Annotated in this window: 59 protein-coding genes, 1 tRNA gene and 1 pseudogene (1 of these 61 running past the window's edge); 19 read left to right on the top strand and 42 right to left on the bottom strand. The window is 59.3% G+C overall.

Features of this window, described 5'->3' with window-relative positions:
* The 3 genes in view from ACTG4B_RS05415 to ACTG4B_RS05405 are tightly spaced (at most 58 nt apart) and all read right to left on the bottom strand, a layout consistent with a single transcriptional unit that may run on beyond the window.
* Positions 1-108: the 5' portion of a hypothetical protein gene (locus ACTG4B_RS05415; RefSeq protein WP_439154669.1), read on the bottom strand. The gene continues 15 nt to the left of window position 1, outside the view; the window shows 108 of its 123 coding nt (coding positions 1-108); the start codon lies at positions 106-108; its stop codon lies beyond the left edge, outside the window.
* Positions 101-1405: a ferredoxin reductase family protein gene (locus tag ACTG4B_RS05410; protein WP_439154668.1), complete on the bottom strand. Its 1305-nt coding sequence runs from the start codon at positions 1403-1405 to the stop codon at positions 101-103. Before ACTG4B_RS05410 ends, ACTG4B_RS05415 begins: the two co-directional genes overlap by 8 nt.
* Positions 1406-1463: 58 nt before the next feature.
* Positions 1464-1730 carry an usg protein gene (locus ACTG4B_RS05405; RefSeq protein ID WP_439154667.1) on the bottom strand — a complete coding sequence of 89 codons (267 nt, stop codon included), beginning with the start codon at positions 1728-1730 and terminating at the stop codon, positions 1464-1466.
* 196 nt (positions 1731-1926) lie between these two features.
* Between ACTG4B_RS05405 and gyrA the strand changes: the two genes are divergently transcribed.
* The 3 genes from gyrA to gluQRS all read left to right on the top strand — a co-directional run bounded on the left by gyrA (position 1927) and on the right by gluQRS (position 6924).
* Positions 1927-4683 (top strand): DNA gyrase subunit A, encoded by a 2757-nt coding sequence (gyrA, locus tag ACTG4B_RS05400; protein ID WP_439154666.1) that lies wholly within the window; start codon positions 1927-1929, stop codon positions 4681-4683.
* Between the two features lie 70 nt (positions 4684-4753).
* The gene (gene trmFO, locus ACTG4B_RS05395) at positions 4754-6109 is read left to right on the top strand and encodes a methylenetetrahydrofolate--tRNA-(uracil(54)-C(5))-methyltransferase (FADH(2)-oxidizing) TrmFO (RefSeq protein WP_439154665.1); all 1356 of its coding nucleotides are present in this window, start codon (positions 4754-4756) and stop codon (positions 6107-6109) included.
* Positions 6106-6924: a tRNA glutamyl-Q(34) synthetase GluQRS gene (gene gluQRS, locus ACTG4B_RS05390; RefSeq protein ID WP_439154664.1), complete on the top strand. Its 819-nt coding sequence runs from the start codon at positions 6106-6108 to the stop codon at positions 6922-6924. The genes trmFO and gluQRS overlap by 4 nt, the downstream gene beginning before the upstream one ends.
* On the opposite strand, the gene hisI is transcribed toward gluQRS, so the two are convergent.
* The gene (gene hisI / locus ACTG4B_RS05385) at positions 6899-7273 is read right to left on the bottom strand and encodes a phosphoribosyl-AMP cyclohydrolase (protein WP_439154663.1); all 375 of its coding nucleotides are present in this window, start codon (positions 7271-7273) and stop codon (positions 6899-6901) included. The two genes, gluQRS and hisI, sit on opposite strands and share 26 nt — an antisense overlap.
* 67 nt (positions 7274-7340) lie before the next feature.
* On the opposite strand from hisI, the gene ACTG4B_RS05380 reads away from it, so the two are divergent.
* The gene (locus ACTG4B_RS05380) at positions 7341-7787 is read left to right on the top strand and encodes an iron-sulfur cluster assembly scaffold protein (protein ID WP_439154662.1); all 447 of its coding nucleotides are present in this window, start codon (positions 7341-7343) and stop codon (positions 7785-7787) included.
* A gap of 175 nt (positions 7788-7962) precedes the next feature.
* Here the strand turns inward: ACTG4B_RS05380 and ACTG4B_RS05375 are convergent, their stop codons facing one another.
* From ACTG4B_RS05375 to sciP, 5 genes are all read right to left on the bottom strand, one after another.
* Positions 7963-8085, bottom strand: a complete 123-nt coding sequence (locus tag ACTG4B_RS05375; protein WP_439154661.1) for a hypothetical protein — start codon at positions 8083-8085, stop codon at positions 7963-7965.
* 102 nt (positions 8086-8187) lie between these two features.
* Positions 8188-10278 carry an ATP-dependent DNA helicase RecG gene (recG, locus tag ACTG4B_RS05370; protein ID WP_439154660.1) on the bottom strand — a complete coding sequence of 697 codons (2091 nt, stop codon included), beginning with the start codon at positions 10276-10278 and terminating at the stop codon, positions 8188-8190.
* Positions 10275-12365 (bottom strand): NAD-dependent DNA ligase LigA, encoded by a 2091-nt coding sequence (gene ligA, locus ACTG4B_RS05365; protein WP_439154659.1) that lies wholly within the window; start codon positions 12363-12365, stop codon positions 10275-10277. Before ligA ends, recG begins: the two co-directional genes overlap by 4 nt.
* 169 nt (positions 12366-12534) lie before the next feature.
* Entirely contained in the window at positions 12535-13248 is a 714-nt protein-coding gene (ctrA, locus tag ACTG4B_RS05360) for a response regulator transcription factor CtrA (protein WP_439154658.1), read from the bottom strand.
* Between the two features lie 91 nt (positions 13249-13339).
* Positions 13340-13618, bottom strand: a complete 279-nt coding sequence (gene sciP, locus ACTG4B_RS05355; protein WP_439154657.1) for a CtrA inhibitor SciP — start codon at positions 13616-13618, stop codon at positions 13340-13342.
* Between the two features lie 128 nt (positions 13619-13746).
* Between sciP and mnmA the strand changes: the two genes are divergently transcribed.
* Positions 13747-14886: a tRNA 2-thiouridine(34) synthase MnmA gene (gene mnmA, locus ACTG4B_RS05350; RefSeq protein WP_439154656.1), complete on the top strand. Its 1140-nt coding sequence runs from the start codon at positions 13747-13749 to the stop codon at positions 14884-14886.
* Positions 14887-14959: 73 nt separating this feature from the next.
* Here the strand turns inward: mnmA and ACTG4B_RS05345 are convergent, their stop codons facing one another.
* Both ACTG4B_RS05345 and ACTG4B_RS05340 read right to left on the bottom strand, forming a co-directional pair.
* Positions 14960-17260 (bottom strand): choice-of-anchor F family protein, encoded by a 2301-nt coding sequence (locus ACTG4B_RS05345; protein ID WP_439154655.1) that lies wholly within the window; start codon positions 17258-17260, stop codon positions 14960-14962.
* A 347-nt stretch (positions 17261-17607) separates the two neighbouring features.
* Positions 17608-18000, bottom strand: coding sequence for a rhodanese-like domain-containing protein (locus ACTG4B_RS05340; RefSeq protein ID WP_439154654.1), 393 nt, complete (start codon positions 17998-18000; stop codon positions 17608-17610).
* A gap of 102 nt (positions 18001-18102) precedes the next feature.
* On the opposite strand from ACTG4B_RS05340, the gene ACTG4B_RS05335 reads away from it, so the two are divergent.
* The 6 genes from ACTG4B_RS05335 to ACTG4B_RS05310 are packed head-to-tail and all read left to right on the top strand — an operon-like array spanning position 18103 to position 22956.
* Positions 18103-18966: an ATPase gene (locus tag ACTG4B_RS05335; protein WP_439154653.1), complete on the top strand. Its 864-nt coding sequence runs from the start codon at positions 18103-18105 to the stop codon at positions 18964-18966.
* 39 nt (positions 18967-19005) lie between these two features.
* The gene (gene metA, locus ACTG4B_RS05330; protein WP_439154652.1) at positions 19006-19923 is read left to right on the top strand and encodes a homoserine O-acetyltransferase MetA; all 918 of its coding nucleotides are present in this window, start codon (positions 19006-19008) and stop codon (positions 19921-19923) included.
* The gene (locus ACTG4B_RS05325) at positions 19913-20905 is read left to right on the top strand and encodes an alpha/beta fold hydrolase (protein WP_439154651.1); all 993 of its coding nucleotides are present in this window, start codon (positions 19913-19915) and stop codon (positions 20903-20905) included. Before metA ends, ACTG4B_RS05325 begins: the two co-directional genes overlap by 11 nt.
* A gap of 45 nt (positions 20906-20950) precedes the next feature.
* On the top strand, positions 20951-21820 hold the full coding sequence (ppk2, locus tag ACTG4B_RS05320; protein WP_439154650.1) for a polyphosphate kinase 2: 870 nt from the start codon (positions 20951-20953) through the stop codon (positions 21818-21820).
* Complete coding sequence (locus ACTG4B_RS05315; protein WP_439154649.1) at positions 21813-22430, top strand: TetR/AcrR family transcriptional regulator; 618 nt, start codon at positions 21813-21815, stop codon at positions 22428-22430. Before ppk2 ends, ACTG4B_RS05315 begins: the two co-directional genes overlap by 8 nt.
* Before the next feature lie 10 nt (positions 22431-22440).
* Entirely contained in the window at positions 22441-22956 is a 516-nt protein-coding gene (locus ACTG4B_RS05310) for an acyloxyacyl hydrolase (protein WP_439154648.1), read from the top strand.
* Here the strand turns inward: ACTG4B_RS05310 and ACTG4B_RS05305 are convergent.
* The 6 genes from ACTG4B_RS05305 to ACTG4B_RS05280 all read right to left on the bottom strand — a co-directional run bounded on the left by ACTG4B_RS05305 (position 22953) and on the right by ACTG4B_RS05280 (position 27457).
* Entirely contained in the window at positions 22953-24038 is a 1086-nt protein-coding gene (locus ACTG4B_RS05305; protein WP_439154647.1) for an ABC transporter ATP-binding protein, read from the bottom strand. The two genes, ACTG4B_RS05310 and ACTG4B_RS05305, sit on opposite strands and share 4 nt — an antisense overlap.
* A complete protein-coding gene (locus tag ACTG4B_RS05300) occupies positions 24035-24835 on the bottom strand; it encodes an ABC transporter permease (RefSeq protein WP_439154646.1) in 801 nt (266 codons plus the stop codon). Before ACTG4B_RS05300 ends, ACTG4B_RS05305 begins: the two co-directional genes overlap by 4 nt.
* Entirely contained in the window at positions 24832-25704 is an 873-nt protein-coding gene (locus ACTG4B_RS05295; protein WP_439154645.1) for an ABC transporter permease, read from the bottom strand. Before ACTG4B_RS05295 ends, ACTG4B_RS05300 begins: the two co-directional genes overlap by 4 nt.
* Positions 25705-25930: 226 nt before the next feature.
* Positions 25931-26422: a 30S ribosomal protein S9 gene (rpsI, locus tag ACTG4B_RS05290; RefSeq protein WP_439154644.1), complete on the bottom strand. Its 492-nt coding sequence runs from the start codon at positions 26420-26422 to the stop codon at positions 25931-25933.
* On the bottom strand, positions 26419-26883 hold the full coding sequence (gene rplM, locus ACTG4B_RS05285) for a 50S ribosomal protein L13 (protein ID WP_439154643.1): 465 nt from the start codon (positions 26881-26883) through the stop codon (positions 26419-26421). The genes rpsI and rplM overlap by 4 nt, the downstream gene beginning before the upstream one ends.
* Before the next feature lie 139 nt (positions 26884-27022).
* Entirely contained in the window at positions 27023-27457 is a 435-nt protein-coding gene (locus ACTG4B_RS05280; RefSeq protein ID WP_439154642.1) for a PaaI family thioesterase, read from the bottom strand.
* A 60-nt stretch (positions 27458-27517) separates the two neighbouring features.
* On the opposite strand from ACTG4B_RS05280, the gene ACTG4B_RS05275 reads away from it, so the two are divergent.
* Positions 27518-28300: an enoyl-CoA hydratase gene (locus ACTG4B_RS05275; RefSeq protein WP_439154641.1), complete on the top strand. Its 783-nt coding sequence runs from the start codon at positions 27518-27520 to the stop codon at positions 28298-28300.
* Between the two features lie 9 nt (positions 28301-28309).
* Here ACTG4B_RS05275 and ACTG4B_RS05270 read toward each other — a convergent pair whose 3' ends face one another.
* The 3 genes from ACTG4B_RS05270 to ACTG4B_RS05260 form a co-directional block, all read right to left on the bottom strand.
* Positions 28310-29779: a carboxypeptidase M32 gene (locus ACTG4B_RS05270; RefSeq protein WP_439154640.1), complete on the bottom strand. Its 1470-nt coding sequence runs from the start codon at positions 29777-29779 to the stop codon at positions 28310-28312.
* 1 nt (position 29780) lies between these two features.
* Positions 29781-30914 carry a heme A synthase gene (gene ctaA / locus ACTG4B_RS05265; RefSeq protein WP_439154639.1) on the bottom strand — a complete coding sequence of 378 codons (1134 nt, stop codon included), beginning with the start codon at positions 30912-30914 and terminating at the stop codon, positions 29781-29783.
* A 76-nt stretch (positions 30915-30990) separates the two neighbouring features.
* Entirely contained in the window at positions 30991-31728 is a 738-nt protein-coding gene (locus ACTG4B_RS05260) for an RNA methyltransferase (RefSeq protein WP_439154638.1), read from the bottom strand.
* Between the two features lie 124 nt (positions 31729-31852).
* Between ACTG4B_RS05260 and ACTG4B_RS05255 the strand changes: the two genes are divergently transcribed.
* Positions 31853-32479 (top strand): thiamine phosphate synthase, encoded by a 627-nt coding sequence (locus ACTG4B_RS05255; protein WP_439154637.1) that lies wholly within the window; start codon positions 31853-31855, stop codon positions 32477-32479.
* Here the strand turns inward: ACTG4B_RS05255 and ACTG4B_RS05250 are convergent.
* From ACTG4B_RS05250 to ACTG4B_RS05240, 3 genes are all read right to left on the bottom strand, one after another.
* Positions 32456-33286, bottom strand: a complete 831-nt coding sequence (locus ACTG4B_RS05250) for a lysophospholipid acyltransferase family protein (protein WP_439154636.1) — start codon at positions 33284-33286, stop codon at positions 32456-32458. The genes ACTG4B_RS05255 and ACTG4B_RS05250 overlap by 24 nt on opposite strands.
* Positions 33279-34055, bottom strand: coding sequence for a GNAT family N-acetyltransferase (locus ACTG4B_RS05245; RefSeq protein WP_439154635.1), 777 nt, complete (start codon positions 34053-34055; stop codon positions 33279-33281). The genes ACTG4B_RS05250 and ACTG4B_RS05245 overlap by 8 nt, the downstream gene beginning before the upstream one ends.
* 127 nt (positions 34056-34182) lie before the next feature.
* Entirely contained in the window at positions 34183-34365 is a 183-nt protein-coding gene (locus tag ACTG4B_RS05240) for a DUF3553 domain-containing protein (RefSeq protein WP_439154634.1), read from the bottom strand.
* 26 nt (positions 34366-34391) lie between these two features.
* On the opposite strand from ACTG4B_RS05240, the gene ACTG4B_RS05235 reads away from it, so the two are divergent.
* Complete coding sequence (locus ACTG4B_RS05235) at positions 34392-34985, top strand: histidine phosphotransferase family protein (protein ID WP_439154633.1); 594 nt, start codon at positions 34392-34394, stop codon at positions 34983-34985.
* Here the strand turns inward: ACTG4B_RS05235 and ACTG4B_RS05230 are convergent.
* From ACTG4B_RS05230 to ACTG4B_RS05200, 7 genes are all read right to left on the bottom strand, one after another.
* The gene (locus tag ACTG4B_RS05230; protein ID WP_439154632.1) at positions 34982-36247 is read right to left on the bottom strand and encodes a glutamate-5-semialdehyde dehydrogenase; all 1266 of its coding nucleotides are present in this window, start codon (positions 36245-36247) and stop codon (positions 34982-34984) included. The two genes, ACTG4B_RS05235 and ACTG4B_RS05230, sit on opposite strands and share 4 nt — an antisense overlap.
* Positions 36248-36256: 9 nt before the next feature.
* Positions 36257-37363: a glutamate 5-kinase gene (proB, locus tag ACTG4B_RS05225; protein WP_439154631.1), complete on the bottom strand. Its 1107-nt coding sequence runs from the start codon at positions 37361-37363 to the stop codon at positions 36257-36259.
* The gene (gene obgE / locus ACTG4B_RS05220) at positions 37351-38397 is read right to left on the bottom strand and encodes a GTPase ObgE (protein ID WP_439154630.1); all 1047 of its coding nucleotides are present in this window, start codon (positions 38395-38397) and stop codon (positions 37351-37353) included. Before obgE ends, proB begins: the two co-directional genes overlap by 13 nt.
* A gap of 71 nt (positions 38398-38468) precedes the next feature.
* The gene (locus tag ACTG4B_RS05215) at positions 38469-39020 is read right to left on the bottom strand and encodes a GNAT family N-acetyltransferase (RefSeq protein WP_439154629.1); all 552 of its coding nucleotides are present in this window, start codon (positions 39018-39020) and stop codon (positions 38469-38471) included.
* Positions 39021-39143: 123 nt separating this feature from the next.
* A complete protein-coding gene (gene rpmA / locus ACTG4B_RS05210; protein WP_439154628.1) occupies positions 39144-39413 on the bottom strand; it encodes a 50S ribosomal protein L27 in 270 nt (89 codons plus the stop codon).
* Positions 39414-39425: 12 nt separating this feature from the next.
* On the bottom strand, positions 39426-40088 hold the full coding sequence (locus tag ACTG4B_RS05205; protein ID WP_439154627.1) for a 50S ribosomal protein L21: 663 nt from the start codon (positions 40086-40088) through the stop codon (positions 39426-39428).
* 219 nt (positions 40089-40307) lie between these two features.
* Positions 40308-41144 carry a DUF2059 domain-containing protein gene (locus ACTG4B_RS05200; protein WP_439154626.1) on the bottom strand — a complete coding sequence of 279 codons (837 nt, stop codon included), beginning with the start codon at positions 41142-41144 and terminating at the stop codon, positions 40308-40310.
* A gap of 144 nt (positions 41145-41288) precedes the next feature.
* Between ACTG4B_RS05200 and ACTG4B_RS05195 the strand changes: the two genes are divergently transcribed.
* A tRNA-Ser gene (locus ACTG4B_RS05195) sits at positions 41289-41378 on the top strand.
* Positions 41379-41561: 183 nt separating this feature from the next.
* Entirely contained in the window at positions 41562-41891 is a 330-nt protein-coding gene (locus tag ACTG4B_RS05190; protein WP_439154625.1) for an SWIM zinc finger family protein, read from the top strand.
* 477 nt (positions 41892-42368) lie between these two features.
* On the opposite strand, the gene ACTG4B_RS05185 is transcribed toward ACTG4B_RS05190, so the two are convergent.
* Complete coding sequence (locus tag ACTG4B_RS05185) at positions 42369-42926, bottom strand: Hint domain-containing protein (protein ID WP_439154624.1); 558 nt, start codon at positions 42924-42926, stop codon at positions 42369-42371.
* 480 nt (positions 42927-43406) lie between these two features.
* Between ACTG4B_RS05185 and ACTG4B_RS05180 the strand changes: the two genes are divergently transcribed.
* The gene (locus ACTG4B_RS05180; RefSeq protein WP_439154623.1) at positions 43407-43664 is read left to right on the top strand and encodes a hypothetical protein; all 258 of its coding nucleotides are present in this window, start codon (positions 43407-43409) and stop codon (positions 43662-43664) included.
* Positions 43665-43896: 232 nt separating this feature from the next.
* Here the strand turns inward: ACTG4B_RS05180 and ACTG4B_RS05175 are convergent, their stop codons facing one another.
* The 8 genes from ACTG4B_RS05175 to ACTG4B_RS05140 form a co-directional block, all read right to left on the bottom strand.
* Positions 43897-44532 (bottom strand): hypothetical protein, encoded by a 636-nt coding sequence (locus tag ACTG4B_RS05175; protein ID WP_439154622.1) that lies wholly within the window; start codon positions 44530-44532, stop codon positions 43897-43899.
* A gap of 30 nt (positions 44533-44562) precedes the next feature.
* A complete protein-coding gene (locus tag ACTG4B_RS05170) occupies positions 44563-45039 on the bottom strand; it encodes a hypothetical protein (protein ID WP_439154621.1) in 477 nt (158 codons plus the stop codon).
* A gap of 441 nt (positions 45040-45480) precedes the next feature.
* A complete protein-coding gene (locus tag ACTG4B_RS05165; protein WP_439154620.1) occupies positions 45481-46404 on the bottom strand; it encodes a ketopantoate reductase family protein in 924 nt (307 codons plus the stop codon).
* A gap of 453 nt (positions 46405-46857) precedes the next feature.
* Positions 46858-47625: a gamma-glutamylcyclotransferase gene (locus tag ACTG4B_RS05160; protein ID WP_439154619.1), complete on the bottom strand. Its 768-nt coding sequence runs from the start codon at positions 47623-47625 to the stop codon at positions 46858-46860.
* Positions 47625-48689 carry a dipeptidase gene (locus ACTG4B_RS05155; protein WP_439154618.1) on the bottom strand — a complete coding sequence of 355 codons (1065 nt, stop codon included), beginning with the start codon at positions 48687-48689 and terminating at the stop codon, positions 47625-47627. Before ACTG4B_RS05155 ends, ACTG4B_RS05160 begins: the two co-directional genes overlap by 1 nt.
* Positions 48686-49444, bottom strand: coding sequence for a gamma-glutamylcyclotransferase (locus ACTG4B_RS05150; RefSeq protein WP_439154617.1), 759 nt, complete (start codon positions 49442-49444; stop codon positions 48686-48688). The genes ACTG4B_RS05155 and ACTG4B_RS05150 overlap by 4 nt, the downstream gene beginning before the upstream one ends.
* A complete protein-coding gene (locus ACTG4B_RS05145; RefSeq protein WP_439154616.1) occupies positions 49437-49976 on the bottom strand; it encodes a GNAT family N-acetyltransferase in 540 nt (179 codons plus the stop codon). Before ACTG4B_RS05145 ends, ACTG4B_RS05150 begins: the two co-directional genes overlap by 8 nt.
* A gap of 29 nt (positions 49977-50005) precedes the next feature.
* The gene (locus ACTG4B_RS05140; RefSeq protein ID WP_439154615.1) at positions 50006-50290 is read right to left on the bottom strand and encodes a hypothetical protein; all 285 of its coding nucleotides are present in this window, start codon (positions 50288-50290) and stop codon (positions 50006-50008) included.
* Between the two features lie 117 nt (positions 50291-50407).
* Here ACTG4B_RS05140 and ACTG4B_RS05135 point away from each other — a divergent pair, with 117 nt between their 5' ends.
* Complete coding sequence (locus ACTG4B_RS05135; protein WP_439154614.1) at positions 50408-51310, top strand: LysR family transcriptional regulator; 903 nt, start codon at positions 50408-50410, stop codon at positions 51308-51310.
* A gap of 198 nt (positions 51311-51508) precedes the next feature.
* Positions 51509-51665: pseudogene (locus tag ACTG4B_RS05130) on the top strand (integrase); the annotation flags it as partial.
* A 208-nt stretch (positions 51666-51873) separates the two neighbouring features.
* On the opposite strand, the gene ACTG4B_RS05125 reads toward ACTG4B_RS05130, so the two are convergent.
* The 3 genes from ACTG4B_RS05125 to ACTG4B_RS05115 form a co-directional block, all read right to left on the bottom strand.
* Positions 51874-52572, bottom strand: a complete 699-nt coding sequence (locus ACTG4B_RS05125; RefSeq protein ID WP_439154613.1) for a tyrosine-type recombinase/integrase — start codon at positions 52570-52572, stop codon at positions 51874-51876.
* A 405-nt stretch (positions 52573-52977) separates the two neighbouring features.
* A complete protein-coding gene (aroB, locus tag ACTG4B_RS05120; RefSeq protein ID WP_439154612.1) occupies positions 52978-54105 on the bottom strand; it encodes a 3-dehydroquinate synthase in 1128 nt (375 codons plus the stop codon).
* A complete protein-coding gene (locus tag ACTG4B_RS05115) occupies positions 54102-54665 on the bottom strand; it encodes a shikimate kinase (protein WP_439154611.1) in 564 nt (187 codons plus the stop codon). Before ACTG4B_RS05115 ends, aroB begins: the two co-directional genes overlap by 4 nt.
* Positions 54666-54914 lie beyond the last annotated feature (249 nt).

Genomic DNA, 54914 nt, shown 5'->3' with positions numbered 1-54914 from the left:
CTGCCGTAGCGCAAAGACCAGCACGCAAAAGCCCAGGGCGACCACCAGCAACCGGACAGTCAGGGTGACGCGCTGGCGCAGTGGTGTGCGGCGGAACGGATCAATCATAATCGAACCTTTCCGACAGAATACGCCGTGCGGAAACGCCACGCGCGATCAGGTCATGTTCGACGCTGTCCATCATGGCGGGCGGACCGCAAAGCAGAAACACCCAGGTGTCGCATTGTTCCTGGGTAAACAGCCGGCCCAGCAAGGTGGCATCAATAATTCCTGTTTCCCCGTCCCAGTCATCGGGCGGATCTGACAGAATGATCGTTGTATTTTCACCTGACAATTCGTCTTTGAAAACGACGTCGGCAGCCTTTGACGCGCCATAGATCATCCTGACCTCACGGGGGTCATCCGTCATGCGCATTTCGCGCAATATTCCCAGCAGTGGGGCGACCCCGACACCACCAGCGATCAGGGCGACGCCCGGTTCACTGCGCCCCGTGATCGTCAGGGTGCCAAATGGCCCGTCGATATAGGCCCGCGTGCCCGGCGCAATCTGTCCGACAGTCCGGGTGAAATCGCCAAATTCCTTGATCAGGAACGACACTTCAGGTCCGGCAGCAGGGGCAGATGCGATGGAAAACGGATTTTCGTGCAGGGAAAATGCGCTGTGGCCGACGTTCAGCCAGGCAAATTGTCCGGCCTTGTAATCCAGTCCCGCGTGACCGTCAGGTGCCAAGGTGACTGACCATTGACGCGGGGCCACCGGCACAACGCCTTGCAATCTCCATGGGCGCTTGCGCTCCCGCAACGGTGCCAGCAGATACACATGCACCAGCGTGGCGACGGCCGCTGTTGTCATCAGGTACCAATACCATGCCACGGGCAGCGCGTCGGCATAGCGACCGACCCGGATTGTATGCACCAGCAGCATCATGACAATCAGCGCCGCCCCCAACCCGTGCAACCACCGCCAGTGTTCATAGGTCTGTGGTGTCTGCTTGCGATAGATCGCGAAAATGACAAAGGTTGGCAACAAGATGAACGCCGCAATACCAGCCGATAGACCCAGCATATCGGTGGACAGCGTCAATTGCCGTGTCGCATCCCACGGGCGCGGCCCACCCGCTGGCGCGCCGCCATAAAGAAACGGATGCAACAGCGCAAAGCCAAGTGCGGCGCGCCCCATGCCCTGATGCAGGCGCATCGTCACATCCATGCCGATTTGGTTGGACACAGTCTTGAACCGTCCCGACAGCACGAATTCCACCAGAATGACGGCAAATGCCACCATCCCCAACCCTGATGCGATATCGTGCATGACCGGGCGGGGCGGACCGCCGTAGACCGCAGACAGCGCCAGTGGCAGGACCAGCAGCAGGCCGTAAAGTGCGAAAAGAGCAAACAGTTTCATGCCGGCTTTCTAGCTGTGGCGCTGACTCTTGCACTTGATTTGTCACAATCTGCGCCGATTAATGATAATGGAATTCGCCTGTCACATGCCGCCATTCGCCGGGGCTGATCAGCTTGCGATGCACAAAGCGGACCGAATGCAGCGGCCCATCCAGTTTTTCCTGCCAAAAGCCGATGAATTTCAGCAGCTTGTCATGATCCGGGGCCAGGTCGTAATCCTGCCAGACGAACGTGTTCAGCACGCTGGGGTGGTCGGGCATCCGGTAATACATTTCCGCAGTGGTCAGGCCGTAGCCTTTCATCATCAATTCGGTCTCTGTTGGCATTGCGCACCTCTTCGTTTCTTGATCTTATAGTGGAAGGATGCCGCGTTGATAAACTTTGTCAACAAAAACAATCTGTTATCAATCCTCTTTGGTGGCTGCCAGCGGCATGTGGCATCAGCCATTGCACCCCATATCAGGTGTCTGATAGTATCATCGCAACGAAATATAGCAGTTATTCAGCAGACAGGCGGCCCACGTGAGCGATACCCCCGAAACCCCTGATAATAATGATGAAAATTTGCCGCAAAGCTATGTTTATGACGGCCCCAGCGTTACCATCGAACACGAGCTGAAGACCAGCTATCTTGACTACGCGATGAGCGTGATCGTGTCCCGCGCGATCCCGGATCTGCGGGACGGGCTGAAACCCGTTCACCGGCGGATCCTTTACGGGATGCACGAGGCGGGCAATACCCACGACAAGCCCTATCGTAAATCGGCGCGTTCTGTCGGCGACGTGATGGGGAAATATCACCCACATGGCGACAGTGCGATCTATGACGCGCTGGTGCGTATGGCGCAGGATTTTTCCATGTCGCTGCCGCTGTTGGACGGCCAGGGCAATTTTGGGTCCATGGATGGCGACCGTGCCGCCGCCATGCGCTATACCGAGGTGCGGATGGACAAGCCCGCAGCCTATATGCTGGCCGATATCGACAAGGATACCGTCGATTTTCAGGACAACTATGATGGCCGCGACCGTGAACCCAGCGTCCTGCCGGCGCGTTTTCCCAACATGCTGGTCAATGGTGCGGGCGGCATCGCCGTGGGTATGGCCACGAACATCCCGCCGCACAATCTGGGCGAGGTCATCAACGGCACGCTGGCGCTGATCGATAACCCCGACATGTCCAGCGAGGAACTGATCGACTATATCCCGGCACCCGATTTTCCCACCGGTGGGATCATCCTTGGCCGGGCCGGTGCGCGCAAGGCCTATCTGGAGGGGCGCGGCACGGTTCTGGTGCGGGCGCGCACCCATATCGAAGAATTGCGCAAGGATCGCTATGCCATCATCATCGACGAAATCCCCTATCAGGTGAACAAGTCGGTGATGATCGACCGCATCGCCGAGGCCGCCCGCGACAAGCGGATCGAAGGCATCGCCCATGTGCAGGACGAATCCGACCGCAGTGGCGTGCGCGTGGTGGTCGAGTTGAAACGTGATGCCACGGCAGAGGTGGTGCTGAACCAGCTGTTCCGTTTTACCCCGATGCAGACGCATTTCGGCTGCAACATGCTGGCGCTGAACGGCGGCAAGCCCGAACAGCTGACGCTGCGCCGGTTCCTGACTGCTTTCGTCGATTTCCGTGAAGATGTCGTTGCCCGCCGCACGGCCCATCTGCTGCGCAAGGCGCGCGAACGGGCGCATATCCTGTGCGGTCTGGCCGTGGCCGTGACAAATATCGATGAGGTGGTGGCGACCATCCGTGCCTCGGCCGATGCGGCGACGGCACGCGAAAAACTGATGACGCGGCGCTGGCCTGCGGAAAGTATTCTGGAATATATCGCCCTGATCGACGACCCGACCCATACCGCCAATGAAGACGGCACCTATAACCTGTCGGAAACACAAGCCCGCGCCATTCTGGAACTGCGACTGCAACGCCTGACCCAGATCGGGGTCAAGGAAGTGACCGACGAATTGCAGGAACTGGCTGGCAAGATCCGCGAATACCTTGAAATTCTCAGCTCGCGCGAACGGATCCTGCAAATCATCCGTGATGAGCTGACCGAAGTGCGCGACCTGTTCGCCGTTCCCCGCCGGACCGAGATCACCGACTGGGCCGCCGATATGGACGACGAGGACCTGATTGAACGCGAGGACATGGTCGTCACTGTCACATCGGGCGGCTATATCAAGCGCACCGCACTGGCCGATTTCCGCGCGCAACGGCGCGGCGGCAAGGGTGTCGGCTCCATGGCGACCAAGGAAGAGGACGTGGTCACCACCCTGTTCGTGGCCAATACCCACACGCAGTTGCTGTTCTTTACGACCGACGGCATGGTCTACAAGCTGAAAACATGGCGCCTGCCGCTGGGCAGCCGCACCGCCAAGGGCAAGGCAATCGTCAATATCCTGCCGATCCCGCCCGGTGTATCCATCGCTGCTATCATGCCCGTCGACCGCCCCGAGGAAGAATGGGACGACCTGCAAGTCGTCTTTGCAACCTCTGCCGGAACTGTGCGTCGTAACAAGCTGTCAGACTTCACAAATGTCATGCGCAACGGCAAGATCGCGATGAAGTTCGAAGGCGAACACGAAGGCACCACACTGATCAATGCGCGCATTGCGTCCAATGATGATGACGTGATGCTGGTCACCGATTCAGGCCGCGCCATCCGCTTTCCGGCGACCGATGTGCGGGTCTTCAACTCGCGGTCGTCTGTCGGTGTGCGCGGTATCCGGCTTCAGGGCGATGACAAGGTCGTGTCAATGTCCATCATCCGCCATTTCGAAGCGGATCCCGCCGAGCGCGCCGCCTATCTGAAAATGCGCCGTGCCATGGCCGGGCTGACGGACGAGGCCGAAAACGAAGACGACGAGGACGTGGCCGCAGGGGCCATCAGCCCCGAACGCTATGCAGAAATGTCGGCGGCGGAAAACCTGATCCTGACGATCACCGCAAAAGGGTCGGGCAAACTGTCGTCCAGCCACGACTATCCGGTGCGCGGACGCGGCGGCATGGGTGTGGCGGCGATGGATCGTGCCATGCGTGGTGGGCCGCTGGTCACCTCCTTCCCTGTCGATCTGTCGGATCAGATCATGTTGGTCACGTCCACCGGCCAATCCATCCGCGTCCCTGTCGAGGGTATTTCGTTTCGGTCGCGTGGCGCGGGCGGGGTCAAGGTGTTCGACACTGGCAAGGATGAGACAGTGGTCAGCGTCGCCTGGATCGCCGATCAGGGCGATGACACTGCGCAACCAGAAACGGACACGCAAGCAGAGTAGTTCATACAAAGGCCCGCCTGACAAACAGGCGGGCCTTTTCATTTGTGCCTGTCCGGCCTAGATCATGGGCATGGACAGAACACTCAATATCATCGGCGGCGGCATGGCCGGATCAGAGGCCGCTTGGCAGGCGGCAAACGCTGGCCTGCATGTCGTCATTCACGAAATGCGCCCCAAGGTTGGCACCTTTGCCCACCGCACCGGCCACTTAGGCGAAATGGTCTGCTCGAACTCGTTCCGGTCGGACGATCATGAACAGAACGCTGTGGGGCTGCTGCATTGGGAAATGATGCAGGCGAACGGGCTGGTGATGGACACCGCCTATAAACACCGCCTGCCCGCCGGTGGCGCATTGGCCGTGGACCGTGACCCATTCGCCGAAAGCATCACCGCCGCGCTGACCGCCCATCCGAACATCAGCATATCCTATGATGAAATCACCGCCTTGCCCGATGACGGCCACTGGATCATCGCCACCGGCCCGCTGACGTCCGGTGCGCTGGCGCAGGCGATCCAGGCCGAAACCGGCGCGGATGCGCTTGCATTTTTCGACGCTATCGCGCCCATCGTCTATGCTGACAGTGTCAACATGGATGTGGCCTGGATGCAGTCGCGCTATGACAAGGGTGAAACGGTCGCGGAACAAACCGCCTACCTCAACTGCCCGATGACAAAGGCGCAATATGAGGCGTTCATCGACGCGCTGCTTGCGGCTGAAAAAACCGAATTCAAGGAAGGCGAAACTGCCGGCTATTTCGACGGTTGCCTGCCGATCGAAGTCATGGCCGAGCGTGGCCGCGAAACCCTGCGCTTTGGCCCGATGAAACCCGTGGGCCTAACCAACGCGCATGATCCGCAGAACAAAGCCTATGCCGTCGTGCAACTGCGCCGTGATAACGCCCTGGGCACGTTGTTCAATATGGTCGGCTTTCAGACCAAGATGAAATACGGCGCACAAAAGGCTGTTTTCAAAATGATTCCCGGGCTGGAGGACGCAGAGTTCGCGCGCCTCGGGGGGATTCACCGGAACACATTCATCAACGCGCCCACGCTGCTGGACGACCAGATGCGTCTGCGCTCGCGGCCCAATATCCGTTTCGCCGGTCAGATCACCGGCGTCGAAGGCTATGTGGAATCCGCCGCGATGGGTTTGCTGGCGGGCCGCATGGCTGTGGCGGAATTGTCCGGACAGACGTTGCCGCCTGTGCCCAACACCACTGCGATGGGTGCCCTTGTCACCCACATCACCGGCGGGGCCGAGGCAAAGACGTTCCAGCCGATGAACGTCAATTTCGGGCTTTTTCCGCCGCTTGACGGGGTCAAAAGCGGACGACGCGGACGCAAGGACCGCTACAAAGGCTACACCGACCGGGCCAAGGCCGACTGGCAGGACTGGCTTGCGCCACAGGCACAAGCCGCCGAATGATCACCCGCTTCGCGCCCTCACCTACAGGGCCGCTGCATCTGGGGCACGCCTATTCGGCGCTGCTTGCGTATGATATGGCGATGGCTGCTGACGGAACATTCCTGCTGCGGATTGAAGACATCGACCAGACCCGCGCCCGCCCCGAATGGGAGTCGCAGATTTACGACGATCTGCACTGGCTGGGTCTGTCGTGGCCGGAACCTGTCATGCGGCAATCAGATCGCACCGCTGCCTATCAATCCGCGCTGGACCAGTTGTGGGATGACGGATTGCTATTCCCCTGCACCTGCACCCGCAAGGATATTGCCACTGCCGCCAGCGCCCCGCAGGAAGGCGCGCCCATGGGACCGGACGGCGTGATCTATCCGGGCACCTGCCGCGGGCGTGACAGAACCGGCGCACGGCCGACGGATGCAGTTCTGCGGCTGGATATGGCCAAAGCCGCCCGTAATATCAGCTACACTGATCAGTCCCGGCACACCATCACACGCGACATCCTGGTCCACGACATCGGCGATGTCGTTCTGTCCCGGCGCGAGATGGGCACATCCTATCACCTGTCCGTCGTCGTGGATGACGCGGCCCAGAGGATCACCGATGTCATACGCGGTGCCGATCTGGCCGAGGCGACGCCGATCCACGTTTTGCTGCAAAATCTGCTGGGGCTGCCTACGCCGACATACCACCACCACACACTGATCCGGGATCAGGATGGCAAGCGACTGGCCAAGCGCGATGATGCCCGCGCCATCGCGAAATACCGGGCTGACGGCGCCACCCCTGCTGACATCAGGCGGATGGTTGGTCTGCCATAGGCATTTCGATCTCGACCTCTTCGCCATTCCGAACGGCCGTATAGAAACACGTCCGCCGCCCGGTGTGACACGCCGGACCTGCCTGATCGACCTCAAGCAACAGACAATCGCGGTCGCAATCCACGCGAAAATCCACCAGCGTCTGGGTGTTGCCGCTGGTCGCGCCTTTGACCCAGAATTCCTGACGGGACCGCGACCAATAGGTCACTTGCCCGGTTTCCAGGGTCTTGGCGACGGATTCGGCGTTCATCCAGGCCATCATCAGCACCTCGCCCGACTGGGCATCCTGCGCGATCGCAGGGATCAGCCCTGCGTCGTTGTACGTCAGGGTCGCGGGATCAAATGACATGTCAAAAACCTTTGCAAGCAGCGGGGTCCGCACTATCTAGGGCTTAGTGGTAAAAAGGGCAAACGGCATGTCGGCAGAAACGGATATGATCAAACTTTATTCAGGGCGTATCCTTGCGCTGGCCGCCGATATGCCGCGCACAGCACGGCTGGTCAATCCAACAGCCACGGCCAAGAAACGGTCGCCCCTCTGCGGATCAACCGTCACTGTTGATATCGTGGTCAAGGACGGGGTGATCACAGAGTACGGGCAAGACGTGAAGGCCTGCGCGCTGGGACAGGCCGCCGCCGCCGTAGTGGGCGGCAATATCATCGGGCTGAAGCGTGATCAGGTCCAGTCGGGCCGCGACCAGTTAGTTGCCATGCTGAAAAATGACGGAGCGGTGCCCGATGCCCCCTTCTCCGATCTTGAGGTGCTGCAGCCCGCCAAGGATTACAAGAACCGGCACGCCTCCATTCTGCTGGCCTTTGACGCCACACTTGCAGCATTGGAAGACAGCACCGCCAGCGCATAAAAAAACCGCCGCACATCCGGGACAGGATGGCGGCGGCAGGATGGCACTACGGCCCGGTCCGTTGGTTATCGGGGGCAGGCAAACCCCACATACGAAACCGGGACAGGCTGGTCATCAATCATTGCAAGTTTGGGACAGGGCAATGTGATCGACCGGGCCGCAGATGCCAGGCAGGTCAGATCATCGCAGGCAGTGATAATCCGACAAACAGCATCACCATCAGGGCCACCACGCCAAGCGCATCAGCCAAAATCGTGTCGCGGGACCGGACGATTGCGGATTTGATTTCCTGTGCCATGTGGTGTTCTCCTAACGTTCTGTTGCTCTTTTGTTCTCATACCATTAACGGTCTGTAAAGAACTTTTTGAGAACATTTGTGAACGTCGTGCGCTGAAAACCCCTAACCTATTGATATCAAACGGATGGCTTTGTCCTGTTCCATCAGCCACAACAGAACGCGCGCGGCCCTGCCCCGGTCGGTTTCCAATGTCGGATCGTCATGCAGCAGCTTGCGCGCATCACTTTGGGCCAGCGCCATCAGCGCGCCCTGCCTTTCAAGATCGGCGATGCGAAACCGGGGCAGCCCGGACTGCGCGGTGCCGATCACATCGCCGGCACCGCGCATCGCAAGGTCTTCCTCGGCGATGCGGAAACCATCGTCGGTTTCGCGCAAAATCTCTAGTCGGCGCTTGCCTGTCTCGCTTAGAGGTGCCTGATACAACAACAGACATGTTGATGCGGCAGCACCGCGACCGACCCGCCCGCGCAGCTGGTGCAATTGGGCAAGCCCGAAACTTTCGGCACGTTCGATCACCATGATAGAGGCATTGGGCACATTCACCCCCACCTCGATCACCGTCGTCGCGACCAGCACTTTGGTATCACCCGCCACGAAACGCGCCATCGCCGCATCTTTTTCGGCGGGGGGCATCTGACCATGAACAAGGCCCACGACCCCGTCACCCAATGCCGCACGCAACCGTTTGAACCGGTCCTCTGCGGCGGTCATATCGACGACCTCGCTTTCCTCGACCAGCGGACAGACCCAATACGCCTGCCGCCCTTCGTTTACGGCATCGCGCAGCTTTGCGACCACTTCGTTCATGCGCTGTGTCGAGACAAGGGCGGTTTGCACAGGCGTCCGTCCGGGCGGTTTTTCATCCAGCACCGACACATCCATATCACCGTATTGCGCCAACGCGAGTGATCGGGGGATCGGCGTCGCGGTCATCACCAGCACATCAACAGCCCGGCCTTTGGCCCCCAATTCCATACGCTGCGACACGCCAAACCGATGTTGTTCGTCGATCACGGCAAGGCGGAGATCCTTGAAGACGACATCCTTTTGAAAAACGGCATGGGTGCCGACCAGAATGTCGATGTCTCCTTTGGCCAGCGCGGAGAGTTTCGCGGTACGATCACGCCCCTTGTCACGGCCTGTCAGTATGTCCAGAACGACCCCCGCGCTCTGTGCCAATGGGCGCAACCCTTCAAGATGTTGGCGCGCCAGAATTTCGGTCGGCGCCATCATCACGCCCTGCCCGCCTGCCTCGACCACACACAGCAGCGCCATCAATGCAACCAGCGTCTTGCCCGACCCGACATCGCCCTGCAACAGACGGTTCATGCGCAGATTGCTTGCCAGATCGGCGCCGACTTCTTTCACCGCGCGGGTCTGTGCGCCCGTCGGGGCATACGGCAGGTCGGCCAACACCTTGGCCTGCAATGTCCCGGTGCCCGCCGATGACACGCCCTTGGCCCGGCGCGAAATGGCCCGTGCCAATGCCAGTGTGACTTGATGGGCAAACAATTCATCATAAGCCAGTCGCGCCCGTGCAGGATGATGCGGCGACAAATCCGTTGTTGATTCCGGTCCATGCACAATTTTCAATGCTGCACGCCACTCAGGCCACGCCTCTCGCTTTTTGAGTGCGGGGTCGATCCACTCTGCCAGATCGGGTGCCAAATTCAGAGCGGAACGGGTCGCTTTCCACATCACCTTCTGACTGATCCCCGCGTGCAGGGGGTAGATCGGCTCGAACAGCGGGATTTCATCCGATTCGGCTAGCGGGACAACGTGATCAGGATGGACGATCTGCGCGACGCTATCGAAGATTTCGACCTTGCCCGACACCAGCCGTTGCTGCCCGGTGGGCAAAAGGCGCTGCAAATAATCGCCCCGCGCGTGAAAAAACACCAACTGAAATGCCGTCTGCGCATCGCTGACCTGCACCCGGTAAGGTCGGCCACGTGCTGTGGGCGGGTAATGCGTGCCAACCGTTACCGCAACCGTTACGGTCGCGGGCGGCACGATGTCGCGGATGCTGGCGCGCCGATGCCGATCGACACCAGAGTGCGGCAACGTCATCAGCAAATCACGCGGCTTTTCCACACCCCCCAGTTGCAGGGTCTGCGCCGTCTTGGGGCCGATCCCATCCAACCCCGTCAGAGACCCGAACAGCGGGAATAAAACCTCGGGCCGATTGCTCATGTGTCCCCGATGAGGGCGAGCCAGCCATCTTCATCGATCGTCTCAACGCCCAGTTCTGCGGCCTTCTTTGCCTTGGACCCGGCGCCGGGACCGGCAATCAACAGGTCGGTTTTCGCACTGACCGAGCCGGACACCTTGGCGCCCAACGCCTCTGCGCGTGATTTTGCCTCGGCCCGGGTCATTTTTTCCAACGTGCCTGTAAAGACGACAGTCTTACCCGCCACGGGGCTGTCGCCGCCCACGACTTCGGCATCCTGAACATCCAGTTGAACAACGAGCCGATCAATCGAGGCACGCTCTGCGTCTTGTTGCATCGTCGTGATCAGCGATGTTGCCATAACCGCGCCAACCCCGTCGATCCCCGTCAGCTCATCCCATTCAGGGCCTTCGGCAATCCTGGCGTTGGTCATTGCCGTTTCGACTGCAGCCCATGATCGATAGTGGTTGGCCAGCGTTGTTGCCGCCGCCTCGCCCACGTGACGGATCCCCAAGGAAAATATCAGCCGATGCAACGGGATCTTGCGTTTTTCATCAATGGCATCAAACAGGTTATTGGCGCTTTTCTCACCCCAGCCTTCACGGTTCTTGAGTTGCTGCAAGCCAGTGCCGAACCGCGCGCGCAGCGTAAAGATGTCGGCGGGCGTTGCGATCCAGCCATCGTTGTAGAACTGCGCAACCTGTTTTGCGCCAAGACCTTCGATATCAAAGGCGGCGCGGGATACGAAATGCTTCAATTTTTCAACGGCTTGCGCGGGGCAAATGATACCCCCCATGCAGCGACGCACCGCATCACCGTCTTCGCGGATCGCGTCCGATCCACATTCCGGACAGGTTTTCGGAAATTCGTACGGCCTTGAATCCGCTGGCCGACGGGCCAGATCGACATCATTGATTTTCGGGATGACATCGCCAGCGCGATAGACCTGAACCCAATCACCGACGCGAATATCGCGGCCGTTTCGAATGGGTTGGCCATCACCGCCGCGTCCGGCGATATAATCCTCGTTGTGCAGTGTCGCGTTCGACACCACGACACCGCCCACTGTAACCGGTTTCAGACGGGCCACCGGCGATAGCGCGCCGGTACGTCCGACCTGGATATCAATCGCCTCGATCACGGTCCACGCCAGTTCAGCAGGAAATTTATGCGCAATCGCCCAACGCGGCGTCGTCGCGCGAAACCCAAGCCGGCGCTGCAGATCCAGATCGTTGACCTTGTAAACGACCCCGTCGATGTCATACCCCAGCGTGGCGCGCTGTTCTTCGATCAGGTGGTAGTGGGCGATCATCCCGGCGGGGCCGTCGCATGTGACCATCAGGTCATTGGCCACAAAGCCCAGTGTGGCCAGCCGCGCGATTGCACCTGCCTGCGTGTCATTCAGCGGTTCCGAGAGCGCACCCCAGGCATAGGCGAAAAAACGCAACGGGCGCGATTGGGTGATATTTGCGTCCAGTTGGCGCAGCGATCCGGCGGCAGCATTCCGCGGATTGGCGAATGTCTTGGCCCCGGCCGCGGCTTGCCTCGTGTTCAATGCCGCGAAATCCGCATGGCTCATATAAACCTCGCCGCGGACCTCCAGGACAGCCGGTGCGACATTCAGCGTCTTGGGAATATCATGTATTGTCCAAGCGTTTGCGGTGACATCTTCACCTATTGCACCATCACCCCGTGTGGCCGCGCGGACCAGCTTGCCCTCTTCATAACGCAGGGACAGCGACAGGCCATCGATTTTCGGTTCTGCCGTATAGATCAGCGGATCATCGACGCCAAGGCCAAGGTATTTGCGGATGCGGGCATCGAACGCATAGACCTCTTCATCCTCAAAAGCGTTGCCAAGAGATAGCATCGGGACAGCGTGGCGAACTTTTCCAAAACCCTCGGCTGTGGGCGCGCCCACACGTTCGCTTGGGCTATCTGCACGCTTCAGGTCCGGAAATGCCGTTTCGATTGCCAGATTGCGATACTTGAGCGCGTCATATTCCGCGTCGCTGATGTCTGGTGCGTCTTCACGGTGATAGGCGAGGTCCGCCCCGCTGATCTGCGCCGCAAGCCATTCCAGTTCAGCCGCAGCATCGTCAGGTGACAAATCGGCCACCTTGCGATCCCAGGTTTTGGGTCTTTTCCTGTCTTTGTCCTGGCCCAATTCCGCCCCCCGAACACAGCATCCAGTGCCAACCGGCAACAGGATCAAGTCTTAGGCGGGCTAACTTGCGGCGTCCAGAGCGATCATTGGCCGGGTGCCAAAGCCGACAACCTCAGGCACCGACGGCAAGTTTCTGCGGGTCCTGCACCGGCTCAGGATCGCGCAGCACATAACCACGCCCCCAGACGGTTTCGATATAATTGTCACCATCGGTGGCTTCGCTCAGCTTCTTGCGCAATTTACAGATGAATACATCAATGATCTTCAACTCCGGTTCGTCCATCCCACCATAAAGGTGGTTGAGGAACATTTCCTTTGTCAACGTGGTCCCCTTGCGCAAACTTAGCAGTTCGAGCATCTGATATTCCTTGCCTGTCAGATGTACGGTACTCCCCCCCACATCGACCGTTTTGGCATCAAGGTTGACTGCGATTCTGCCGGTATTGATCACCGATTGTGCATGTCCCTTGGACCGACGGATAATCGCATGAATACGCGCCACGAGTTCTTCGCGGTGGAAGGGCTTCGTCAGATAGTCGTCTGCACCAAAACCAAAGCCTTTTAGCTTGCTTTCTGTCCCATCATCCCCTGAAAGGATCAATATTGGCGTATCAATACGGCTGAGCCGCAGTTGGCGCAGCACCTCATATCCGTTCATGTCCGGCAAGTTCAGATCCAGCAGGATCAGATCGTAATCATAAAGTTTCGCAAGATCGATCCCCTCCTCGCCCAGATCTGTCGCATACACGTTCAGGTTCGCATGGGTCAGCATCAGTTCAATGCTTTTCGATGTTGTAGGGTCGTCTTCAACCAGCAAGACACGCATCCGAGTACTCCGCTCTCTCTTCGATGTCGTTAACCTAAACGGCGAAAGGTTAATCACCCGTTACCATACCATCGAATCTTTGCATTTCTCCCTAAGGTTGTCGATAGCGCTGCAGCGCCGTGGCCTTCAAAGCCGCTTCGCCATGTTGGGCAACAGCTGTTTCCCATTCGCTGAACTCTTCTTCGGACAGGCTGTAGCGATCAAGAGCTTCCTTGCGCCCGATCAACCCGGTCGTCACGGCACGCACAACGGCGGCCTTACGTGACGCCACCCAGCGCCGTGTCTGTGGACTGGGCAAATCCGCCCGCGTCATGATCGTGCCATCGGGCAGCGTGACTGACCGCGGCCCTTCCACCTTTCGTAAATACATCTTGCACCCCTTTTGCTAACTCCCGGCTGTTTTATGGGTGGTCAGGGTTTAATGAGAGGTGTAGCGCCCCCTTGAGAGTAGTTCGTATTTTCCTATATTTTACGACAAACCACATATCCGGACATGCCATGACCCTTGATTCGCCGCTCAACTCGCTCGGCTTTGCCAAGCCGCCCGCGCAAACGCGCGTCGTCGTCGCCATGTCGGGCGGGGTAGACAGTTCCGTGGTCGCCGCCCAACTGGCCGAAGAAGGCTATGATGTGGTCGGCGTCACCCTGCAGCTTTATGATCACGGCGCGGCACTGGCCAAGAAAGGTGCCTGCTGTGCCGGGCGTGACATCCATGATGCCCGCCGCGTGGCCGAGGAAATGGGTTTCCCCCACTATGTCCTTGATTACGAAAACACTTTCCGCGAGGCCGTGATCGACGAATTCGCCGACAGCTATCTGGCGGGGGCAACGCCCGTGCCTTGTATTCGCTGCAATGAGCGGGTGAAATTCAAGGATCTGCTGGAGACAGCCAAGGATCTCGATGCGGACTGCATGGCGACCGGGCACTACATCCAGCGCAAGATGGGTGACAGTCGCGCCGAATTGCACGCCGCCGCCGATGGCAACCGCGACCAAAGCTATTTCCTGTTCTCGACCACGCAGGAACAGCTGGATTATCTGCGCTTTCCGCTGGGGCATCTGAAATCCAAGGATGAAACCCGCGCGCTTGCCGCGAAATACGGGCTGAGCGTGGCGGACAAGCCCGACAGCCAGGACATTTGTTTTGTCCCTGATGGGAATTACGCCAAGCTGATCGAAAAGCTGCGCCCCGGGTCCGCCGAACCGGGTGACATCGTTGATGTCGATGGCCGCGTGCTGGGCCCCCACAAGGGCGTGATCCACTATACTGTGGGGCAGCGGCGCGGGCTTGGCATCGGTGGTCTGGCCGATCCGCTTTACGTGGTAAGGCTGGATGTGGAGGCCAGACAGGTCATCGTCGGCCCGCGTGAAATGCTGGCGACCCGCCGGGTCCCGATCCGGGAAATCAACTGGCTGGGTGATGGTGGGTTCACCGACATGGCGGAACGCAACATCATGGTGCGAGTCCGGTCCACGCGCCCGCCGACCGACGCGATCCTGCGGCCGATTTCCGCAACAGAGGCCGAAGTGGAACTGCTGGTCGCCGAACAAGGCGTGTCCCCGGGGCAGGCCTGCGTGTTCTATGATCCCGACAGCACGCGCGTGCTGGGTGGTGGCTGGATCTGGCGGGGCGCATAGACCCGGGTGATCTCGAAAATGAAAAACGCCGCATCGCTTATCACGATGCGGCGTTTGTTTTTACAGTGCCGGTTCAGAATTCCATCGACACAAAGGCGCGCAGGCCGTGGTTTTCATAGTCATCACCGAATGATCCGCGGTATTCCCCGCCCAGCATGGCGGCATTGCTGATCCTTGTGCTGAACCCGATCCCCACATCGACCCATTCCTGATCCAGGCCATCCACAGGCGTCAGCCCGGAAAATTCACCCACGAAGCCGGTTGTCACCATGGTGTCGTCACCGGACACTTTGGTATATGCCACGCTGCCATAGACATTGCCGCCACCGAAATCATAGGTGCTGCGCAGACCCGCGCTGGCGATGGTGATGTCGTTTTCCTGATCGCCGATTGAAAGGTTGCCAAGGGTCAGGCCGGTTTCTTCGTAGCCATCCACCGACAAGTTGTAGCTTTCCAGCGATACGGTCGGACCATAGCGCAGCGCGCCCTGCCCGAACATGTAATCGCCCCGCAGCGCAAAGAAGGTCTGCGAACCGTCGGTGGACCCGGTTGCCGTTTCGGTGCCCACGTTGCGGGTGCTTTCAAGCGACATGTCCTGATAGCCCAGCATCGCCTGCACCGCACCGCCGTCGCCAAATACTGCGCGCGCAAAGAGCGCACCGGTCACCGCGTCAGTCTCGATTTCGCCCCGGTCCAGCTTGGCCTCTGCGGTGGCTTGCGATGCACCCAGCAACACACCGACAGAAGCCGTGGGCGACACGTTATAAGCAACACCGGCCGAGAACCCGGTGGTATCGACATCGTAACCAACGCCGTTGGCGGTGCTTTCGAATGTCCCGCTGCTGCCGTTGATCGCGGCCATCCCGCTGATCCCGCCACCCATGGCCCAGAAGTTATCCGTGCCCTGCGAGGCCATGACAGTGCCGTCGGCACCGGCCTGCGCCTCTGGCATCCCCAACGCGAACACCTGTTCGCGGCCCAGCGTCATGGCCAGCCCGGAATAGGCGGACAGAAAGCTGAACCCGGTTTCTTCCAGCGCATTGGCCTGTTCGGCAGGGTCAAGCGCAAGGATCGTGTCGATCAAAGCGCCATAAGCCACCGCATTTCGATCAAGGTCCTCCGGGTCGGTATCAAGATAAGGCACATTGGCCAGCGCATCCAGATAGCCTGCCATGTGGAACTGATAGTCGCTGTTTGATTCCTCGGCGATCTCCGCAAAGCGCGGTGAAATCCGGACGGTGAACTGGCCCTCTTCTATCGTCCCGACGGTCATGGTGTAATTCATATTGGCGTTGCGCAGGTCCTCGACCTTGTCGACCGCGAACAGGCTATCCGCATCCATCAAGGCAGCAATAGCAGGGGGCACGGCATCACCTCCAGTGGTGTAGCCAAGTTGTTCGACAGTCACATCAAGATCAGCTGCTATAGCAGCCAGCTTTTCATCCAGAATTTCGCTGTCTGCCTCGCCAAGGTTGCCGTAATACCATGTTTCTTCGCCAACGTGATACCACGCAAGCAGCGCATTTTCATCATCGGCGATATCAGGGGTTCCATCCCAGAACATACCATCTGGAACGATGCCATTGTAAAGCATCGCAGTGCCGAAATTGGTTACGTGAAACGCGTTAGTAATTCCTTCGAAATCAAGAACATCAACACCAGGCGTCGGTCCGAACTGGGCGTCATCCACAGAGAAAAAACCGATCCCCGCCTCTTCCTGTCCACCATTGCCGAACAACCCTTCGACCAGACCGGCGTTCAGCCCGATGCCTGTGGCATTCAGGTTGAACAGCACCGCCTCGGCGGCTGCCCTTCCATCCGCGGTCATCGGTTTGCCGTCAGCATCAAGGAGCTCAATGGAAAACCCGGTGATACGGGCCGGTGCAAAGTTGGATATCTTGCCGAAGCTGAAGTAATCGACAGACAAAATATCAACGGGTTGCTCTTCCAAGTCGATATAGGGGTTCACAGTGGTGGTTCTGAGAAGAATGTCGAATGGGTCGGGGCCATACAAATGGACCTTGACGCGCTTGCCTGAACCAGGTTCGGAATCGCAATAGTTGTCGTTGCTTGCCATCAGGCAGTTTGTCACCTGACTGCGCTTTGTCAGGTCGGTGAAGTCCGTGACAATGTTTTCGTAGGGATCAATCCACGCCGGCGTTTCCGATTCAGGATCACGGGTCGAGGTAAAGGTCACGCCTTTCATGCCGGGGGCCACCACGCCTTCGGTCGTATCGACAAAGATGATGCCATCGCCAGAGGTGCTGATCACCACATTGTCGTCCAGCAGGTCCGCCCAGACCGGTGTGCCAAGCGCCGCCGCCAGCGCCAGCGGCGCGACAGAGCTGAGTTTGATTGCCAATTGTTTGCGCATTTGCGTCACTCCACTTTCCTACAAAAAAACTTCCAAAGCGTCACTGTTGCGCGGTATGGCCAAATGACCCCACCTGATCGCGAAGCGTCAACATGGATAACAAACACTTAAAGTTCCTGTTTCCGCCCCGACTTGACGCTGATCAATCGCGTCACATAACCGGGTGATCGCGCGCCGACTAAGTGCGACTGTTGCTTTTGGGCAGGTCGACTGGCAAACAAGCGACTTTATAAATTGTATGGAAATAGACGCCGTCGCGGAAAACGCAGCGGACCGTTGATAAAGGAAAAGGGCTGGTTGCACCTCTGCAACCAGCCCCCACCCCACATTGGCCGCGCGCTGTGCGGTCAGGACAATTTGCGATAGGCGTTCAGCCCACCGGCGATGAATTTGGCATTCTTGTAGCCCATCTGCCGCAGTGTCGCCGCCGACAGCGCGCCACGGTTGTAGGCGTTGCAATAGCATAGAATCGTCGTATCCAGATCGCTGATCACACCTTCGATGTTCATTTCCAGCTTGCCACGGCTGACGTTCATGGACCCCGGAATATGCTGCGCATCGTGTTCTTCCTTGTCGCGGATATCCAGCGCGACGGCCCCCGCTGCAATCAGCGCGTCCACATCTTTGGGCTGGACCTCTTCGACGGTGGCACGTGCGGTGTCCGCCATCGTCTGGAATTTTTCAGTATAGGCCATGTCAATTTCCATTCCTGCGTTATCTGGCGCGATTACTACGCCCATCAGCGCGACCCGTCTGTGATATTGTCACCAACCCCTGCCAAAAGCGCGCCGCCGACTGAAAATCTGCTGGAAGATCAGCCCAGAGACGCTTACCCAAGGGCCATGATTTATACATCCGCATCACAGTGGCGCGAAGCCCCTAAGAAACGTGTCTTGCTGTTCGCCATGTCGGGGTTGGGCAAAACCTATCTTTCCAGCATGTTGCGCGGCACCGGCGATTGGTTTCACTATTCCATCGATTACCGGATCGGCACCCGTTACATGGGCGAACATATCGCCGATAACGCCAAGCGCGAGGCGATGAAAATTCCGTTTCTGCGGGATTTGCTGCGGTCGGACAGTATCTATATCGGGTCCAACATCTCGTTCAACGATCTCAAGCCGATATCGTCCTATCTGGGTAAACCCGGCGATGTGACCAAGGGCGGGTTGCCGTGGGATGAATACACACGGCGGCAGGACCAGTTTCAGGCGGCCGAAATCGCGGCGCTGCACGACACAGGGCATTTCATTGAACGGTCCTATGACCTTTATCAATATCCGCATTTCGTCTGCGATACCGGCGGGTCGATCTGTGAATGGGTCGATGTGAACGATCCTGACGATCCGATCATGACAGATCTGGCATCAAGGACGCTGATGGTCTGGATCGAAGGGACCGACGCGCATACCGCCGAACTGGTCCGCCGGTTCGACCGCGAACCCAAACCGATGTCCTATGACCCGGTCTTCCTGCTGGACACATGGTCTGCCTATCTGACGGAATTCAACGCAGCCCCCGACAAGGTGGACCCCGATGATTTCATCCGCTGGGCCTTTACCAAGGCGCTGGCGCATCGCCAGCCGCGCTACAAGGCGATGGCGGACCGATGGGGGATCACCGTGCCGCAGGACTGCGTGGCGCAGGTCAAGGATGCAGAGGGTTTTGTCAACATGATCGCTGACGCCCTTGAGATGCGGGGCTGATCGCCCTACCTCTGCCCTCTTAATGATCAGGACTGACAAATGCCCATCAAATTGCCCATCGCCCTGCCTGCCTTTGACGTGCTGTCGCGCGAAGGTGTCAGTGTCATGGGCGAAGATCAGGCCGCCCGGCAGGATATCCGCCCGCTGCGGATTGCCCTGTTGAACCTGATGCCCAAAAAGATCGCGACCGAAAACCAGTTTGCCCGCCTGATCGGTGCTACGCCGCTACAGATTGAACTGTCGCTGATCCGGATGAGCGAACACCAGACCAAGAACACCGCTGCCGAACACATGGAAGAGTTTTATCGCCCCTTCAGCGAGGTGCGTGACGAAAAATTCGACGGGCTGATCATCACTGGCGCGCCCATTGAACACCTGCCGTTTCACGATGTGACCTATTGGGACGAACTGACACAGGTGTTCAACTGGACCCAGACACATGTGCATTCCACATTCGGCGTCTGCTGGGGTGGGATGGCGATGATCAACTATTTCCACGGGGTGCAGAAACATCTGCTGGATCACAAGGCGTTCGGCTGTTTCCGCCATCGCATCTGCGATGCGACCTCGCCTTATCTGCGGGGTTTTTCGGATGACTGCGTGATCCCGGTCAGCCGCTGGACGGAAATGCGCCAGGATGAAATCGACGCAGCCCCCGGTCTGAAAACACTGATCACAAGCGGCGACAGCGGCCCCGCACTGGTCGAGGATGCAAGTCACCGTGCACTCTATATCTTCAACCATTTCGAATATGACAGCGGCACCCTGAAACAGGAATATGATCGCGATGTGGCCAATGGCACGCCGATCAACGTGCCGGTGAACTACTACCCCGATGACAATCCCGCGAACACGCCACAGAACCGCTGGCGCAGCCACGCCCATCTTCTATATGGCAACTGGATCAACCAGATCTATCAGACCACACATTTCGAGTTGGAAAAAATTGGCACGTAAGGCGTTTTCATTCACCGCAGCCGCTGTCGGTCTGGGGGCCATGCTGACAGGCTGTGGCGGGCAGTACCGCGTCAGCCAGGCTGAACTGGCCTATCCCCCGACGGGTGATTTCGTGGCGGTGGACGGTGGGCGCGTCCATTACGTGCAAGAAGGCGAAGGCCCGCATGTGATCCTGCTGCATGGCGCGGGCGGGAACCTGCGCGATTTCACATTCGATCTGATGGGGCGGTTGACCGACCGCTACACCGTCACCGCCTTTGACCGTCCCGGACTTGGCTATACCGACCGGGTGCCGGGCATTGCCACGGGCGCCGCCGCGACCGAAGGCGACAGCCCTACGGCACAGGCCGCGATGCTGCGCGCGGCGGCGGATGCCTTGGGTATCACCGATCCGCTGGTGGTCGGCCACAGTTTTGGCGGGATTGTCGCCTATGCGTGGGCGGTCGCAGGGCTGGATCATGACCACCCGGTCAACGCAAGCGCGCTTGTATCCATCGCTGGTGTGACAATGCCCTGGCCAGGTGATCTTGACCCTTACTACCGCATCAACGGCAGTGCCTTTGGCGGGGTCATCACAGTGCCGCTGATTGCCGCGCTGGTGCCCGACAGCGTTGTGCGGTCGCGGATCGAAGAAACCTTTGCCCCGCAATCCGCCCCCGCAGGTTACGCCGATCATATCGGCGTGGGGTTGACCCTGCGCACCGACAGTTTTCGCGCCAACATCCGGCAGGTCAACACACTACGCCCCAAGGTGGTGGAGCTGTCCGCGCGCTATCCCGAACTGACCCTGCCGATTGAAATCGTGCACGGCACCGCCGATACCACCGTGCCGATCCACATCCACCCCGAGGAATTCATCCAGATCGTGCCATCCGCCAATCTGACCCGGCTGGACGGCATCGGGCACATGCCTCATCACACCAACCCGCAGGTCGTGGTGGATGCAATCGACACCGCTGCGGCCCGCACCGGATTGCGCTAGGGTGCGCATCCGCCCATAGTGGCAGGGCAACGTGCGAGGATACCAATGGATTTGCCTTTCGACGGCGGCATCAGCCGGTTTTTCACCGAAAAAGCGCCCGATGATGTGCGCGCCGCCATCATGGATGGCGACAAGTCCGACATCCTGCACCCCGACTATCCATATCAGGACCGTTGGAAGCGGTCCGAATACGAGGATGCACTGGCGACCTTGCAGATCGAACTTGTGCGGATGCAGTCCTGGGTCCGCGAAACCGGCCAGCGTATCGCCATTGTGTTCGAAGGCCGCGATGCCGCTGGCAAGGGTGGTACGATCAAACGGTTTCGCGAAAATCTGAACCCGCGCGGCGCGCGCCTTGTCGCCCTGCCCAAGCCGACCGAGACAGAGGCCGCGCAATGGTATTTCCAACGCTATATCGCGCATCTGCCCGCCAAGGGCGAAATCACGATTTTCGACCGCAGTTGGTATAACAGGGGTGTGGTCGAACATGTCTTCGACTTTTGCACACCCGACCAGCGCGCGCGCTGGTTCGCACAGGTGCCTGATTTCGAGGACATGCTGGCCCATGAGGGCATCAGACTTTTCAAGATATGGCTGAATGTCGGACAGGCGACGCAGTTACGCCGGTTTCTTGATCGTGAAAGGGATCCGCTCAAGCAGTGGAAACTCAGCTGGATCGACGTCGAAGGTTTGAACCGCTGGGATGCCTATTCCGACGCCATCGCCGAAACGCTGGAACGCACCCACACAGACACCGCCCCCTGGACCGTCGTGCGCGCCGATGACAAACGCCGCGCACGCGTGCATAGCATTCGCAGTATCCTGTCCCAGCTTGATTACACCCACAAGGATGCCACAGCACTGGGTGAAATAGACGCGAAGGTCGCAGGGGGGCCTGACCTCTGGTATGGTTAAACGGGGTTATCATCACGGAAACCTGCGCGCGGCCCTGGTCGAAGCATGTTTGCGGCTGATTGAAAAACGGGGCCCGACCGGGTTTACCCTGTCCGAAGCCGCCCGCGAGGCCGGTGTGACCCCTGCCGCGGTTTACCGCCATTTCGAAGGCCGCGAAGATCTGATCGCCGAAGCCGCCCTGCAAGGTTATGAGATGTTCGGCGACCTGCTTGAACATGCCTACGGCAACGGACAGCCCTCGGCCTTGGCTGCCTTCGAGGCGACGGGCCGTGCCTATCTGGCATTTGCACGGAAATTTCCCGGCCATTACATCGCGATGTTCGAATCCGGCATTTCCGTCAACCGGACGCCGGAACTGAACGCCGCTGCCACGCGCGCCATGGGCGTGCTGGAAATGGCCGCCGAACAGTTGGGCCAGCATATTCCGGCTGACAAACGGCCCCCGCCACAAATGTTTTCGGCCCATATCCGGGCGATGTCGCACGGTGTTGTCGAACTGTTCGCGCGCGGCAGCCCCGGCACCCAAAGCCCCTTCCCCCCCGAGGACCTGCTGGAATCCGGCATCGGTATCTACCTGCGCGGCCTTGGCCTGATCCCACCAGACAATTGAGAGAATATACATGGACGGAACCCTTGCAGTCATCTTTATCGTGGCCAGCCTGACCGATATGGCACTGAACGAATGCGACACCGGTTGTATCGCGGAAAAACCCGCGACGGCGCGGGTGTCGTTGCAGGCAGGTCAGGTCATTTTTCAAGAGGATGACATCGGCCAGGAAGCCTATGTCGGCTATGACATGCCGCGCCGTTACGGCCCCTGGCAGCCCACCTTTGGCGGGTCGATCACATCCGATGACGATCTCTGGGTCGGCGCAGGTGCAAAATGGACGACACGCGGGATCAGCGAGGGCCCACTGTTTGTCGAAGCGTCCCTCATGCCCGGCCTGTATGCGGCAGGCGATGGTCCCGATATCGGCGGCAGCCTGCAATTCCGCTCGGCACTTGGGGCGGGCTATACATTTGACAACGGCGGCACCCTGTCTTTGATGTATGACCACCGGTCAAACGGCGACACCCAGGATGTGAACCCCGGCCTGGAAACCCTGTCGATCCGCTATGCGTTCACGCTAGACTAACGCAGCACGACCAAAGACCGCGCATCCCAAACCACGCGGGTGCGCGCGCCCACATCCAGCACGGGCCGCCCGATCAGGTTTTTCATGGCGATATTCAGCGGCTTTTCCACGCCTGCGATGCGCACATCGTAATAAGTCATGTCGCCGTAATAGACGACCTCGTCCACCACGCCATCAACCAGCTTGCGGTCGGTGGTTTCACCTTCGAACAGAACCGCGAGCGTTTCGGGGCGGATCCCCGCAACTGCAGGCCCCGTCTGCATATCCTCTGGTGCCTGTTCGGGTGGCACGCTGACCTTACCAAGCCCTGCGACGTCAAGATCAAGCGTTTCCCCAACGGCCAGGACATCGGCCGACAGAAAGTTCATCTTGCCGATAAATTCCGCCACCTTGCGCGATTTTGGTCGGCGATACAGCGTTTCGGGATCATCCAACTGCCCGATCCGCCCTTCGAACATCACCGCGATCCGGTCGGACATGACCAGCGCCTCTTCCTGATCGTGGGTGACAAGGATAAAGGTGATGCCGACGTGGCGTTGCAGCTTGATCAGTTCGACCTGCATCTGTTCACGCATCTTTTTGTCAAGCGCCGACAAGGGTTCATCCAGCAGCAGCACCTTGGGTTTCAGGATCAGCGCCCGCGCCAGTGCCACGCGCTGCCGCTGCCCGCCCGACAGCGCATGGGCGGCGCGTTGACTGTAACCGTCAAGGCCCACCATCGCCAATGCCTCGGCGACCAGTGTGGCCTTGGCATCCTTGGCAAGGTCAGACCGCTTGCGCAGCCCGAAGGCCACGTTTTCGCCCACCGTCAGATGCGGAAAAATCGCATAGGACTGAAACACCATGTTCGTCGGGCGCAGGTTGGCGGGCACATCGGCCATATCCTTGCCGCCAATCGCCACCACACCACCCGACACGCCCTCAAAACCTGCGATGGTGCGCAGCAGGGTCGTCTTGCCACAGCCCGACGGCCCCAGCAGCGAAAAGAATTCGCCGGCGTTGATCGTCAGGTCGATATCCCGCAGCGCATGATAGTCGCCATAATATTTGTTGACGCCTTTCAGCGTGATCAAAGCGGTCAAAGAAAGCCCCCTTTATCCTTGACACCGGCGCGGGCCATACCGCGGCGGCGCAGGATTTCTGCGATGGTCAAAAGAACGATGGACAAGCCCACCAATATGGTTCCCAGCGCCATGACGACGGGCAAGGATGCGGGAAAGCGCAGCATGCTCCAGATATAGACGGGCATGGTCGGGCTGGCGCCAGACAGGAAAAACGCGATGATGAATTCATCAAGGCTGATGGTGAACGCGATCAGCATCGACGACACGATCCCCGGTGCCACCAGCGGCAGGGTGACCAGACGGAACGCGGAAAACCGGCTTTCCCCAAGGTCCATCGCGGCCTCTTCCATGCTGGGATCCAGGTTCTGGAACGCGCCGTTCAGGATGGCGATGCAGAACGGCGTGCAGATCAGAACGTGGGCCGCGATGATCGTCCAGTTCGACAGGCCCCACCCCATGATCTGCACGACAACCACCAGCAATGACACCGCAACGATGATTTCCGGCAGCACCAGCGGCAGCATGATGAACCCCATGATCCCCGCCTTCATCGGAAACCGCGCCATGGCCCCTGCCCGCGCCGCGCACATCCCCAGCAAGGTAGACAGGACCGCCGTCATCACCGCTATAAACAAAGAATTTTGCACCGCGGCATGCAACGCAGTGTTTGTTGAAAGGGCGCCAAACCAGTCGGTTGTGAAACCGCTGAGCGGAAACGCGATGATGGTCGCATCATTAAAAGCAAAGATCGGCAACAGCGCGATCGGCGCATAGAGAAACACCAGATAGCCGATGGCATAGATCCGCAGCTTCATGACCGCCCCTTTAGCCAGCGGATGTTCAGCAGGACAAAAGCAAGGCTGATTGCCGTCACCGACAGCATCGCCACCACTGCAAGTGCGGCACCCAAGGGGGCGTTGTTCAGCGCCAGAAACTGTGTCTGGATCATGTTTGCAATCAGTTTGCCGCCTGCCCCGCCCATCAATTCCGGCGTGACATAATCGCCGATGGTCGGGATAAACACGATCAGCACCGCCGCCACCAGCCCCGGCATCGACAGCGGCAGCGTGATGCGGAAGAATGTCATGATCTTGCTTTCGCCCAGATCCTGGCTGGCCTCCAGCAGGGACCGGTCGATCTTTTCCAAGGCCACGAAGATCGGCAGGATGGCAAAGGGCGCAAAGGCATGCGCCAGCGTGATGATCACCGCGTTGACGTTATACAGGATAAAGGTCAGCGGTTCGTCGATCAGGCCCATTTTCATCAGGCCGCTGTTAATGACCCCATTATACCCCAGTATCACCTTCCACAGAAACACCCGGATCAGGTAGCTGGTCCAGAACGGGATCGTGATCAGGAACAGCCAAAGTGATTTGCGTTCCGGCCGCACATGGAACGACACGAAATACGCCACCGGAAATGCAAGGACCACTGTCACCAGCGTCACGCAGGCCGATACAAAAAGCGACCGCTGCAACAGGACACCGTAAATCGGCTTTTCCGCAATCTCGCGATAATTGTTCAGGGTAAAGGTCGTATCGACCGTGACAAAATCCTGTGTCCAGAAACTGAACAACACAATTGCCCCCAGCGGCACTGCCAGCAGCGCCAGCGCATAGAAAAACGGCGGGCTGATCAGTAACAGCCCGCGCCCGCCTTCGGTTGAAATGATCCTGCGCCACATGATCCTGATCTTCACTGCATCACAGCAAAGATCAATCACAAAAAATGAATTGCCCTGCAAGACTCATGACGCACGTCCCGAAAGTCGCAAAGAAAGGCATGCCAGTGAAACCGATGCCCCCATAAGGGGTTGAGTTCGGTGCCAGGCTGATATTTCTCGAATCTTCCGCCCCAAATAAAAAAGGCGGCCCAGTGGACCGCCTTTTTCGCGTGAACAATCGGCAGAATTAACGCTTGGAGAACTGGAAGCTCTTACGTGCTTTTGCCTTGCCGTATTTCTTGCGTTCCACCACGCGGCTGTCGCGGGTCAGGAACCCGGCTGCCTTGAGCGCGGGGCGCAGCGATGGGTCGTAAAGTTGCAACGCCTTGGAAACACCATGCTTGACCGCGCCGGCCTGACCGGACAGACCGCCGCCCTTGACGGTGGCGACCACGTCAAATTGACCACTGACACCGGCGACCGAAAACGGCTGGGCCAGAATCATCTGCAGAACCGGACGGGCGAAATACACTTTCATTTCCTTGCCGTTTACGGTGACTTTGCCGGAACCGGGGCGGATCCAGACGCGGGCGACCGCATCCTTACGCTTGCCTGTGGCATAGGAACGGCCCAGCTCGTCACGGACAGGCTCACGGGGGGCGGCGACTTCTACGACAGCTTCGGCGGCACCTTCGGCAACCTGACCCAGCTCTTCGAGAGAATTGACTTGATCGGTCATACGGCAGTCCTCGTGTTCTTTTTGTTCATGGACTTGACGTCCAGAACTTCGGGCTTTTGGGCTTCCATGCCGTGTTCGGCACCTGCAAAGACGCGCAGATGGGTCATCTGCTGGCGGCTCAGCTTGCCACCAGGCAGCATCCGCTGAACGGCTTTCATGATGACACGCTCGGGGTGTGCGCCATCAAGGATCTCTGCCTTGGTCTTGGACTTGATCCCGCCGGGGTGACCGGTGTGCCAGTAATATTTCTCGTCACGCTTGTTGCCGGTCATCTGGATTTTCTCGGCATTGATGACGATCACGTTGTCGCCCATATCCATGTGCGGCGTAAAGGAAGGCTTGTGCTTGCCGCGCAAGCGCATGGCGATGATCGACGCAAGACGGCCCAGAACAACGCCTTCGGCGTCGATCAGGATCCATTTCTTGTCGATATCCGCCGGGGTCGCGGTAAAGGTTTTCATATCTCACCAGTATCATTGGGGTGGCGTGATGCCACGGATCATTCGGATTGGGCGGTTATATAGCGGGCACCAACGCAGTCAAGCGACACTTTTTCGAATTCCATGCGCAATATCAATGCGTTATAAATTCGGTATTATATTACCCCACAGAAATGGCCGCAGGCGGGATCGAATACGTCAGGTTGGCGCGCGCCACCGGGGCCGCCTCTCCTTCGGAAAAGATCAACACGTCCGTGACCGCCAGCGCGCGGCCAAGTTTCAGCAAACGCCCCTCGCAGATCATATCGACCCCCGCGGCGGGCTTGCGCATGAAATCGATGCTGCAATTCGTCGTCACCGCCAGCGCCTGGGGCCCGATATGGGCAAGGATCACCAGATAGGCCGCCACATCGGCCAGCGCGAACATGGACGGCCCCGACACCGTGCCACCGGGGCGCAAATGCCGGTCATCGACGCGCAGCCGCATTGTGATGGTGTTTTCGCCCACCGCATCAACCTTGAAATCGTCAGCAACCTGCGGGAACGCCTCGCGCAAGAACACATGCAACGCACCCACATCCATTTTCAACGTCATCTCTTCCCTCATCCCTCAAGCTGGCCTAACCTGCCCCCAAACAGTCAGGGAGGGCAAGCCATGGATATTCTGCAACGCGAAGACCGGGGCGCGGTCGCGCATCTGACGATGAACGCGCCTGACCGTCTGAATGCGCTATCGGACGCGATGCTGGGTGCGCTGCTGCATCAGCTGGACATCATATCCAACGAGCCCGATATCCGCGTCGTCGTGCTTGCGGGCAAGGGCAAGGCGTTCTGCGCCGGTCATGACCTGAAGGAAATGCAGGCAGGACGACAGGCCGAGGATGCAGGTGCGGCCTATTTCAAGGACCTGTTTAAACGCTGTTCGGCCCTGATGGAACGCATCCAGTCCCTCCCACAGCCGGTCATCGCACAGGTCCACGGCATTGCAACCGCCGCAGGGTGCCAATTGGTCGCGACCTGCGATCTGGCAGTGGCGGCAGATGACACGCGGTTCGGGGTCAACGGGGTGAATATCGGGCTGTTCTGTTCCACCCCCATGGTGGCGCTTACCCGCAACATCCCACGCAAGGCCGCGTTCGAAATGCTGACAACGGGCCGGTTCATCGACACAACCGAGGCGCAGGCGCTGGGGCTGATCAACCGTGCAGTCCCCGCCGACAAACTGGACGAGGAAACCGGCACATTGGCCGCGACGATTGCCGCCAAGCTGCCCAAGGCCGTCAAGATTGGCAAAGAGGCGTTCTATCAGCAAATCCAGATGACCACGGAAGAGGCGTATCGCTATGCCGGCGGTGTCATGACCTATAACATGCTGGACCGCGACACCGACGAAGGGATCACGGCCTTTCTGGAAAAACGCAAGCCGGATTGGACTTAGCCGTCAACCTTACAGCGCATAGATCGCGCTGAATTTGTCTTCCAGATAGTCCAGCAGCGGCGCTTCGCTTGGCGCTGCACCTGTCGCATGGGCAATGGTTTCAACCGGCGTGCGCAAGCCGCCGTGCTGTTGCAGGTTGTTACGCAACCAGCCCGTCGCACGCACGGTTTCGCCCCGTGCCAGATCATCATCCAGCCCCGGCATGGCCGCGCGCAGCGCATCATGCAGGCACCCGGCATAGACATTGCCCAGCGTATAGGTCGGGAAATAGCCAAACAGCCCTTCGGACCAATGCACATCCTGCAAGACTCCGTTGGACGGCTTGTTCACCGGATAGCCGAAATCAGCCAGAAAGCGGTCGTTCCACGCAGCCTCAAGATCAGCGACATCCAGATCGCCCGCGATCAGCGCGCGTTCCAGATCGAACCGCAACAGGACATGCAGGTTATATTGCACCTCGTCAGCCTCGGTGCGGATGAATCCGTCGCTGACGCGGTTCACGGTTGCATAGAAGGCGTCCTCATTCGGGATGCCAAAATCGCCAAAGGTGTCGCGCATCTGACCGTAAAGCCAGCCGGTGAACGCGCGGCTGCGGCCCAGTTGGTTTTCGTAAATCCGGCTTTGGCTTTCATGCACGCCCATCGACACGCCAGCGCCCAGGGGCGTCAGCAGGTGGGCGGCATCAATTCCCTGTTCATAGGCGGCATGTCCGACCTCATGCACAGTCGAATAAAAACAGTTGAACGGATCAGTCGGGTTCGTGCGCGTCGTGATCCGCACATCAAGGCCGGAACCGGATGAAAACGGATGCACCGCGGTGTCAATGCGGCCCTTGCCCAGATCATAGCCAAAGGCCAGCGCCAGTTTACCCGAAATCGCCAACTGCCCGGCCGCATCAAAGGTGCCTTGCAGGCGGGCGGGCGCGGGGCGGTCAAGGATCGCGGCGCGCAGGGCCACCAGACGCGGGCGCAGCGCATCAAACATCGCCGCCAGACTGGCGGCGGTCGCACCCGGTTCGTAATCATCCAGCAGCGCATCATACGGGTCGGTGTCGCCCGCAACAGCGGCGGCCTCTTCCTGCCGCAGAGTGATGACCTGTTGCAGGATCGGCAAGAAGGCGGCGACATCTTCATCGGCACGCGCCTGCGCCCAGGTGCGATGGGCCAGCGAGGTTGTGCGCGCAAGCTCTGCGGCCAAACGCGCTGGCACCTTGGCTGTGCGGTCATAGCTACGCCTGATCTGGCGCAGATTTGCAGCCGCCACATCATCGGCGGCGGTCGCACGTTCAAGCCAGTCACCGATGCGCGGATCGGTCCGGCGGGCGTGCAGGACATTGGCCATGGCCCCGTGCTCTTCGGCGCGCTGCGGTGTCGCGCCATCGGGCATCATGGTTTCCTGATCCCAGCCCAACCGGCCCGCCACCTGCGCCAGCGCCTCGGTTTCGCGCTGGAACGCCATCAGATCATCATATGCAGTCATCTCAGCCTCGGACGGATTGGGGAATGGGATAGCGGGCCAGGAACCGGCCCCGCAGGATCATCGCCCAGAGCGCGACCGCACCCAGCTGATGCAGGATCGCAACCTGCCAGGGCGCAGAATAAATAACCGTCACGATACCCAGGGCCATCTGCACCAGCATCATCGCCATGATCATGTTGAAACTGGCGCGGGTCCGGCGATTGGCCGATTTCCGCCCGCGCAGCCAGACAAACAGCCCCAACAGGAACAGTGTGTAACCGGCCATCCGGTGCATGAACTGCACCAGCCCGGCGTCTTCAAAGAAATTCCGCCAGACGGGCGTCAGCCCCAGCGGGTCAGGCGGCAGAAATCCCCCCGCCATCAGCGGCCAGTCAGGATAGGCGCGGCCCGCGTCAATACCCGCCACCAGCGCGCCAAGGATAATCTGTATGAAGGCCGCACCGATCAACACATTGGACCAGCGGATCAACCCCACGTCGCCGCTCCGGCGCGCTTGCAAAAGGTCGGACGGCCTGCGGCCCAGGCGATAGATAAACCAGGCGATGAACCCGAATATGACAAAGGCCAGACCCAGATGCGTCGCAAGCCGGTAGGATGCAACATCCAGCATCCCTTCTTCAAGTCCCGATGACACCATCCACCAGCCGACCGCCCCTTGCAGCCCGCCCAACGCACCTATGAAAACCAGACGGCCGGTCCAGCCGGCGGGGATTTTCCTTGTTGCAAGAAAAAACACAAAGCCGGCAGCCCAAACCAGCCCGATCACACGGCCCAATTGCCGGTGGCCCCATTCCCAGTAGTAGATGAACTTGAACTCGGACAGGCTCATGCCCTTGTTCTGCAACTGGTATTCAGGGATTGCACGATATTTGTCGAATTCTTCGGTCCACGCAGGTTCTGACATGGGCGGCAGGGCACCCGTCACGGGGCGCCATTCGGTGATCGACAGGCCGCTATCGGTCAGGCGGGTCAGGCCACCCACGGCGATCATCACCAATACAAGCGCAAACAGCACCATCAACCAGCCCCGGATCGCGCCACGCGCGCCCTGCCCGACCCGATCGATGCCACCGGGTGCGGCGGTCTGTTTGGGGGTTTCACCGACGTCTTCGAAAATGCTGCGTTGTTTGGGCATGGGGCCTCCGCTGTGACTTGCGCGGAACCTAGGGCCGGGGGGCGATGTCTGCAAGCGTCAGGGTGACGCGCATGGCCTACTTATCCTTCCAGCGCACCATCTGCCGCATGATCCCATGCAGCATCTGCACATCCGCGCGGGTCAGCGGCATGCGCGACCATAAATTGCGCAGGTTGATCTTCATATTCGCGGCCTTGTGGTCGGGAAAGAAAAATCCGGCCTCTTCCAACCGGTCCTCGTAATGCTGGCTGAGCTTTTCAATCTCGATCTGCTGCGCCCAATCACCCACCGCGTCAACCCGCACCGACACCGCAGGCACGGCGGCGCGGCGCCATTCATAACCGGTCAGCAACACACATTGGGCAAGGTTCAGCGATGCAAATTCCGGGTTCACCGGCACCGATATGATCGCATTGGCCCGCGCGATATCGTCGTTTTCCATCCCGGCCCGTTCCGGCCCGAACATCACCGCCACCTTGCCACCTGCCGCAATCCGCGCGCGGGCGTCGGCCATCGCGGCCTCTGGTGTGAACACGGGCTTGGTCAGGTCACGCGGCCGCGCGGTCGTCGCATAGACGAAATCGCAATCAGCAATCGCGCCGGGCGTATCGTCAAACAGCTGCGCCTCGTCCAGCAGGCGGCCCGCGCCGCTTGCCATCGCCACGGCCTTTTGGTTGGGCCAGCCATCACGCGGGGCCACGATGCGCATCCGGTCCAGACCGAAATTCCACATCGCACGCGCCGCAGCCCCGATGTTTTCGCCCATTTGGGGCCGGATCAGGACGAAGGTAGGTTGTGGTGGGGCACTGGGCATGGCGCATCCTTTGATAACGGGCTGCCTGATACGCCGCCCCGGTCTGCAAGGCAAGATCAAGCCATGGTCAAGCCCCGCATTCCCCGTTAGAACGCCTGTAAACACTGTAAACGGACACCACCCCATGTCAGACGCACAAGACCTGCCGCAAATCTATCTGATCACGCCCAGCGAATTTGATCTGTCAACCTATCCCGACCTGCTTGCCGCCTGTCTGGACAGCACCGCCGTCGCCTGTGTGCGTCTGGCGCTGGCGACCCGCGACGAGCAGCGCGTCGCGCGTGCCGCCGACGCCCTGCGCGAGGTCACGGGCGCGCGCGAGGTCGCGTTCGTGATAGAAAGCCACATGATGATGGTCGAACCGCACGGACTGGATGGTGTGCACCTGTTGGATGGGGCACGGTCTGTCAAGACAGCGCGCAAGGCGCTGGGCGAGGATGCGATCGTGGGCGCATTCTGTGCCAATTCACGCCATGACGGGATGACCGCCGGTGAACTGGGTGCCGATTACGTCAGCTTTGGTCCCGTCGGCGTCACGCCTTTGGGTGATGGGCGGCAGGCCGAACTGGATTTGTTCGAATGGTGGTCGCTGATGATCGAGGTGCCGGTCGTGGCCGAGGGCGCGCTGGATGCCGCACTGGTCCGTCAATTGACCCCGCATACCGATTTCTTTGGCATCGGGGACGAAATCTGGGGCGCCGACGACCCGGTGCGAGCCTTGGCCGACCTACGCGCCATCATGAACGGCTAGCCCACTGCGCACCGTATTTTCCAGCGTTTTGGCCAGCACCTTGCGATCGGCGAAATCTGTCAGCCGCACCGGCAGGTGGTAGTGCACCGTCACGCTGCCCTGCCCTTTTACCGCCAGCGTCGCCAGCAGATGCGGCCCAAAGGCCATATCCCCCCACCAGCCGTAAAACCGCCGATCTTGACCCGCAGGCGCGGTATAGTTGACGGTGACCGGCTGCACACACAGATTGCCCGCCAGCGCGGGATCAAAAAACGCGGCAAACAGTGTGGGTTTGAATGGCAGGACACGCAAACCGTCTGTGGATGTGCCTTCGGGAAAGAACAGCAATTTATGCCCTGCCGCCAACCTGTCGCGGAAAACGGCAATCTGGCTGGCCGCTTCGCGGCGGTCGCGCTTGATGAACACCGTGCCCGTGGCGCGTGCCAGCCAGCCGATGCCGGGCCAACCGGCCACCTCTGATTTAGACACGAAATAGATTCGCTTGCGCGCATTCAGCGCAAAGATATCCAGCCATGAGGCATGGTTGGCGACAACGGCCCCCGGTCCTTTCATCGGTGCGCCGATACTGCGAAACCGGATGCCAAGAATACCAAATGCCGACCGGCAGACCGCCTGCGTGATATAAGGTGTCACCGGTCGCCGCAGCCCGCAAAACGGTCTTTCGATCAGTCGCACGGTCACCAAAATCAGCAAGCCGCCAAAGACAAGGATCGCCAAAGGCACGCCACGGCGGATCACGCGCCAGATCGCCCCGCCGGTCATAGGCACCGGGGCGGGTGCATCCGGTTCTTGCCAGACATCAGCCAAGCCCCTGCCCCCGTGCATAGATGCCACGCTGCATGGCGCTGATGGCATCGGTGGGCAGGATCAGACAAATATCGGTGGTATTGAACGCATGATCCACAAAAGCGCCATCGCCGACGACCCCGCCCAGCCGCAGATATCCCTTGATCAACGCCGGCACGTCACGCACCGCGGCAACCCTGTCGATCTGATCCTGAGGGATCTGATTCAACGGCACGGCACCGGCCCCATGGGCCTTTGCGCGCAGGTTTTCGGGAGCAAGGTGCCGATGATGCAGCAGGCTGAGAGGGGCCGCGAGGCTGGCAATATCCGTACCCGGAAAAGAGGCCACACCGAACATCACCTCGACCCCCTCAGCGGTGACGACATCTGACAGGGCCGACCACAGATGCATCATGGCCGACCCGCCGCGATAGTCCGGATGCAGACAAGACCGGCCAAGTTCCAGCAGGCGCTTGCCACTTTGCTGTAGCGGTGTGAGGTCGTATTCCGCCGTGCAATAAAATTCCCCCGCAGCATCCGCACCTTCTTGTGTCATCAACCGGTAAACGCCCACGACCTGATCTTGCACTGATCGCCTGGTATCGCGCAGCAAGAGATGGCGCGCATGGGCGTCGAACCGATCTTGTTCCAATTTATTTGCATGATCCACCAAGGGACCATCACCACCCAGTTCGGTGACAAAGACGTCATACCGCAACCGCTGCGCAGCGCGCAGGTCATCGGCCGTTTGCGCAAATCCGATCGAAAAGGCGGGGCTGTGATGATTCATGTGACATGGGCCTGCAAGACGGGCTGCTTTCTAAGAACGTGGTAACCTTTTGGCAACTAATTCGCGTTTAACTATGGTTAATAAAGTTGACAGGCCGCAGCCCGGGACTACCTTGAGTTGCGCGGCGTTACGCAGGATCGGAAATGACAAGTTTGATGTATGACCCGTCGATCACGACCTTGCCTTCATCACGAAAGTTCACCGTGATCTTGCCACCAATATTTGATTGCACCTGCCCGATGCCCCAATCCGGCCGGTCAGGGTGGCGCACCAACATCCCGGGCTCAAGAATCGCATTGATATCAGACATTCCGCATTCCTTTGATTGGAGAACGCATGACGCGCCCTGACCTTGTCGCCCTTGTCGGCTCTCGTATTTGTCATGACCTTATCAGCCCTATCGGCGCAATCGGCAATGGGATGGAACTGATATCCCTGACCAGCGGTGACACCAGTGCCGAACTGGCACTGATCAGTGACAGCGTGGCGCATGCGAATGCACGTATCCGGTATTTCCGTATTGCCTATGGCGCAGCCAAACCTGAACAGACAATCGGTCGGTCAGATATTGTATCTGTGCTTGCTGCGACCGCAAAGGGGGGGCGACTAAGCTATGACTGGCAGCCGATGGGCGACCAGCCCCGTGCGATGGTGAGGATCGTATTTTTGCTGCTGCAATGTATGGAAACCGCCCTTCCCCTTGGGGGAAGCATCCAGATTTCCAATACCGGCGAAACCTGGTCCCTGATCGGGAAAGGCCCCCGCCTTGTGATTGAAGACGCTCTTTGGGCGACCCTGACAAAGACCAACAGCGGTTTCAGCCATGGCCCCGCGCAGGTGCAGTTTGCCCTGCTGCCAGAGGTATTGGCCGCACATGGGCGCAAGCTGACGCTTGATCTGCAGGAAAACATGGTCGGCCTGCGGTTCTAGGGGCGCACAGTGCCGTTGCCCGTGACCAGATACTTGAAACTGGTCAGTTGTTCGGCACCAACCGGGCCGCGTGCGTGTAATTTGCCCGTGGCAATTCCAATCTCTGCCCCCATGCCGAATTCGCCGCCATCGGCAAACTGGGTGGATGCGTTGCGCATCAGGATCGCGCTGTCGAGTTCCGCAAAGAAATGTGCGGCAGCCTGGTCATCCGCCGTGATGATAGCATCGGTGTGGTTGGACCCATAGGTGCGGATATGCGCGATCGCCGCATCCACGCCGTCAACCAGTTTGGCCGCACAGATCATATCAAGAAATTCACGTCCGAAATCATCGGCCTGTGCAGGTGTGGTGCCGGGTATCCTGGCCAATTCACCATCGGCGCGGACTTCGACCCCGACCTTTAGCAATGCCTCGATCAGCATCGGCCCGTGCTGGGTATAGAAACGCCCGTCGATCAGCAGGCATTCCATCGCACCGCAGATGCCGGTGCGGCGGGTCTTGGCGTTCAGCACGATATCCAGCGCCATCGCCGGATCGGCCGTCGCGCCAACATAGATGTGACAAATCCCTTCCAGATGGGCAAAGACCGGCACACGCGCCTCGCGCTGGACCAGACCCACCAACCCCTTGCCGCCGCGCGGCACGATTACGTCAATATGGTCGGTCGCGGTCAGCATCGCCGACACGGCCGCGCGGTCGCGGGTCGGCACCAACTGGATCGCCTCCAACGGCAGACCCGCCTGTTTCAGCCCTGTTTGCAGGCATTTATGGATCGCAGTTGCGGAATGAAAACTTTCCGATCCGCCGCGCAGGATCACCGCATTACCCGATTGCAGGCACAGTGCACCGGCGTCTGCGGTCACGTTGGGGCGGCTTTCATAGATCACGCCGATGACGCCCAACGGCGTGCGGACGCGTTTGATGTTCAATCCCGACGGCATATCCCATTCGGCGATCACCTCGCCCACCGGATCATGCTGTGCAGCGACGTTGCGCAAGCCCTCAGCCATCGCACGCACGCGGTTTTCATCCAGGATCAGCCGGTCCATCATGGCAGGGCTAAGGTTCTTTTCTTCGGCATAAACCTGATCTTCGGCATTGGCATCAATAATGTCCCAGCGGTTTTCCCAGATCGCATCGGCCGCGCCGATCAGGGCGGCATGCTTGCGTTCCGACCCGGCGGTGGCCAGTTTTGCGGCGGCGGCGCTGGCATTGGCACCCAGTTGCGCCATCATCGGTCCGATTTGGTCGTGATCGTTCATCGTTATCCCCTAGAGCACCATATCGTCGCGGTGGACCAATGCGGCGCGTCCCTCATAGCCCAGAATGGCCGCGATGTCTGCACTGTGATGGCCCATGATCTGACGCGCCTCTGCGCTGGTATAGCGTATCAGGCCCTGCCCCAGTTGCGCGCCGGTCAGATCTTTGATCGTGACCAGATCGCCGCGCCCAAAGTCGCCGGCAATATGTGTCACGCCCGCAGGTAGCAGGCTTTTGCCCCGGCCAAGTGCGGCCTTTGCGCCATCGTCCACCGTTACCGCACCGCGCGGTTTCATCGCAGCGATCCAGCGCTTGCGCGCCGCCTGCGGATCGGTCTGCGCGGCAAACCAGGTCGACCGCGCCCCGTTTTCGAGTGCCGTCAGCGGATGCAGCGGACTGCCCAAAGTAATGGCCATGGCGCAGCCTGCTTCGGTCGCAACCCGGGCCGCCATGATTTTGGTAATCATCCCGCCCTTGGAAAGCCCTGATCCGGCATCACCTGCCATGCCCTCGATCTGTGGCGTAATTTTATCAACTTTTGCAATATGTTGCGCATCGCTGTGAATGTTGGGGTTCGCAGAATAAAGCCCATCCACATCCGATAGCAGGATCAGCTGATCCGCCCCGATTGTCACCGCAACCTGCGCGGCAAGCCGGTCATTGTCGCCATAACGGATCTCATCCGTCGCGATTGTATCGTTTTCGTTGACAATAGGGGTCACGCCAAGGCCCAGCAGCGTTTCCATCGTTGCGCGGCTGTTCAGATACCGCCGCCGGTCCTGACTGTCTTCAAGTGTCACCAGCACTTGACCGGCGACGATCCCATGCGGGGCCAACGCTTCTTCATAGGCGCGGGCAAGCCGTATCTGCCCAACGGCGGCGGCAGCCTGCGATTGTTCCAGCGCCAGCGCCGTCATCGGAAGGCCAAGAACACCACGCCCCAGCGCGATCGACCCCGAAGACACAAGGATCACATCCGTGCCCCGCGCCCTGATCCGGGCGACATCAGCGGCAAGCGACGTTAGCCAATCTGCCCGCAACGCACCGGTGCGACTATCCACCAGCAGCGCCGATCCAATCTTGACGACCAGCCGTCTGGCATCGCTCAGGGCTGCCATGGGGCATCGTCCTCGGCTGCGTCCTCCGCTTTGCGATGGCGCAGACGGTTGTCGTCAATCTCGGCGCGCAGGGCCCGGAGCACATCGGGGATGCCCTCGCGGCTGACACCGGACATCAGCATGACCGGGCCTTCGGCAACAGCCGCGATTTCATCGCGCAGGAATGCGCGTTCTTCTTCATCCAATGCGTCAATCTTGTTCAACACGGTGATCCGGGGCTTGTCGGCAAGTTCCCCGCCATAAGCCTCAAGTTCGTCGATGATCGTCACCAGATCCTGTGCGGGATTTCCCGATGTGCCGTCGATCAGATGCAACAGCACCGCGCAGCGTTCCACATGGCCAAGGAACATATCGCCAAGGCCGCGCCCTTCGGACGCACCGGCGATCAGGCCCGGAATATCGGCCACGACAAATTCCACGTTATCGATACCCACAACGCCAAGATTGGGCACCAGCGTAGTAAAGGGATAATCTGCCACCTTGGGGCGCGCATTCGATGTGGCAGCCAGAAAGGTGGATTTACCCGCATTGGGCATCCCCAGCAGACCCACATCGGCGATCAGCTTCAGGCGCAGCCAGATCGTGCGTTCCACCGCCTCTTGCCCCGGATTGGCGCGGCGCGGGGCCTGATTGGTCGCAGATTTGAAATGCAGGTTGCCCCAACCGCCGTTGCCACCCTTGGCGATGACGATCCGCTGGCCGACCTCTGTCAGGTCGGCGATGACGGTTTCCTGATCCTCATCAAGGACTTCCGTGCCCACGGGCACGCGCAGGATCTTGTCGTCGCCATCCTTACCGGTCCGCTGGCTGCCCATGCCGTGCTGGCCGTTGCCCGCAAAGAAATGCTGCTGATAACGGAAATCGATGAGGGTGTTCAGCCCCTCGACCGCTTCTATGATCACATCACCGCCATTGCCGCCATCGCCGCCATCCGGGCCGCCGTATTCGATGAACTTTTCGCGGCGGAACGAAATACAGCCCGCACCACCGGCACCGGACCGGATATAGACCTTGGCAAAATCGAGGAACTTCATGGATAGGGCTTTCTGCGGCTGTTCAGCCGTGCCGATAGTCTATTGTGGCGCCGGTCTCAAGCCATGGCACGCTAGGCTGCGACGCTTTGGGCCTTTAGTGTATAGGTCCATGTGGGCACGGTCGCATTGCGCGACACCGAAAACGCCTCGGCATCGCCCAAATAGTCGAAACCGCAGTTGGTCAGCACACGGGCCGAACGGGGGTTGTCCTGAAACACCTCGGCAAAAATGCGATCCGCCTTATGCGGGTTCGCGGTGATCAGCGCGCGCACGGATTCCGACGCGAAACCGGAATTCCAGAAGGCGGGCGCGATCCAGTAAAATATCTCGGACTGGTTTCGGTCCATCCGTTCCAGACTGATCAGGCCCAATGCCTCGGCGTGGCCGTGGATCGACCCGTCGATCACCCACACGTCCTCTGTCCGGTCGGGACGTAACGCACGCTCGATCATGGCCTCGATGCTACCGGGAGGGAGCGGATGCGGCATGGCACGAGTTCCACGCGCAACCCGATCGTCAGAGGCATACATGGCAATCAGCCCCGCATCGGATCTACGGCATGGGCGCAGTACAACACGCTCTGCGCTGATCGTGTCCTGCACGACGATATCCTCGTGTTTCATTGCATCCTCCTCCGCGACCGTCACCGGCCCTGCCCCACTACGTAGATATGGTGGCAGAATTATGAACAAAAAAGGGGACCGGTGTTCACCGATCCCCTCAAATGCGTTACCTAAGGTTACGGTTTATTCAGTGGCCTCCGCCACTGGCAGAACCGAAATAAAGGTGCGGCCCTTCAGGCCCTTGTGGAATTTCACAGCGCCTTCGGCGGTTGCAAAGATCGTGTGATCCTTGCCCATGCCGACACCCATGCCCGGCCACATCTTTGTGCCGCGCTGGCGCATGATGATGTTGCCTGGGATGACAGCTTCGCCACCGAATTTCTTGACGCCAAGGCGACGACCAGCTGAGTCGCGCCCGTTACGGGATGAACCGCCTGCTTTTTTGTGTGCCATTGGTGTCTCTCCTTAGCCTTTTGCCAGCTCGGCCGCTTGCGCGATCCAGCCTTCACGTTCGATCCGGCCCTTGAACGACAGTTTTTCGTCCATAGCAGCCACATCTGCCTCTGTCCACGCTGCGATCTGGGCAAAGGTTGTTACCCCAGCTTCAAGCAGCTTTTTCTCAAGCGCGGGGCCGACGCCCGACAGCTTCTTCAGATCGTCTGCACCGGCTTCGGCCTTTGGGGCCGCCTTTGGCTTTGCAGCCTTCGGAGTCGACGCGCGTTCAGCCGCAGCAGCCGCCTTTTTCGAGGTCGGCGCACCCTTGGCGCGCACAATCTCGAAACCTGCGCCGTTTTCGGCGGCTTTCACGCCGGACTTGTCAGCACCAGATTCCAGGATGTCACCGATCCGCACCAGTGTCAGGCTTTGACGGTGGCCCTTGGTCCGCTGGCTGCCGTGCTTACGGCGACGCTTCACAAAGTTGATCGTCTTTTCACCGCGGATCTGGTCGATCACCTCGGCCTGGACGCCTGCGCCCTCGACTAAAGGCGCGCCCACGGTCGTTCCGACCATCAGAATCTCGTTGAATTGAACTTTTTCACCGGCAGCAGCTGCCAGTTTTTCGACCCGCAGCACATCGCCAGAAGCGACCTTGTACTGCTTGCCGCCGGTTTTCAGAACCGCAAACATATGTCTTTCCTTCATTTTTCGCGTCTCTGAGGCCCCCGGCCACCCGGGTGTTCATGGCATAAAGCCGCCTGTGGACTGCGCGCCCATTGGGCGATATTTCGCATCAAACCCGGCAAGACCCTTGCTCGGATGGCGGCTTATGTGACCAATCCCTTTATATGTCAAGACCAAAGGCCGGACTTCGCACCCTGAAAAACGTCGGTTGCGCCCGCACCCCTGCTAAAGCTCTGCACTGATCAGGAACCGTGCCGTCGCCAGGCCCATCGCGCGTGCAAGATCGGAATACAACCCATCGAATGCCACCGACAAAGCCGCGATCATTTCCTGGCCGGCGCGGCTTTGACTAAAGGCCAAATAGAGGGTGATTTCCTCATCGGTCAGTGGCTGAAAGGCCAAAAGCAGGTGGGTTTCGAGCCAATCGGTCGCCATTTGCCGAATTTCGGGTGCCTGCGACCGGACCTCGCGCAGGGCAGTTTCCGGGGTAACGCCGCGAGGCAGGACGCCCCCCTCCATCAACGCAATCTGAAATGCATATCTTGCATGAAGTGCCCCGGCCACATGCGCATCGATCAGATCGTTTTCGGCAATAAACCGTGCGACAAGGCGAAACCGCTGCGTCTGTTCATGGCGCGCCCTGGCTGCGGCTTGCTTGCTGGCCGCGGCAATCGCCGTGTCCAGCAGGGCTCTCCGGGCGCTGATTTCGAGGCTGACAATGCTTTTGCCCGGCTCGGACGTGAAAAAGGCCAGCATCGCATCCAGATCGGCACCCAAAAGCTCTTCGTCAAAGCCTGCGTGAACCTCTTGGGTCATGAATGCCGGGTCATAAATACGCGACACCATTGCATCCCAATCGGGGTTATCGCGGTCCGCCAACATATCTGCGGCAATGACCCTGCCTTGTGATAATCCTTTGATACGCATGATCCCGAGCAGCTCAGGCAGCCCCAGCGCCACGAAAAGCGCGTCGATCTTTTGGCGATCTGCAGGTTCCGCACTGCACAACGGTGTCTGAAACGCCATGAACACAGTCAGCACTAAGGTGGTCAAACGTTGCATCCCGATCCTTTCGATCCGGCATCCCACCGGTTATTCATAGGCCGCTCCGGCCCGGTTTTGCAAGCAAGCGGGCTGTAATTGACGATCGGGGCAAATTGCCCCTTGCACCGCCGAAGCAGCCGGATTAGGACAGCGCCACCCCGCGGAGAGGTGCCGGAGTGGTCGAACGGGGCGGTCTCGAAAACCGTTGATCCTGCAAGGGATCCCAGGGTTCGAATCCCTGTCTCTCCGCCACTTGCCCTTGATTTCATTGAGAAATTTGGCAACATGCGAAATCTACTAACATCCTACTGCAAGTTTGAAGTCGGTAGTTTGCGGCTTTTAGCCTTGTCGTTAGGGTTCGCGTGCGAAAACCTGGCATGAGTTCGGCTGCGCTGCGGTCGCCGCTACGCCCTACAGCAAGTCGGAGTTTGAAGAATGAATTTTGTAGTCAAGAGCAAATCTAGCGGCAATGAATACAACGTGCAGGTGTATGCTACGGAAGACGGCCCCGTGATAACGTGCGACTGTCCTGCGGGCGAAAACGGGCAATACTGCAAGCATAGGTTCGCGCTGATTTCTGGCGACGAAAGCGAAGTGGTAGAAGCCGATGCGCCAGTGAGTGAGATTGCCAAGCTTGTTGCCGGTAGCCGCCTTGAAGCGACCATTGACGCGATGCACAAGCAAGAAGCCGTCGTGAAGAAGGCCCAAGCTGACTTGAAGGCTATCAAAAAGACGGTCGCTAGTGCGATGCTTGGCCGTCTCTAAAGGCTTGTCCTATCGGCACTTACTACAGAATGGGGTTTCGCAGCATGGAATTTGATCCGTCCGACACCCAAAGAAATATGTAGCTATAAAAGCACTGTCTACCGATAGTGTCTCGATGTCGACGGGCTAAGAACACTTGCACAGGCATGCGACAGCTCATGTCATGAACTGTTGAGTTGCTCCCGCCTCGTGCGGAACGCCTTATGGGCCATTCTTGTGCTTGCCACATTGATATGTGCGAATGCAGATGACATCAGACACGGTAGTCGGGCTCACTGCGGACATTCATGCCCCGCGCAGCATTTTCAATCGGCGAATGACGGCAGAGCGGACGAAGCTGCAATTCAACTCGCCTACGCTAAGGACTTCAAGTGGCCCAAGGCTGTCATGCGACCAAAATGCGGCGACAGAAAGCAGATGGTCACCCCCCATGTGGCGGCAGGACTCGTCTTCGTGATGACTGAAAAGTGCGACAATTCAGCCCGTTGGGCCTCTCAAATTTGCCGGATCCAGATCGACCCAAAGACCGTCGATGCTTGCCATACAAGGCTCACCACAATGAAATACGTAGTACGTAAAGTATCCGTGGAATTTACGCTGCACTCTGCCAATTCCAACAAAATCGAACGCCATTGTTCCAGGCGTTTGATCGTAGCGACCCGGCAAGAAAAATCGCTGCCTGCCCGATACAAGGATCGTTTGATTTGGGACATTAAGCGCCAAAGCGTTTTTGGGAATTTCGATGGGCTGCGCATCAGGGTGGTTTAGCAGGAAACGGCGATCAAGCCGAATAGTGTCAACATGCTTTACTACAAGAAAGCGGCCATCGCGGGTTTTGACCGGATCACGGATGCGCAATGCTTCAACCGGAACAGTGCCAAATCCGGTCGATACACGCGCACCCGCTCCAAAACCGGGAAGTGACCATGGCATCGTGGTCACGTTCGTTTGTTCGCGTGCGTTCACCGGGGCTGAATCACGCAAGACTTGCCTATCTTGCAGCCAAGAGGGCTTGGAATTTGCCGATTTCAACATTTATAACCATCTACTCAAAACTAAACAGAAACTTAAAAACGAAGCATCTGTGACCGATAATCCGAGCGTCTTCAAACTTGGTCCTATCGGAACCGACAACACGGTGCATTTATTACACCGTGTACTAACTAGGTACGCTACCTCTCCTAAAAGCAGCGGCGCTTTCCAAAAAAATAAACCGGTAAAACGCCGCTGCCACTAGTTAACTGGATAATAACCATTACCACTTACGAGTACCTGTAGACACATGAATGATGTCTTGTCTTTGACGCGGACAACTGGCCTTTTGGACAGGTGACGGCGAGAAATCGTGCCTACGGTTCAACAATCGACTTCTAAAGCTTCTAAAGCCCAAAAATCAGACACAAAAGCATGAAAACTCCATTACTTTCGTTGAGGTCGATATACCAACGACAATGTGCCCGCGGAGGACATGCCTGCAACGTCGGGCGGTCTGGTCTTCACTTTTGGATTGGGGGCTTGGGGGCCATCATCGGCCCGATTGCCATTGGCTTTGCCATGGATGCTCTCGGCCCTTTCGCCTTCTGGATCGTACTTGGCGCTCCCTTCTCGGTCATTGTGCTTTACGCACTCTATCGCATGAGCCAGAGTGACGCGCCCCCGGGATCACAGACCGACGCTTATTTGAACCTAGTGCCTACGGCCTCTGCCGTAGCGGTCGAGGACGCAGCCAACTGGGCCGTCGAAAACGCGGAAGCCGAAGAGGCGGTGAGATAGAGCATGCCGGGTTTCCGGAGCTGGCCAGCCAGTCACTACCGGCCCAGAGCCGACCTCCAAGACCAGCTCAAGATGCTGCGGCGCGGCCCGTTATTGCTGCCGTTCGTGCAAAGCGCAGCATATTGACCGCTGAAACGTCGGTCAGTGGACGGAACCAGCGTCTGGTACGAACGCACCAATGTCCACTATGGGATGGATTTCACCTAGCGACAAACAGGGCGGGTGGGCCAAGTCAGAGTTGAAGGCCGAGAAAGATCACAGCTAATGGCACTGGCGACACAGCAAGAATGATTGTCAGGAAAGTCGAAAGCGGCGTAAATATTCCACTCAGGCCCGCTACGATCATGATGCCGCCACCGCCGCCTATGATGGAGTTTCCCGGCGTATTGACGGCGACCGCCATCGCAACATAACGATACTTCAGGGCAAGGCGCAGGACACGTTTTGACTGCCCTTCGAGAAGCATCGCGAGCCGATCGTCTTTTGACAATGGTGCCGCGCGAGCAACCAAATCCGCCGCACGTCGCATCCGCAGGACCTGCAAGACCCGCTCCAGCACGCTGATGGGCAGGAACCGCCCGATCGTGAACGCCAGCATCATTGCGGCGACCGTGCAAACGTAAATCAGTGGTGCAATCGCCGCGCCAAAACCTGCGAGGAGTGCAATACCAATCTCTGCCCCGGGCACAAACGGCATCGCAAGAAGCGCGACATAGGCCGTAGCACCGATCATGATGGCTTTGTGGACCTGCTGTTCATTGTCGGGCCTGATCTGAAGGTCCATCGCGTCGCGGATCATGTGCACGCCCCAAGTGGCCAGCACGATAAACCCAATTAGGAAGCCAAGCTTGAGGATCAGGCCGGGCAAGGTCAGCCCTTTAGACGTCATGCGCGGGGCTCAGCCGGATACCGACTCCGGCGGGATTGCCGCGCCCGTCGCCCGGATGGCGATCTGGTTGGTCCAGTACCAGCGCCGCGTCGTCCACGTCCCGTCGATGACCACATCATCACCTGTGATAGTGCCGTACCACACCACGGTGTGCGGGGCATCGGGGCAGATCGCCGTGGTGGTGAAGTAAATCACCCCGTCGATTTCCTTGGTCTGATAGCCGGACCAGCCGAAGCTGCAGTAATTCTCGCAATCAACCGATTGAAACGTACCATCGCGAAAAACAATATCATCCTCCAGGACTGCGCCACTGGACGGATCCTCACCATATATCCGGAATGTCATTCCGTCTAACGCACCGGTCGCAGCCCAGTCACCTTCAGGCACAACAAGATCGGGGATATCTTCATTCAGCACCGAAAGGGTCGCAGCGCCAGTGCCAAAAGTTGCAACGGCAATTGCGGCAATCTGTAGAATCTGAGGCATGAACGACTCCGTCCGCGGAAAAACTCAATTATAGGTAATATCGCAAGTATGGATCAAATGACGTCCCAGACAAGACAAATCATCCGTTGGGGACCAGCATTTTGAGAATGCGCTGCCGCAAGTTCATCCCATAGCTACTATCCGGCCAACGGAATTGACCCTTATCTGTCCTGTCCACCGTATTCCAGTTTATCCCGTTTCCAGAAACCGGACCTTCGCTGTGACAGACAATACCGGCAAGATGGGCGCACAACCGTCATGAGATCGATTGCAGCATTTTCGTCAGGCTGATCACTCAGCTCAATCATGGACGGCCCGAAGCTGCCCTCCATCAGTAGCGCAGATGCCGAGGCGCAGCTTCATCCGACCTGCCGTTCGTGCATCGCGCAGCATGTTCGGCGGTCCAAGATCAGCAGTGCGGGATCAAGCAGCCATTCATCGCTAGATTGGTGCGCCATTTACGTAAGGTTGCAACGCTGCTGTCACAAAGTCATGCAAAGGTGTCGCAACACCCTGTTCGTGACCAATTCGGGAAACATCTCCGCTCAAGTAGTTTAATTCAAGCGGCTTGCCGCGACGAAGGTCGTCCAGCATCGAGGCGTGCACTGTATCGGGTAGGCTCAGCATAAACTGCCACTGGGCCTCTGCAGTCCCTTGCGGGAGATCAGGGCACATTACCTTTCCGACTGCTTCAGTTTCATCCATCGCTTGTCGAAGCAGAGCGGCAGTTTCAGGTGTTTTTCGCAATGGCCCAACATCCAGCCGGGTCAGGGTTGTCATTGCACTGATCGCGCTCAGGAACACGAACTTTGTCCAAAGCATAATTTGCACGTTGTCGGAAATCATGACCTCGACTCCTACGTCCTCCAGAGCAGTAGCCAGCTGATTGATTTGGCCGGCGTTGACTTTGCTACCCTGCCCAAACAAAAGCCTCTGCAGTTCGGCATTATGTCGGACAATTCCCGGCGCTTTGACATCAGCCGGAATAAAGGCGATCCCCGGAACTACTCTGTCATGCCCGACAATTTCACCTAGCCGTCGAGACGCCGATACACCATTCTGCAGGGTCACTATGACGCTATCGGATTTCAAATTGGGTAGCAGCGTCTGCGCCGCAGTTTCCACGTCAAAATTTTTGACGAGGAACAACACTATATCTGCATGGGCGCCCTGCTTGGGATCGCTGACAGCCTTGACTTTGGGTAAATGCAAATCTCCAGAAGGGCTTTGAATTTTCAAACCGTTTTGTTGGAGAGCCTCTAGTTGTGCACCCCTTGCTACAAATGTCACATCATGCCCGGCAGCAGCCAGACGGCCTCCGAAGTAGCCACCCAGAGCACCTGCGCCCATTACTAGAATGTCCATCCTGCGTTCCTCTTCTAGGCTAGAGTACCATTTCAATCATTCGATTTAAGTTTCCAACCGTAGTGAAGAAGTCAATTTTTTGAAAGCCATCAAGGGCTCCAAGCAGACTTGCGACGTTGTAGCACTCGATTCTGGACCATCATCGCACAGGGGTTCCCCCAATGACCGCTGTCAGCCCTTTGCGGACGGACAATACAAGCCCTCCACGAACCATGTTGCAGGTGCGGAAATTTGGGGCCGCCACACACAAAGCGGACACTCGCCACCGGCCAGCTCAACTCGGTGGTGCTGCAGATTTCTTGGGTGGCGGCAGTGCGAACGGCACTTACCAATGGCTACGACCAGCGCGTTGACTCTGGGCTGAAGCTTGTCGCTACAGGCAATCAACAATGGGGTGATATCGGCGCGAGCGGGGCGTTCGCTGCAGGAAGAAAGGGCGATATTCATCCGGGCCTACTCGCGTGGGCGATTACTTCGGTCTGCAGCGTGAACCTCGTGAACAGCGCCAAGAGCGGCAGACACAGGGTCCGGCAGCCGTTCCAGACGCTCCGCCACCATCTCCTGCAGGCGCCACAGATGCAGGTCATGGACGCCTGCCCGCTCCAGTTCGGTGACGGTGTTCAGAAGGTATTCGGCCATCGTGCCGATGTGCCCCACGGCACAGGCGAGCATGTCTGCCAACTCTTCCGTTGCGGGCTCGGGACGGTACAGCGGAAAGCCGGGATCGGCGGCGAAGAGTATCGCCTCGACCAGCCCGGCATCGGTTTCGGCGGTCACGAGTTCGGGCGGCACCGGGGGCTCTTTTTGCAGAAGGCTCACCAGCGCAGCCAGTGGGTCGTCGCCGGTGTCCATCCGCAGGACCACACCGGAACAGGCCCCGCCCCGGTCGAGCGACATCATCAGCCCCGGCGTTGACGGGCAGCCACGGAAGCGCCGGTCGGTCAGGCAAAACGCCCGCCGCCACCCGGTCACTTGCGCGGCCCGGCGTTCGGCCACCTCCATGCGCGGGTTCCAGATCAGGGATCCTGCGGCGAAGACCCAGACAGCGTCTTGCGTGTCGAGCCGCTCAAGGATCCCAGCCGCAGTCCGGTGGTAGAACTCCGACGGGGGATCCTCGAGCATCACGGGCCCGCGTTCATCGACGCGCGGCGGCAGCCGGTCGACAAGGGTGCGGGTGAGGCGCAGGCGCGGGACGATGGGTGGATGCTTCAGGCCGGACATCAGTTCAGGCACCGGTCGATACAGGCGAGCCAGTTCTCGTGCGCGAGCTTCCCGATCAGGTCATCGCCGTAGCCGTGCGCGGCCATTGCGTCGAACAGGTGCTGTACGCCAGTGACGTCGCCGATCAGATCAGGCAGGACACAACCGTCGAAGTCCGACCCAAGCCCGACGTGATCCTCGCCAGCCTGCGCGATCAGGTAGTCGATGTGCCGCAGCATTACGTCCCATCCGGTGCCCGTATTCGCCGTGCCATCGGCGTTCAGGTAGAAGGTGGCGAAGTTGAACCCCACCATACCACCGCGCTCGCGGATCATGTGCAACTGCCGGTCCGTCAGATTGCGCGGGCTGTCGCAGAGTGCGTGGGCGTTGGAATGGGTGGCGACAAGGGGCGCAGAGGAGACGCGGGCAACATCATCGAAGCCCTTTTCGTTCAGGTGCGACAGATCGATCACGATGCCCAATTCATCGCACAGGCGCACCAGATCAAGGCCTGCCTCAGTGAGGCCCGGCCCGGTGTCGGGGCTGCCCGGAAAGGCCATCGGCACGCCGTGGCCGAAGATCGTAGGCCGGCTCCAGACTGGGCCAAGCGAGCGCAGGCCCATGTCGTGGAACAGGTAGAGCGCGTCAAGGTCGGGGCCGATCGCTTCGGCCCCTTCCATATGCATGACGCCCGCGATGACGCCCTGCGCCATCGTCGCGCGGATTTCGGCCACGGACCGGCAGACCCTGAAATCATCGGGTGCCGAGCGTTCCATCCAGTGCAACAGCCCTGCCATGGCCAGCGCGTCGGGTTGGGCCTGCGGATGCGTCATTTCTGGCGGCATCGGCAGGGCGTAAGGCGGATTGGCCATTAGCGCCTTGAAATCGGGCGATGGGCCGCTGGACGCGGGCGGCACGAAGATTGCAAACAGCCCGCCCGCAAAGCCCGCGTCCTTCATCCGCGCGAGGTCCAGATGACCGTGGCCAGCCGTGCCCAGCCAGGTCTCTTCACGTGGGGTCGGTGTTTTCAGCAGGCGCAGCAGAAAATCGTTGTGGCCGTCGAAAAAGGGGATGGGCGCCGTCATTCGGAAGATTCCTTGTTTGTCAGTGCGGCGAGGTGGGCATCCACCGCGCATAACAGGTCGCTGCAATGCGCATCGGTGATCCCGAGATGCGTGAAATGCCCGACGATATTGGCCAGATAGTCTCGGCTGGTGCCAAGATCGCCCGCCCCGTGGGCGACGTAGCGGATCTGTTCCTCGTAGGTGAGGTCGGGGCAGACGTCCGGCACGGCGTGGTCCGCAACAAAGGTCAACACGCGGAACTCCGCGTCACCGATCCGGGCCGGGACGAACCGGGCGAGGTAGCCGGGCGCGAGCATCTCGCGCCGGAACAGGATTTCTGTCTCGCTCTCGACATCAGGCGCCGCGATCCGAAAGGCCAGCCCCTCGCATCCGTCGCACCCTTCGACGGCATCCAGCGTTGCGAATAGGCCCGGTGCCTCTTTTGTGCCGCGGCCGCCCCTGGTGTCCACGAGTATCAGGCGGCGGGCATGGCCCGCAACATGAGCGCGGCGCACCTCGGCAAAGCGCAGGGCGGGGTCCCACATCAGTGACCCATAGCCGAAGATCCAAAGATCGCCCGAATGGTCGGCCAGCGCCTCGGCACGGATCGCCTCGCGCTGCGCGTCGGTATGGACCCAGTCGCGAAACACCTCCTGTTGGGGGTCTGCTGCCATGATCGCCTCAACGCTGAAAGTTCGAAAGTAGGACGTCTCGGTATCGGCAATGCGGTTGCGCAATTCAGGATGGTGAAAGAATGGGTCGGTCAGTTCAGGCAAGGCGGCTCTCCTCTTTGGTCTCGCGGACAGGTATCATTTCCATGCAGATGTCGACGCCTTCGACGATGCCCGGAAAATCAGGTGAGCCGGGCACGTCGCGAAATCCGGCGCGCCGGTAAAGCGATTGGGCGGCGTGCAGTGCGTGATGGGTGGACAGACGGTAGCGGATGTATCCGGCAGCCTCGGCCTCGGCCAGCAGCACTTTCAGCATCTGCGCGCCGATCCTGTGACCCCATGCATCGGGGCGCACGAACATGCGCTTGATCTCCATTGTCGTTGCGTCCTGCCCGTAGAAGGCGACACACCCCACCGGCTCCCCTTCAAGCCGCGCCAGCAGCAGACAGCCCGAGGGCGGGCCGAAGCGTCCCGGCAGACCGGCGAGTTCAGCTTCAAGGTTGGCGAAGACCGACGGGTTCGGGTCTTTCTCGCCCTTGGCCACATGCTCCATGGCCCAGGCGAAGAAGTCGCGGATCAACGCCCGCGTGGCGTCAAGGTCATCGGGTGTCTCGGCTCGCGTGATGGTCAGGGGCATGTCAGACCTCCTAGTGGTCATCAGAACTGTCAGGGATAGTGCTGCATCATGGCCTGCACGTCCAGATCGCTGGAAAAGGCGTCGGGGTTGCGTGCGGTCATCTCCATGACGAAGTCGCGGCACGCGCGCGCGTCGTCTGGATCGGCGGGCGCCGACAGCCGCGTGGCAAGACCGCGCAGCAGGGCAGCGGGGCGGAGGGCGAAGGCGAGGTTAGTGCCGTATTGCCCGAAGGCATCGTTGTAGGCAGTCATGCCACCTGCAGGATCAGCGTTCTTTGACGTGTCGATGCGTGCGACAGAGATCATTTTCGGCATTGATATCTCCTTTGGTGTGTGGCGCGCGCAACCATTTCGCGCAGTTTGATCCTGTGACAGAACTTTGCCTCGCACTATCCAGGTGATTTTGGTTTCTGTGTTCGATATGGTCGCACAATGATGGATCACCTTGCCCGGATGGCAGTTTTTCAGGCCGTAGCGGATGCTGGATCGTTTCGCGGGGCGGCGAAGCGGCTTGGCATTTCGCCATCGGTTGTCAGCCACCATGTCAGCCAGCTCGAGATGCAGCTCGAGCTGCCCTTGTTCTACCGGTCCACGCGGAAGCTGTCGTTAACCGATGCCGGGGCCGAACTGCTGCGCAGCACGCGTCTGATGACACAGGCTGCCGATGAGGGGATGGCGGCGATGCAAATGCGCAAGGCACAGCCTGTCGGCCACATTCGGGTGACGCTGCCTTCATCCGCACAACACCCCGCGTTCGGGGCGACCTGGCCCCAGTTGCTGAAGAGGTTCCCCGGACTGACCTTTTCGATCACCTACACGGACGCGTTCAGCGATCTCTCAGGGTCGCAGTTCGACCTCGCGATTAGGGGTGGAACGTCCGGTCCGAAGGATTCAGCCTATAAATCCCGCTTGTTTCGACGCTATGAAGTCTGGCTGACTGCATCACCAGACTATATGACGGCCCGGTCGCCCGCAAAGGCAATCGACGATCTGGCGAGTTGGGACTGGATCGAGTTTCCACCCGGGTTGCGTCTGAACGAGTTTCTGGTCGAGCCAAGGCCTGCCAGTCAACGTATCGAGCCCCGCATCGCGATCACGCTGGATTCTATGTTGGTGGCGGAAGAGCTCGCACTCGAAGGGATTGGCGTTCTTGCGGTCCCGAGAGGGGTGGTCGAAGACCATGTGCGGGAGGGGAGGCTTGTGCGTCTCCTTCCCGACGTGCCGCTTCGTCCCATAGAAACCTATGTGATCTGGCCTGCCAATGTGGGCGACGCAAGCCCGGTTCGGCGGGCCCTGGATTTCCTGCTCGAGAACGTGCCCAAGAGCCGTAATTGAGGTCCGGGCAGGTCACTGAAAACCATGTCACGATTCAATCACGGGAAGTCGAGGCGCGCGTGTATCGACGCATTGTTCTGCCGATTTCACTGGGGCAAGCGCGAATGGCTGATCTGGTGCACTGCAATGCAGAACGTCGGCCCGTCCTAACCGCAGCAAAATGGGCCTGTCGTGTCGATGGCTAAACAAATTGGGCTGGGCTACCCCAGGGATATGGCTGAAAATGGCGTTGGCCCATGACGTTGGCAGTGCTGTAGAGCGTGCGTATCGTCGGTCTGACATGCTTGAACGGCGACGAGCCATGATGACTGCTTGGGCGGGCTTTCTGAGTGGGCGGGCCGAGCCTAGCTATGTCGTACCATTCGCGCTTGGGGGGCGAGCTGATGGCGGACCAAGTAGGTCCACCACGGCTATTGTCGCTATTGCCCTTCGCACCGGCTGGGAAAGCCTCTCCAGAACGCACAAAACTATGGCGCGCAAAGCAAACCGCATTGGCCGATGTACTTTTGGAAATTTCTAAAGGTAATGCGGCGAGATCGCTTGCACGACATTACTGGCCGTTCCTATGGCAAGGTGAAAAGGCCGATGGTCTTGAGCCTGATCAGTGCGATGCTCAAACACAAGCATCGAAAGAAGCCGTTGAGCGTTGGCTGCGCACTAGTGGCCGGTCCATCGTGCCGCGGCTGCCATGCTGCGCCACCGTCCATCGCTCGTTTCGCCCAAGACAGAATTGCTTCGATCCGCCCGCGCAGGCGTGAGGCTGTTTCAGTCTTCTCAGTCCAAATTGGCTGCAGCACACAGAGCACGTCTGCCGTGTTCACCTGTCCTACGGGGAGCGCGCCAAGAAACGGTACGGCATAGGTATCGAGAGTGCTGCGCCATTGTTTGCGATGGTTGTCGGAACGGAACTCCGAGGACTTGGCGGCAATTGCCTGCTCTGCTGCGGTAGCGAAAGTCATGATCTCACGTGACTTGCGTTTCTGAGCAATCGGGCCATCGCCGGCATGGACCAAACGCTTGTTTGCCATTGCGGCCTCGCGCGCAGCTGCAAGTGTCACGATCGGTGGCGCGCCGAGACCCATTTCCCGTCTCCGCCCTGAAATGACGATACGCTGCACCCAGCGTTTGCTTCCGGAAGGCTCAACACGCAGCATCAAACCTAATCCACCACCGTCGTGGTATTTTCCTGGCTCATGTATCGTTCGCACGAACGCTGCACTAAGCGGCCCACCTTGATTTGTTTTAGAACTTGCCCCAGACATTCCTGTCCCCCTCTCTGTCCCCCATGATAAAGGAGAATGGAAGGAACTGCACAAGCCTCTATGGGACAGCATATCGTACGATACGATTGATATAAAACAATAAACTGGAAATGGTGGGAACGGACGAGGATGGGATATGGCTGCCTGTATCTCCGCCATTAAGGCCCCCATTACCCCTTTCTTCTCTGATCATATTCCATCGGAGCATCCTGTGGAGGATATTTCAGGAAGATAGAAACGCAGGCTGTCGGATGCAAAGTTCGCCGAACATTATCCGCAGCGGATCGCACTCTGGCAACGTTTGGGCGCAGTAATTGGCGCTGGCCGGGTTGCTGGATATCGCATCATCCGATTTCGTGCGGTTGTCGGTGCGGCGGCGGGTGCCGGGGAAATCGGGTCGGCTGATCAACCTTGTCGGGGCGCGGCGTTCAACGCGTCGCTCAGCACCGCCATAACCATGTCAGGGGGCACATCCGATGTGATGAACGCATCCCCGATGCCCCGCGCCATGATGAACCGCAGCTTGCCGTCCTGCACCTTCTTGTCCTGTCCCATCAATGCCAGCAACCCTGCCGCATCGGGCAAGTCACCGGGAATATCGGCGACATCCACCTTCATGCCCATCGCGCGCAGATGTGCCCGCACGCGGCTGGGCGCTTCCTGGCTGCAAAGGCCAAGCCGCGCGGACAATTCAAACGCCAGCGCACACCCGATCGCCACGCCTTCGCCGTGAAGCAGGTGGTCGGAGTAACCGGTCGCAGCCTCAAGTGCATGACAGAAAGTGTGGCCAAGATTCAACAGCGCGCGGTCGCCCTGTTCGGTTTCATCGCGGCGCACGATGTCGGCCTTCATCTGGCAGGAGCGTGTGACCGCACGCACCCGCGCGGCCATATCGCCCGCCGCCAGCGCCGGTCCCTGCGCCTCGAGCCAGTCAAAGAACGCGGCGTCCCCCAACAGCCCGTATTTGACGACTTCGCCATAACCGGCCAGAAAGTCGCGCGGGGCCAGAGTGCCAAGCAGGGCGGTATCGGCCAGCACGAGGCTGGGTTGGTGAAACGCCCCGATCAGGTTCTTGCCATGCGGAGAATTGATGCCCGTCTTTCCGCCAACCGAACTGTCCACCTGCGCCAGCAGCGTCGTCGGCAGCTGCACAAAGCGCACCCCACGCCGCAGGATCGCGGCGGCAAAGCCCGCCAGATCACCGATCACCCCGCCACCAAAGGCCAGCACCACATCGCCGCGTTCGACCTTTTGATCCAGCAGCCATTCCACGGTTCGTTGCAGGGCAGCCCAGTTTTTCGTGGCCTCGCCCGGCGGCAGGGCCAGCGCGGCAGATGTCAGACCGGCGGCAGCCAGCGACGCCTGCAACTGCGCCAGATGCAACCCTGCCACGGTTTCGTCGGTGATGATGCAAACATGCTTGCGCCCCCCCATGCCCGCCACATGGTTCCCGGCCTGATCCAGCAGGCCCGGACCGATCAGAATATCATAGGCCCGACCCGGAAGATCGACATGCACGGTTGTTGCGGTCATGATGAAGACTCCAGAATGTCAGGGCGTGTCAGCAGCGTGTCGATCACGGTTTGGGTCGTCTCGTCAATGCTGGCGTGGCGATCGATCGGCACGCGCAGCCCTGCCAGCGCATAGACCGGCGCGCGTTCGGCGAAAATGCCGGCCAGCGTCGCGCGTGGGTCCGGCGTACGCAGCAAGGGGCGCGTGTCTTTTTGGCGCACTCGATCCCAAAGCGTTGGAAGATCCGCATCAAGCCAGACGGCAACCCCTGCTTCGGCGATGGCAATCCGGTTGCGTTCGGCCAGAAAGGCCCCCCCGCCCGTCGACACGATCCGGGGCGGGCCCGCCAGCAGGCGGCGCAAGACCTCTGCCTCGCGCTCGCGAAAGAATGCCTCGCCGTCGCGGGCAAAGATTTCCGCGATTGTCAGTGCTGCGGCCTCCTCGATTGCGGCGTCGCTGTCAACAAAGGGCACGTTCAACCGTGCCGCCAGCGTTCGCCCGATGGCTGTCTTGCCCGACCCCATCATGCCCACCAGCACGACACTCCGGCAAAGATGTGCTGGCGGCATGGCGTCGGTCATGTCTGGTTTTTCCTTTCGCGGTCGGCCACTGGCCGCTGAATATCAAATTTAGTGAATGAATGCCGTGATCTTGCCCAAAAGACCATATATAAAGACTTCAATTCGTGGCACCGAGACCACATATCGAAGCAGAAGACGAGGACTGGGACAGGCAATGTGGCGGCTGATAAAGGCTCTGATATTTTTGGCGGTATTGGCGGGCGTGGGACTCGTGGCCTATGCCTATATCGGACCAATATTCTTTCCCAC

This window comes from Yoonia sp. (genome assembly GCF_965660735.1).
Lineage (GTDB): Bacteria > Pseudomonadota > Alphaproteobacteria > Rhodobacterales > Rhodobacteraceae > Yoonia.
This window is presented reverse-complemented; position numbering and strand designations above follow the sequence as displayed.

What these genes read in the sequence shown, in the direction of transcription:
- ACTG4B_RS05125 (WP_439154613.1), bottom strand. Translation starts at nt 52,572, where the DNA reads ATGTCTGGGGCAAGTTCTAAAACAAATCAAGGTGGGCCGCTTAGTGCA.
- ctaA (WP_439154639.1), bottom strand. Translation starts at nt 30,914, where the DNA reads ATGCCCAAACAACGCAGCATTTTCGAAGACGTCGGTGAAACCCCCAAA.
- ACTG4B_RS05270 (WP_439154640.1), bottom strand. Translation starts at nt 29,779, where the DNA reads ATGACTGCATATGATGATCTGATGGCGTTCCAGCGCGAAACCGAGGCG.
- ppk2 (WP_439154650.1), top strand. Translation starts at nt 20,951, where the DNA reads ATGGATTTGCCTTTCGACGGCGGCATCAGCCGGTTTTTCACCGAAAAA.
- ACTG4B_RS05185 (WP_439154624.1), bottom strand. Translation starts at nt 42,926, where the DNA reads ATGTTGAAATCGGCAAATTCCAAGCCCTCTTGGCTGCAAGATAGGCAA.
- sciP (WP_439154657.1), bottom strand. Translation starts at nt 13,618, where the DNA reads ATGTATTTACGAAAGGTGGAAGGGCCGCGGTCAGTCACGCTGCCCGAT.
- ACTG4B_RS05215 (WP_439154629.1), bottom strand. Translation starts at nt 39,020, where the DNA reads ATGAAACACGAGGATATCGTCGTGCAGGACACGATCAGCGCAGAGCGT.
- ACTG4B_RS05205 (WP_439154627.1), bottom strand. Translation starts at nt 40,088, where the DNA reads ATGTTTGCGGTTCTGAAAACCGGCGGCAAGCAGTACAAGGTCGCTTCT.
- ACTG4B_RS05245 (WP_439154635.1), bottom strand. Translation starts at nt 34,055, where the DNA reads ATGAATCATCACAGCCCCGCCTTTTCGATCGGATTTGCGCAAACGGCC.
- ACTG4B_RS05335 (WP_439154653.1), top strand. Translation starts at nt 18,103, where the DNA reads ATGATTTATACATCCGCATCACAGTGGCGCGAAGCCCCTAAGAAACGT.
- obgE (WP_439154630.1), bottom strand. Translation starts at nt 38,397, where the DNA reads ATGAAGTTCCTCGATTTTGCCAAGGTCTATATCCGGTCCGGTGCCGGT.
- ACTG4B_RS05135 (WP_439154614.1), top strand. Translation starts at nt 50,408, where the DNA reads ATGATGGATCACCTTGCCCGGATGGCAGTTTTTCAGGCCGTAGCGGAT.
- rplM (WP_439154643.1), bottom strand. Translation starts at nt 26,883, where the DNA reads ATGAAAACCTTTACCGCGACCCCGGCGGATATCGACAAGAAATGGATC.
- ACTG4B_RS05280 (WP_439154642.1), bottom strand. Translation starts at nt 27,457, where the DNA reads ATGACGTTGAAAATGGATGTGGGTGCGTTGCATGTGTTCTTGCGCGAG.
- ACTG4B_RS05170 (WP_439154621.1), bottom strand. Translation starts at nt 45,039, where the DNA reads ATGCCTCAGATTCTACAGATTGCCGCAATTGCCGTTGCAACTTTTGGC.
- ctrA (WP_439154658.1), bottom strand. Translation starts at nt 13,248, where the DNA reads ATGCGTGTCTTGCTGGTTGAAGACGACCCTACAACATCGAAAAGCATT.
- ACTG4B_RS05230 (WP_439154632.1), bottom strand. Translation starts at nt 36,247, where the DNA reads ATGAACGATCACGACCAAATCGGACCGATGATGGCGCAACTGGGTGCC.
- proB (WP_439154631.1), bottom strand. Translation starts at nt 37,363, where the DNA reads ATGGCAGCCCTGAGCGATGCCAGACGGCTGGTCGTCAAGATTGGATCG.
- ACTG4B_RS05375 (WP_439154661.1), bottom strand. Translation starts at nt 8,085, where the DNA reads ATGGCACAGGAAATCAAATCCGCAATCGTCCGGTCCCGCGACACGATT.
- ACTG4B_RS05200 (WP_439154626.1), bottom strand. Translation starts at nt 41,144, where the DNA reads ATGCAACGTTTGACCACCTTAGTGCTGACTGTGTTCATGGCGTTTCAG.
- ACTG4B_RS05410 (WP_439154668.1), bottom strand. Translation starts at nt 1,405, where the DNA reads ATGAAACTGTTTGCTCTTTTCGCACTTTACGGCCTGCTGCTGGTCCTG.
- ACTG4B_RS05345 (WP_439154655.1), bottom strand. Translation starts at nt 17,260, where the DNA reads ATGCGCAAACAATTGGCAATCAAACTCAGCTCTGTCGCGCCGCTGGCG.
- aroB (WP_439154612.1), bottom strand. Translation starts at nt 54,105, where the DNA reads ATGACCGCAACAACCGTGCATGTCGATCTTCCGGGTCGGGCCTATGAT.
- hisI (WP_439154663.1), bottom strand. Translation starts at nt 7,273, where the DNA reads ATGTCATTTGATCCCGCGACCCTGACGTACAACGACGCAGGGCTGATC.
- ACTG4B_RS05190 (WP_439154625.1), top strand. Translation starts at nt 41,562, where the DNA reads ATGAATTTTGTAGTCAAGAGCAAATCTAGCGGCAATGAATACAACGTG.
- ACTG4B_RS05155 (WP_439154618.1), bottom strand. Translation starts at nt 48,689, where the DNA reads ATGACGGCGCCCATCCCCTTTTTCGACGGCCACAACGATTTTCTGCTG.
- ACTG4B_RS05240 (WP_439154634.1), bottom strand. Translation starts at nt 34,365, where the DNA reads ATGTCTGATATCAATGCGATTCTTGAGCCCGGGATGTTGGTGCGCCAC.
- rpsI (WP_439154644.1), bottom strand. Translation starts at nt 26,422, where the DNA reads ATGACCGATCAAGTCAATTCTCTCGAAGAGCTGGGTCAGGTTGCCGAA.
- ACTG4B_RS05235 (WP_439154633.1), top strand. Translation starts at nt 34,392, where the DNA reads ATGACGCGCCCTGACCTTGTCGCCCTTGTCGGCTCTCGTATTTGTCAT.
- ACTG4B_RS05165 (WP_439154620.1), bottom strand. Translation starts at nt 46,404, where the DNA reads ATGGACATTCTAGTAATGGGCGCAGGTGCTCTGGGTGGCTACTTCGGA.
- ACTG4B_RS05310 (WP_439154648.1), top strand. Translation starts at nt 22,441, where the DNA reads ATGGACGGAACCCTTGCAGTCATCTTTATCGTGGCCAGCCTGACCGAT.
- ACTG4B_RS05315 (WP_439154649.1), top strand. Translation starts at nt 21,813, where the DNA reads ATGGTTAAACGGGGTTATCATCACGGAAACCTGCGCGCGGCCCTGGTC.
- ACTG4B_RS05115 (WP_439154611.1), bottom strand. Translation starts at nt 54,665, where the DNA reads ATGACCGACGCCATGCCGCCAGCACATCTTTGCCGGAGTGTCGTGCTG.
- ACTG4B_RS05380 (WP_439154662.1), top strand. Translation starts at nt 7,341, where the DNA reads ATGTCGGCAGAAACGGATATGATCAAACTTTATTCAGGGCGTATCCTT.
- recG (WP_439154660.1), bottom strand. Translation starts at nt 10,278, where the DNA reads ATGAGCAATCGGCCCGAGGTTTTATTCCCGCTGTTCGGGTCTCTGACG.
- ACTG4B_RS05140 (WP_439154615.1), bottom strand. Translation starts at nt 50,290, where the DNA reads ATGCCGAAAATGATCTCTGTCGCACGCATCGACACGTCAAAGAACGCT.
- rpmA (WP_439154628.1), bottom strand. Translation starts at nt 39,413, where the DNA reads ATGGCACACAAAAAAGCAGGCGGTTCATCCCGTAACGGGCGCGACTCA.
- ACTG4B_RS05160 (WP_439154619.1), bottom strand. Translation starts at nt 47,625, where the DNA reads ATGTCCGGCCTGAAGCATCCACCCATCGTCCCGCGCCTGCGCCTCACC.
- ACTG4B_RS05260 (WP_439154638.1), bottom strand. Translation starts at nt 31,728, where the DNA reads ATGCCCAGTGCCCCACCACAACCTACCTTCGTCCTGATCCGGCCCCAA.
- ACTG4B_RS05275 (WP_439154641.1), top strand. Translation starts at nt 27,518, where the DNA reads ATGGATATTCTGCAACGCGAAGACCGGGGCGCGGTCGCGCATCTGACG.
- ACTG4B_RS05255 (WP_439154637.1), top strand. Translation starts at nt 31,853, where the DNA reads ATGTCAGACGCACAAGACCTGCCGCAAATCTATCTGATCACGCCCAGC.
- ACTG4B_RS05295 (WP_439154645.1), bottom strand. Translation starts at nt 25,704, where the DNA reads ATGTGGCGCAGGATCATTTCAACCGAAGGCGGGCGCGGGCTGTTACTG.
- ACTG4B_RS05340 (WP_439154654.1), bottom strand. Translation starts at nt 18,000, where the DNA reads ATGGGCGTAGTAATCGCGCCAGATAACGCAGGAATGGAAATTGACATG.
- ACTG4B_RS05300 (WP_439154646.1), bottom strand. Translation starts at nt 24,835, where the DNA reads ATGAAGCTGCGGATCTATGCCATCGGCTATCTGGTGTTTCTCTATGCG.
- ACTG4B_RS05405 (WP_439154667.1), bottom strand. Translation starts at nt 1,730, where the DNA reads ATGCCAACAGAGACCGAATTGATGATGAAAGGCTACGGCCTGACCACT.
- ACTG4B_RS05145 (WP_439154616.1), bottom strand. Translation starts at nt 49,976, where the DNA reads ATGCCCCTGACCATCACGCGAGCCGAGACACCCGATGACCTTGACGCC.
- metA (WP_439154652.1), top strand. Translation starts at nt 19,006, where the DNA reads ATGCCCATCAAATTGCCCATCGCCCTGCCTGCCTTTGACGTGCTGTCG.
- mnmA (WP_439154656.1), top strand. Translation starts at nt 13,747, where the DNA reads ATGACCCTTGATTCGCCGCTCAACTCGCTCGGCTTTGCCAAGCCGCCC.
- trmFO (WP_439154665.1), top strand. Translation starts at nt 4,754, where the DNA reads ATGGACAGAACACTCAATATCATCGGCGGCGGCATGGCCGGATCAGAG.
- gluQRS (WP_439154664.1), top strand. Translation starts at nt 6,106, where the DNA reads ATGATCACCCGCTTCGCGCCCTCACCTACAGGGCCGCTGCATCTGGGG.